The organism is Sphaerisporangium sp. NPDC049003 (assembly GCF_043197795.1).
Taxonomy (GTDB): domain Bacteria; phylum Actinomycetota; class Actinomycetes; order Streptosporangiales; family Streptosporangiaceae; genus Sphaerisporangium.
The window spans coordinates 1-55092 of sequence record NZ_JBICTU010000014.1 but is presented as its reverse complement, the minus strand read 5'-3'; the positions used below and the strand labels follow the sequence as shown (position 1 = coordinate 55092).

Annotated in this window: 63 protein-coding genes (1 of these 63 only partly in view); 11 read left to right on the top strand and 52 right to left on the bottom strand. The window is 68.9% G+C overall.

What is annotated here, in order from left to right:
- Both ACGFIV_RS17105 and ACGFIV_RS17100 read left to right on the top strand, forming a co-directional pair.
- A protein-coding gene (locus ACGFIV_RS17105; RefSeq protein WP_358546845.1) for a class I SAM-dependent methyltransferase crosses the window boundary here: on the top strand, nt 1–1105 show its 3' portion. It extends 80 nt beyond the left edge of the window; 1105 of the gene's 1185 nt are visible here — the last part of the coding sequence; its start codon lies off the left edge, out of view; its stop codon occupies nt 1103–1105.
- A 204-nt stretch (nt 1106–1309) separates the two neighbouring features.
- Complete coding sequence (locus tag ACGFIV_RS17100) at nt 1310–2815, top strand: hypothetical protein (RefSeq protein ID WP_358546848.1); 1506 nt, start codon at nt 1310–1312, stop codon at nt 2813–2815.
- Nucleotides 2816–2854: 39 nt separating this feature from the next.
- Here ACGFIV_RS17100 and tsaD read toward each other — a convergent pair whose 3' ends face one another.
- The 10 genes from tsaD to ACGFIV_RS17050 form a co-directional block, all read right to left on the bottom strand.
- The gene (tsaD, locus tag ACGFIV_RS17095) at nt 2855–3886 is read right to left on the bottom strand and encodes a tRNA (adenosine(37)-N6)-threonylcarbamoyltransferase complex transferase subunit TsaD (protein WP_358546851.1); all 1032 of its coding nucleotides are present in this window, start codon (nt 3884–3886) and stop codon (nt 2855–2857) included.
- Nucleotides 3879–4319, bottom strand: coding sequence for a ribosomal protein S18-alanine N-acetyltransferase (gene rimI, locus ACGFIV_RS17090; RefSeq protein WP_358546964.1), 441 nt, complete (start codon nt 4317–4319; stop codon nt 3879–3881). Before rimI ends, tsaD begins: the two co-directional genes overlap by 8 nt.
- Before the next feature lie 20 nt (nt 4320–4339).
- A complete protein-coding gene (gene tsaB / locus ACGFIV_RS17085) occupies nt 4340–5002 on the bottom strand; it encodes a tRNA (adenosine(37)-N6)-threonylcarbamoyltransferase complex dimerization subunit type 1 TsaB (RefSeq protein ID WP_358546853.1) in 663 nt (220 codons plus the stop codon).
- 151 nt (nt 5003–5153) lie between these two features.
- The gene (locus ACGFIV_RS17080) at nt 5154–5708 is read right to left on the bottom strand and encodes a class F sortase (RefSeq protein WP_358546855.1); all 555 of its coding nucleotides are present in this window, start codon (nt 5706–5708) and stop codon (nt 5154–5156) included.
- Between the two features lie 22 nt (nt 5709–5730).
- Nucleotides 5731–6261, bottom strand: a complete 531-nt coding sequence (locus tag ACGFIV_RS17075) for a hypothetical protein (RefSeq protein WP_358546857.1) — start codon at nt 6259–6261, stop codon at nt 5731–5733.
- A 296-nt stretch (nt 6262–6557) separates the two neighbouring features.
- The gene (tsaE, locus tag ACGFIV_RS17070; protein ID WP_358546859.1) at nt 6558–7013 is read right to left on the bottom strand and encodes a tRNA (adenosine(37)-N6)-threonylcarbamoyltransferase complex ATPase subunit type 1 TsaE; all 456 of its coding nucleotides are present in this window, start codon (nt 7011–7013) and stop codon (nt 6558–6560) included.
- Entirely contained in the window at nt 7010–8143 is a 1134-nt protein-coding gene (locus ACGFIV_RS17065; protein WP_358546862.1) for an alpha/beta hydrolase, read from the bottom strand. Before ACGFIV_RS17065 ends, tsaE begins: the two co-directional genes overlap by 4 nt.
- A 13-nt stretch (nt 8144–8156) precedes the next feature.
- Nucleotides 8157–9299 (bottom strand): alanine racemase, encoded by a 1143-nt coding sequence (gene alr / locus ACGFIV_RS17060; RefSeq protein ID WP_392835784.1) that lies wholly within the window; start codon nt 9297–9299, stop codon nt 8157–8159.
- A 138-nt stretch (nt 9300–9437) separates the two neighbouring features.
- A complete protein-coding gene (locus ACGFIV_RS17055; protein WP_358546867.1) occupies nt 9438–10961 on the bottom strand; it encodes an NAD(P)H-hydrate dehydratase in 1524 nt (507 codons plus the stop codon).
- Between the two features lie 145 nt (nt 10962–11106).
- Entirely contained in the window at nt 11107–11457 is a 351-nt protein-coding gene (locus ACGFIV_RS17050; protein ID WP_358546967.1) for a holo-ACP synthase, read from the bottom strand.
- A gap of 141 nt (nt 11458–11598) precedes the next feature.
- Between ACGFIV_RS17050 and coaA the strand changes: the two genes are divergently transcribed.
- From coaA to ACGFIV_RS17025, 5 genes are all read left to right on the top strand, one after another.
- The gene (gene coaA, locus ACGFIV_RS17045) at nt 11599–12522 is read left to right on the top strand and encodes a type I pantothenate kinase (RefSeq protein WP_358546870.1); all 924 of its coding nucleotides are present in this window, start codon (nt 11599–11601) and stop codon (nt 12520–12522) included.
- A 201-nt stretch (nt 12523–12723) separates the two neighbouring features.
- Nucleotides 12724–13632 (top strand): ABC transporter ATP-binding protein, encoded by a 909-nt coding sequence (locus ACGFIV_RS17040; protein ID WP_358546872.1) that lies wholly within the window; start codon nt 12724–12726, stop codon nt 13630–13632.
- Nucleotides 13625–14536: an ABC transporter permease gene (locus ACGFIV_RS17035; RefSeq protein WP_358546874.1), complete on the top strand. Its 912-nt coding sequence runs from the start codon at nt 13625–13627 to the stop codon at nt 14534–14536. The genes ACGFIV_RS17040 and ACGFIV_RS17035 overlap by 8 nt, the downstream gene beginning before the upstream one ends.
- Nucleotides 14533–15450 (top strand): ABC transporter ATP-binding protein, encoded by a 918-nt coding sequence (locus ACGFIV_RS17030; protein ID WP_358546876.1) that lies wholly within the window; start codon nt 14533–14535, stop codon nt 15448–15450. Before ACGFIV_RS17035 ends, ACGFIV_RS17030 begins: the two co-directional genes overlap by 4 nt.
- Nucleotides 15451–15511: 61 nt before the next feature.
- On the top strand, nt 15512–16228 hold the full coding sequence (locus ACGFIV_RS17025; RefSeq protein WP_358546879.1) for an ABC transporter permease subunit: 717 nt from the start codon (nt 15512–15514) through the stop codon (nt 16226–16228).
- A gap of 58 nt (nt 16229–16286) precedes the next feature.
- Here the strand turns inward: ACGFIV_RS17025 and ACGFIV_RS17020 are convergent, their stop codons facing one another.
- Complete coding sequence (locus tag ACGFIV_RS17020; RefSeq protein WP_358546881.1) at nt 16287–16658, bottom strand: hypothetical protein; 372 nt, start codon at nt 16656–16658, stop codon at nt 16287–16289.
- 199 nt (nt 16659–16857) lie between these two features.
- Here ACGFIV_RS17020 and ACGFIV_RS17015 point away from each other — a divergent pair, with 199 nt between their 5' ends.
- Nucleotides 16858–17403, top strand: coding sequence for a hypothetical protein (locus ACGFIV_RS17015; protein ID WP_358546884.1), 546 nt, complete (start codon nt 16858–16860; stop codon nt 17401–17403).
- An 84-nt stretch (nt 17404–17487) separates the two neighbouring features.
- On the opposite strand, the gene glmM is transcribed toward ACGFIV_RS17015, so the two are convergent.
- The 3 genes from glmM to rplM are packed head-to-tail and all read right to left on the bottom strand — an operon-like array spanning nt 17488 to nt 19870.
- Nucleotides 17488–18849: a phosphoglucosamine mutase gene (gene glmM, locus ACGFIV_RS17010; RefSeq protein WP_392835775.1), complete on the bottom strand. Its 1362-nt coding sequence runs from the start codon at nt 18847–18849 to the stop codon at nt 17488–17490.
- Entirely contained in the window at nt 18846–19373 is a 528-nt protein-coding gene (rpsI, locus tag ACGFIV_RS17005; RefSeq protein WP_358546889.1) for a 30S ribosomal protein S9, read from the bottom strand. Before rpsI ends, glmM begins: the two co-directional genes overlap by 4 nt.
- 53 nt (nt 19374–19426) lie before the next feature.
- Entirely contained in the window at nt 19427–19870 is a 444-nt protein-coding gene (gene rplM, locus ACGFIV_RS17000; protein ID WP_358546891.1) for a 50S ribosomal protein L13, read from the bottom strand.
- Nucleotides 19871–20254: 384 nt separating this feature from the next.
- On the opposite strand from rplM, the gene ACGFIV_RS16995 reads away from it, so the two are divergent.
- The 3 genes from ACGFIV_RS16995 to ACGFIV_RS16985 all read left to right on the top strand — a co-directional run bounded on the left by ACGFIV_RS16995 (nt 20255) and on the right by ACGFIV_RS16985 (nt 26455).
- Nucleotides 20255–20983: a CAP domain-containing protein gene (locus ACGFIV_RS16995; RefSeq protein ID WP_358546893.1), complete on the top strand. Its 729-nt coding sequence runs from the start codon at nt 20255–20257 to the stop codon at nt 20981–20983.
- A 164-nt stretch (nt 20984–21147) separates the two neighbouring features.
- Nucleotides 21148–22518: a hypothetical protein gene (locus ACGFIV_RS16990; RefSeq protein ID WP_392835769.1), complete on the top strand. Its 1371-nt coding sequence runs from the start codon at nt 21148–21150 to the stop codon at nt 22516–22518.
- Between the two features lie 3127 nt (nt 22519–25645).
- Nucleotides 25646–26455, top strand: coding sequence for a hypothetical protein (locus tag ACGFIV_RS16985; RefSeq protein WP_358546899.1), 810 nt, complete (start codon nt 25646–25648; stop codon nt 26453–26455).
- Between the two features lie 155 nt (nt 26456–26610).
- On the opposite strand, the gene truA is transcribed toward ACGFIV_RS16985, so the two are convergent.
- The 38 genes from truA to ACGFIV_RS16795 all read right to left on the bottom strand — a co-directional run bounded on the left by truA (nt 26611) and on the right by ACGFIV_RS16795 (nt 54975).
- Nucleotides 26611–27492, bottom strand: a complete 882-nt coding sequence (gene truA, locus ACGFIV_RS16980) for a tRNA pseudouridine(38-40) synthase TruA (protein ID WP_358546970.1) — start codon at nt 27490–27492, stop codon at nt 26611–26613.
- Between the two features lie 202 nt (nt 27493–27694).
- A complete protein-coding gene (gene rplQ, locus ACGFIV_RS16975; RefSeq protein ID WP_358546902.1) occupies nt 27695–28243 on the bottom strand; it encodes a 50S ribosomal protein L17 in 549 nt (182 codons plus the stop codon).
- Nucleotides 28244–28351: 108 nt separating this feature from the next.
- Nucleotides 28352–29368, bottom strand: a complete 1017-nt coding sequence (locus ACGFIV_RS16970; RefSeq protein ID WP_114032755.1) for a DNA-directed RNA polymerase subunit alpha — start codon at nt 29366–29368, stop codon at nt 28352–28354.
- A 127-nt stretch (nt 29369–29495) separates the two neighbouring features.
- Nucleotides 29496–30122 carry a 30S ribosomal protein S4 gene (gene rpsD, locus ACGFIV_RS16965; RefSeq protein ID WP_358546905.1) on the bottom strand — a complete coding sequence of 209 codons (627 nt, stop codon included), beginning with the start codon at nt 30120–30122 and terminating at the stop codon, nt 29496–29498.
- Between the two features lie 20 nt (nt 30123–30142).
- Entirely contained in the window at nt 30143–30547 is a 405-nt protein-coding gene (gene rpsK / locus ACGFIV_RS16960) for a 30S ribosomal protein S11 (protein WP_012887860.1), read from the bottom strand.
- A gap of 93 nt (nt 30548–30640) precedes the next feature.
- Nucleotides 30641–31021, bottom strand: a complete 381-nt coding sequence (rpsM, locus tag ACGFIV_RS16955; protein WP_262849274.1) for a 30S ribosomal protein S13 — start codon at nt 31019–31021, stop codon at nt 30641–30643.
- 205 nt (nt 31022–31226) lie between these two features.
- Nucleotides 31227–31340, bottom strand: a complete 114-nt coding sequence (rpmJ, locus tag ACGFIV_RS16950) for a 50S ribosomal protein L36 (RefSeq protein WP_003956441.1) — start codon at nt 31338–31340, stop codon at nt 31227–31229.
- A 103-nt stretch (nt 31341–31443) separates the two neighbouring features.
- Nucleotides 31444–31665: a translation initiation factor IF-1 gene (gene infA / locus ACGFIV_RS16945; RefSeq protein WP_012887858.1), complete on the bottom strand. Its 222-nt coding sequence runs from the start codon at nt 31663–31665 to the stop codon at nt 31444–31446.
- Between the two features lie 820 nt (nt 31666–32485).
- Nucleotides 32486–32914: a DUF1707 domain-containing protein gene (locus ACGFIV_RS16940; RefSeq protein WP_392835760.1), complete on the bottom strand. Its 429-nt coding sequence runs from the start codon at nt 32912–32914 to the stop codon at nt 32486–32488.
- 62 nt (nt 32915–32976) lie between these two features.
- Nucleotides 32977–33819 (bottom strand): type I methionyl aminopeptidase, encoded by an 843-nt coding sequence (map, locus tag ACGFIV_RS16935; protein WP_358546912.1) that lies wholly within the window; start codon nt 33817–33819, stop codon nt 32977–32979.
- 126 nt (nt 33820–33945) lie between these two features.
- The gene (locus ACGFIV_RS16930) at nt 33946–34599 is read right to left on the bottom strand and encodes an adenylate kinase (RefSeq protein ID WP_358546915.1); all 654 of its coding nucleotides are present in this window, start codon (nt 34597–34599) and stop codon (nt 33946–33948) included.
- Nucleotides 34599–35906, bottom strand: coding sequence for a preprotein translocase subunit SecY (gene secY, locus ACGFIV_RS16925; RefSeq protein WP_358546918.1), 1308 nt, complete (start codon nt 35904–35906; stop codon nt 34599–34601). The genes ACGFIV_RS16930 and secY overlap by 1 nt, the downstream gene beginning before the upstream one ends.
- A 166-nt stretch (nt 35907–36072) precedes the next feature.
- The gene (gene rplO / locus ACGFIV_RS16920) at nt 36073–36546 is read right to left on the bottom strand and encodes a 50S ribosomal protein L15 (RefSeq protein WP_358546921.1); all 474 of its coding nucleotides are present in this window, start codon (nt 36544–36546) and stop codon (nt 36073–36075) included.
- Nucleotides 36547–36548: 2 nt separating this feature from the next.
- Nucleotides 36549–36731 carry a 50S ribosomal protein L30 gene (gene rpmD, locus ACGFIV_RS16915; protein ID WP_030451484.1) on the bottom strand — a complete coding sequence of 61 codons (183 nt, stop codon included), beginning with the start codon at nt 36729–36731 and terminating at the stop codon, nt 36549–36551.
- Nucleotides 36732–36734: 3 nt separating this feature from the next.
- Nucleotides 36735–37367: a 30S ribosomal protein S5 gene (rpsE, locus tag ACGFIV_RS16910; RefSeq protein WP_114032746.1), complete on the bottom strand. Its 633-nt coding sequence runs from the start codon at nt 37365–37367 to the stop codon at nt 36735–36737.
- A gap of 49 nt (nt 37368–37416) precedes the next feature.
- On the bottom strand, nt 37417–37797 hold the full coding sequence (rplR, locus tag ACGFIV_RS16905) for a 50S ribosomal protein L18 (protein ID WP_358546924.1): 381 nt from the start codon (nt 37795–37797) through the stop codon (nt 37417–37419).
- Nucleotides 37798–37799: 2 nt separating this feature from the next.
- Complete coding sequence (gene rplF / locus ACGFIV_RS16900) at nt 37800–38342, bottom strand: 50S ribosomal protein L6 (protein WP_358546926.1); 543 nt, start codon at nt 38340–38342, stop codon at nt 37800–37802.
- Nucleotides 38343–38361: 19 nt separating this feature from the next.
- Nucleotides 38362–38760, bottom strand: a complete 399-nt coding sequence (gene rpsH / locus ACGFIV_RS16895; RefSeq protein WP_262849247.1) for a 30S ribosomal protein S8 — start codon at nt 38758–38760, stop codon at nt 38362–38364.
- Between the two features lie 176 nt (nt 38761–38936).
- Nucleotides 38937–39122: a type Z 30S ribosomal protein S14 gene (locus ACGFIV_RS16890; RefSeq protein WP_248964959.1), complete on the bottom strand. Its 186-nt coding sequence runs from the start codon at nt 39120–39122 to the stop codon at nt 38937–38939.
- Nucleotides 39122–39697 carry a 50S ribosomal protein L5 gene (gene rplE / locus ACGFIV_RS16885; RefSeq protein ID WP_358546929.1) on the bottom strand — a complete coding sequence of 192 codons (576 nt, stop codon included), beginning with the start codon at nt 39695–39697 and terminating at the stop codon, nt 39122–39124. The genes ACGFIV_RS16890 and rplE overlap by 1 nt, the downstream gene beginning before the upstream one ends.
- Nucleotides 39697–40005: a 50S ribosomal protein L24 gene (rplX, locus tag ACGFIV_RS16880; protein WP_358546932.1), complete on the bottom strand. Its 309-nt coding sequence runs from the start codon at nt 40003–40005 to the stop codon at nt 39697–39699. Before rplX ends, rplE begins: the two co-directional genes overlap by 1 nt.
- Nucleotides 40005–40373: a 50S ribosomal protein L14 gene (gene rplN / locus ACGFIV_RS16875; RefSeq protein WP_189162756.1), complete on the bottom strand. Its 369-nt coding sequence runs from the start codon at nt 40371–40373 to the stop codon at nt 40005–40007. The genes rplX and rplN overlap by 1 nt, the downstream gene beginning before the upstream one ends.
- A gap of 148 nt (nt 40374–40521) precedes the next feature.
- The gene (rpsQ, locus tag ACGFIV_RS16870) at nt 40522–40806 is read right to left on the bottom strand and encodes a 30S ribosomal protein S17 (protein WP_344952248.1); all 285 of its coding nucleotides are present in this window, start codon (nt 40804–40806) and stop codon (nt 40522–40524) included.
- Nucleotides 40799–41035: a 50S ribosomal protein L29 gene (gene rpmC, locus ACGFIV_RS16865; protein ID WP_114032840.1), complete on the bottom strand. Its 237-nt coding sequence runs from the start codon at nt 41033–41035 to the stop codon at nt 40799–40801. The genes rpsQ and rpmC overlap by 8 nt, the downstream gene beginning before the upstream one ends.
- On the bottom strand, nt 41035–41454 hold the full coding sequence (rplP, locus tag ACGFIV_RS16860; protein ID WP_184608221.1) for a 50S ribosomal protein L16: 420 nt from the start codon (nt 41452–41454) through the stop codon (nt 41035–41037). Before rplP ends, rpmC begins: the two co-directional genes overlap by 1 nt.
- Before the next feature lie 2 nt (nt 41455–41456).
- Nucleotides 41457–42311: a 30S ribosomal protein S3 gene (rpsC, locus tag ACGFIV_RS16855; protein ID WP_358546937.1), complete on the bottom strand. Its 855-nt coding sequence runs from the start codon at nt 42309–42311 to the stop codon at nt 41457–41459.
- Complete coding sequence (gene rplV / locus ACGFIV_RS16850) at nt 42311–42679, bottom strand: 50S ribosomal protein L22 (protein ID WP_262849231.1); 369 nt, start codon at nt 42677–42679, stop codon at nt 42311–42313. Before rplV ends, rpsC begins: the two co-directional genes overlap by 1 nt.
- A 25-nt stretch (nt 42680–42704) precedes the next feature.
- Nucleotides 42705–42983, bottom strand: coding sequence for a 30S ribosomal protein S19 (gene rpsS, locus ACGFIV_RS16845; protein WP_248964954.1), 279 nt, complete (start codon nt 42981–42983; stop codon nt 42705–42707).
- Between the two features lie 11 nt (nt 42984–42994).
- Complete coding sequence (gene rplB, locus ACGFIV_RS16840) at nt 42995–43831, bottom strand: 50S ribosomal protein L2 (RefSeq protein WP_248964953.1); 837 nt, start codon at nt 43829–43831, stop codon at nt 42995–42997.
- A 46-nt stretch (nt 43832–43877) separates the two neighbouring features.
- Nucleotides 43878–44180 (bottom strand): 50S ribosomal protein L23, encoded by a 303-nt coding sequence (rplW, locus tag ACGFIV_RS16835; RefSeq protein ID WP_358546942.1) that lies wholly within the window; start codon nt 44178–44180, stop codon nt 43878–43880.
- Nucleotides 44180–44827, bottom strand: a complete 648-nt coding sequence (gene rplD, locus ACGFIV_RS16830) for a 50S ribosomal protein L4 (RefSeq protein ID WP_358546944.1) — start codon at nt 44825–44827, stop codon at nt 44180–44182. Before rplD ends, rplW begins: the two co-directional genes overlap by 1 nt.
- Complete coding sequence (rplC, locus tag ACGFIV_RS16825) at nt 44824–45477, bottom strand: 50S ribosomal protein L3 (protein ID WP_344952269.1); 654 nt, start codon at nt 45475–45477, stop codon at nt 44824–44826. The genes rplD and rplC overlap by 4 nt, the downstream gene beginning before the upstream one ends.
- Nucleotides 45478–45491: 14 nt before the next feature.
- A complete protein-coding gene (gene rpsJ, locus ACGFIV_RS16820) occupies nt 45492–45800 on the bottom strand; it encodes a 30S ribosomal protein S10 (RefSeq protein ID WP_012887830.1) in 309 nt (102 codons plus the stop codon).
- A gap of 273 nt (nt 45801–46073) precedes the next feature.
- A complete protein-coding gene (tuf, locus tag ACGFIV_RS16815; protein WP_358546947.1) occupies nt 46074–47267 on the bottom strand; it encodes an elongation factor Tu in 1194 nt (397 codons plus the stop codon).
- A gap of 249 nt (nt 47268–47516) precedes the next feature.
- Nucleotides 47517–49565 (bottom strand): elongation factor G, encoded by a 2049-nt coding sequence (fusA, locus tag ACGFIV_RS16810; protein ID WP_392835988.1) that lies wholly within the window; start codon nt 49563–49565, stop codon nt 47517–47519.
- Between the two features lie 90 nt (nt 49566–49655).
- Nucleotides 49656–50126, bottom strand: coding sequence for a 30S ribosomal protein S7 (gene rpsG, locus ACGFIV_RS16805; protein WP_358546952.1), 471 nt, complete (start codon nt 50124–50126; stop codon nt 49656–49658).
- Nucleotide 50127: 1 nt separating this feature from the next.
- Nucleotides 50128–50502: a 30S ribosomal protein S12 gene (gene rpsL / locus ACGFIV_RS16800; RefSeq protein WP_061253213.1), complete on the bottom strand. Its 375-nt coding sequence runs from the start codon at nt 50500–50502 to the stop codon at nt 50128–50130.
- A gap of 597 nt (nt 50503–51099) precedes the next feature.
- Nucleotides 51100–54975: a DNA-directed RNA polymerase subunit beta' gene (locus tag ACGFIV_RS16795; RefSeq protein WP_358546955.1), complete on the bottom strand. Its 3876-nt coding sequence runs from the start codon at nt 54973–54975 to the stop codon at nt 51100–51102.
- Nucleotides 54976–55092: the final 117 nt, after the last annotated feature.

Below are 55092 nucleotides of genomic sequence, written 5' to 3'. Positions count from 1 at the left end.
CGGCGCCGACCCGGTCCTGGCCGCGAGCCGCCTCAGGAAGACCTACGACGCCTCGCTGACCTCGGCCGCGCTCACGCAGGCGCGGCTGCGGGCGCGCGGCGCCGTCAAGTTCGGCCCCGACGCGGCCCGCATGTACTTCACCCCCGACGGCCTGGAGCAGGCGACCCGCGCCGAGGTGGCCGCCCACCGCGCCCGCAGGCTGCCGCCCGGCACACGGGTGGCCGACGCCTGCTGCGGCATCGGCGGCGACCTGATCGCCATGGCACGCGCCGGCTGCGAGGTCGACGCCGTCGACCTCGATCCGCTCACCGTGGAGGTGGCGCGGGCCAACGCCGTCGCGCTGGAGCTCGGCGACCACGTCACGGTGCGTACGGCCGACGCCGCCGAGGTCGAGCCGGAGGCCTACGACGTGCTGTTCGCCGACCCGGCCAGGAGGTCCGCCAGCAGGCGCGTGTTCGACCCCATGGCGTACTCCCCGCCGTGGCCGGCGGTCCTCGGCCTTCAGGCACGGGCACGGGCCGCGTGCCTGAAGGTCGCGCCCGGCATCCCGTACGAGCTGATCCCGCCGGGCGCGGAGGCCGAGTGGGTCTCCTACCGGGGCGAGGTCAAGGAGGCCGTCCTGTGGACCGGCGCCCTCGCCCAGCCGCAGGCGGAGGAGCTCGGCCGAAGGGCGACGATGCTGCCTTCCGGCGAGACGCTGACCCCCGACCTGTCCCTCGGGCAGGCCGAGCAGGGGCCGGTGGCCAGATACCTTTACGAGCCGGACGGCGCCGCGATCAGGTCGCACCTGGTGGCCGAGGTGGCGGCGCTGGTGAACGGCCACCTGCTCGACCCGCAGATCGCCTACATCACCGGCGACACCGCCGCCGTCACGCCGTGGGCCTCACGGTACGAGGTCCTGGAGACGATGCCGTTCTCGCTCAAAAGGCTGCGCGCGGCCCTTCGCGAGCGCCGCATCGGCGCGGTGACCCTCAAGAAGCGCGGCTCCGCCGTCGACCTGGAACGCCTGCGTAAGGATTTGCGCCTTTCTGGTGATAAATCGTGCGTCGTGGCTCTTACCCGCATCGGCGAGCGTCCTTTCGCACTTGTTTGCCAACCCGCCTGACCTGCATAAACGACTATTCCAGGGCAATCCACGATTATCACGAAGTTTTAAAGTCGGCCCCGAAATTCGCCTGACGAGCGACTACAGTTGGCCAGCGCGGGATTTTCGCCTGATCGATGGCTGACCCGCCTTATTCGTCACGCCAGACAACCGGACCAATCCCACCGCAGTGCGGCCGGCCGCCCGCGAGTGAAGGAGCTTTCGGTGGATCACTCCAACCACACCCTCCTCCAGGCGGGAAGCCAGACCGCCATCTCCGACCGGATGCGCGAGCTCCTGGCGAGGGCGGCCCAGGACCATGTGTACGAGCAGCGCACCCAGGGCGCGGTGCTCGACGAGATCCGTCAGCGGCTCGAAGGCATGGAGTGGTTGCTGCGCGAGGTCCGTGAGCGCGAGCTGGGCGGCCTGAGCGGCGCCCTTGAGACCGTCGGCGGCCAGCTCGGTGAGCTGGCGACCCGGCCTCCGGCGTGGGCCGAGGGCCTGGCCCAGCACGTGGAGGTCGTGCGTGACCGCGTCGACGGGGTGGGCGACCGCGTGGCCGTCATCGTCGACCGCATCGACTCGGTGAGCGAGCGCGTCAGGCCCGTCGCCGAGCTGCCCGGCCTGCTGAACGACCTCGGCACGGTGCGCGAGGGCGTCGCGGAGTCCCTGAAGCGCCTGCAGGCGCTGCTCGACGGCGGCCACGGCGTGCCCGAGCGCATGGCCGAGCTGAGCGGACGCCTCGGCCGGCTCACCGCCGGCATGGAGGCGGCGGGCGGCCGCTTCACCCGGGTCGACAAGGCGCTGCTCGACCTCACGCAGCGCACAGAGCGGCTCGAAGGCGGCGTTCTCGACCTCAGCGAGGCCCTTGAGGAGACGCTCGCATCGGCGATCGAGCGGCTCACCGGCTCCGTCGACCAGCTGGCCGGCAAGGTCGACGGCATGACGGCTCAGCTGGCCGACGCCGAGACGCGGCTCTCCGACCGCCTCGACGGTGCCGGCGGCCTGCTCGCGGGCTTCGACGGCCGCCTGGAGGGCGTCGAGGGCCATCTGGCGGGTTTCGCGGCGCGGTTCGACTGTGTGGAGGGTCACCTCGGGGAGCTGAGGGGACGCGCCGACAGCGTGGACGGCCGATTCGACAGCGTCGACAGCCACATCGGGGCCGTGGAGGGGCGGCTGGAGACGGTCGACGTCCGGCTCCAGAGCATCGACGGGCGCGTCGAGACCGCCGACTCCCGCCTCGCCGGCGTCGACGGCCGCCTGGCCGGGCTCGACCAGCGGCTCACCGACGTCGGCGACCGCCTCACCGCACAGGATCAGCGCTTCACCACGCTCGGCGAGAGCTTCGAGGGCGTCAACGAGCGGCTGGAGATGGTCGACGACCGCGTGGAGGCCGTCAACCAGCGCGTCGGCCAGCTCCCCGGCCTGCTGGAGGTGGGCGAGGTCCACAAGCGCGTCGGCGAGCTGCTCAGCGCCCAGGGCGACGACCAGGGCAAGCGGCTCGACGCGATCGACAAGCGCCTGACCGAGGCCGCCACCGCCCTGCCGCCCATGGCCGAGCTCATGGACCTCATGCGGGCACGTCCCGATCGCGCCCAGCTCGCGGAGACCGTCGACGAGGTCATCCAGCCCACGCACAACGACCTGACCCGCAGGCTGGGCGCCCTGGAGGAGACCATGCTGGCCCTCGCGGAGGCCCTGCTCCGTCCCACCCGCACCCCCAAGGACTGACCCGGGCCCTCGGGCCCTCACATGTGGACGGCCGTCACCTCACATGTGGACGGCGGTCACCGGAAGGGACGAGTCGGCGGGGATGTCGAGCCGCGACGGGCTCACTCCCGAGGCCACCAGCTCCGACCCGAGGGCCGCGATCATCGCGCCGTTGTCGGTGCACAGCCCCGGCCGGGGCACGCGCAGACGCACCCCCGCGGCGTCGCACCGCTCCTGGGCCAGGGCGCGCAGCCGGGAGTTGGCGGCCACCCCGCCCCCGATGAGCAGGTCCTTCACGTCGTACTGCCGGCAGGCCTGGATCGCCTTGCGCGTGAGCACGTCCACGACGGCCTCCTGGAAGGACGCGGCCACATCGGCGACCGGGACGGGCTCACCGGCACGCTCCCTGGCCTCCACCCAGCGCGCGACGGCGGTCTTCAGCCCCGAGAACGAGAAGTCCAGCGTGCCGTCGTCGTACTTCCCGCGCGGGAAGGCCACGGCCGTGCCCGAGCCCTCGGCGGCGGCGCGGTCGATGTGGGGGCCGCCGGGGAACGGCAGTCCGAGCACCCTGGCCACCTTGTCGAACGCCTCGCCCGCCGCGTCGTCCACGGTGGAGCCGAGGGAGATGACGTCCTTGGCCACGTCGGGCACGAGCAGCAGCGACGAGTGGCCGCCCGAGACGAGCATCGCGATCGACGGCTTGGGCAGCGGGCCGTGCTCCAGTTGGTCCACCGCGACGTGGGCGGCCAGGTGGTTGACGCCGTACAGCGGCACCCCGATGCCCATGGCGTACGCCTTGGCGGCGGCGACGCCCACCAGCAGCGCGCCCGCGAGGCCGGGACCGGCGGTGACCGCCACCGCGTCGATGTCGGAGAAACGCAGCCCCGCCTGTTCGAGCGCGCGCTCGACGGTCGGGGTCATGGCCTCGAGGTGGGCCCGTGAGGCCACCTCGGGCACGACGCCGCCGTACCGCGCGTGCTCCTCGACGCTGGAGGCGACGGTGTTCGCGAGCAGGGTGTGGCCCCTGACGATGCCGACCCCGGTCTCGTCACACGAGGTCTCGATGCCCAGGACCAGGGGTTCGTCAGACATTCCCGCCCTCCAGCTTCCTCATCATCATGATCGCGTCTGTTCCGTCGTCGTAGTAGTCGCGGCGCACGCCCACCGGCTCGAACCCGAAGCGTTCGTACATGGCCTGCGCGGGCGGGTTGTCGGCGCGGACCTCCAGGAACACCGCCGTCGCCCCCCGGCGCCGGGCCTCGGTGAGCAGTTCCTTCAGCATCGCGCTGCCGACGCCCGCACGCTGCATGGCCGCGCTCACGGCGATCGTCTGGACGTCGGCCTGGTCGCCCGCCGCCGCCAGCCCGGCGTACCCGACGATGTGCCCGCCCGCGACGGCGACGATGTAGTGGCGGGTGCGCGGCTGGTCGGCCAGCTCGCCCCGCAGCATGCCCTCGCTCCACGCGTCGAACGGGAACGTCGAGCGCTCGATCACCATGACCGCGGGAAGATCGGCTTCCGTCATCTGCCGCAGCGTGGCGGCGGTCACGCGGTCACCTTCTTCGGCGGGCCTGGCACCCGGGCGTCCGGCCGGCGAAGGTAGATCGGGCTCGGCGAGGTGAGCACCGTGTCCTCGCCTCCCGAGACGAGCCGCTCGGCGGCGAGCGCGGCCAGAGCTCCGGCGAGCGGGTAGTCGGGAGCGCCCTCCACCAGCCGTCTCTCGCCCAGGATCTCGGCGTACATGCGGGCGCCCGCCCCCACCAGGGGCAGCTCGCCGGGCACGTCGGCGGGCCGGTCGACCGAGGGGCCGTCGAGGCGCGTGCGCATGTCGGCGTAGCTCGCCCAGAAGACCTCCTTGCGCCGCGCGTCGGTGGCGGCGACGAAGGGCCCGGTGAGACCGCTCGCGTAGGCGACCGCGTCCAGCGTGCACACCCCGTACGCCGGGGCGCCCGTCGTGGACGACAGCGCCTGGGCGGTCATCAACCCGACGCGCAGGCCGGTGTACGGCCCGGGGCCCGAACCGGCGACGATCGCGGTGACGTCGCCCAGTGCGACGCCCGCCTCGCGCAGGACCTCCTGTATGGAGGGAACGAGCAGCTCACCGTGGCGGCGAGCGTCGATCGTCGTCGACTCGGCGAGCAGGCGGTCACCGTCGTGGAGAGCCGCGGTGACGGCCGGGGTTGCGGTATCGAAGGCCAAGACCAGCACAAATGTCAAGCCTAGCCGTGTTTCCCGGCGCTCGCTCCGCTCCCTCGGCTTGGGGGCTCGCCCCGGCGGTGTCCTCGTCCCTCGCAAGCGCGCGTTCCCCGGTCGGGCCACCGTCGCGCCCTCGCGCTACCCGCGGGCGCTCATGTCCGGCTCACGCGGCCAGGCGAGAGGCGTAGACGATGATGTTGTCCAGGTACTCGTGGGTCTTCCTGTCGAAGACCCCGCCGCAGGTGACCAGGCGCAGGCCGTCCTCGACGTACACGCGCTCGGCGGGGAAGCGGTCCTTGGCGACCTGCTCGATCGAGTCGACCTTGTACTGCGCGACCTTGCCGTCGCTGCGGAGGATCTTGACGACGGCGCCCTTCTTGACCTCGCGCAGGCGGTAGAACACCGCGGGCGCGGTCTTGGTGTCCACGTGCCCGATGATCACCGAGGCGCCGGAGTCTCCGGGCACCACGCTCTGGTCGAACCATCCCGCCGTCGCGGGCTTCTCGAACGGGGGCAGCTCGACCTCCCCGTCGCCGCTGAGCCCGAGCTTCATCAGCGGGGCCTTCAGGTTCAGCGACGGGATGTCGAGCCGCTTGGGGACCGCGGTCGTGGCCTGCGGGGGCGAGGCGTCGCGCTCACGGCCGGTGAGCGCGAACATGATCGTGCCGGTGACGCACCCGGCCACCGCGATCTTGAGCCACTTGGGGGAATCAGCCATCGGGGGAACGCCTGCTCGAAGGTCAGCCGGCCTTCGACCTGCGCCTGGCCACCGCGATGCCGCCCCCGAGGGCCGCCAGGAGCGCCACGACCGTCACTCCGGTGGGAATTCCCGTGGGCTCGTCGGCGGGCCCACCGGCCGCCGTGCCGCCGCCGCCGGCCCTCGGTGCCCGGGTCGGCACGGCGCGGGTCCTGGTCGGGGTGGCTGTGGGCCTGGCGGTGAGCGTCAGCGTGGCCCTGCCGATGTCGTTCGTGCCCTCGCACTTGACCTCGACCTGGTAGCGGCCGGTCTTGGCGTCCTCGTCGACGAGGGCGAAGCCGTGGACCTCGGGCAGGGGCGCGGTGGTGGTCACCGGGGTCGAGGACGCGGCGGGAGTGGCCGGCGGAGGCTGGGTCAGGGTGACGACGCCCGTGAACGAGTCGGAGCGGGCCGTCGCCCGGTAGTCGGTGCCGCCCTGGGGCACGGGGCAGAAGGCCCGCACGCGGACCGACCTCGTAGCCCCGCCCTGGACCTTGTCAGGGATGAGCTGGACACGGATGTCCTGACGGCTCATCGAGGGTGCCGGTGTGGGCGCCGACGCGCCGGTCTGCGCCTCGGCCGTACACCCGACACCGCCTAAGAGAAGGAATGCTCCAGCAACCGCGCCTCGCCCGACCCTGTGCACCGTCGCACTCCACTTCACCGTACGATCCGACCCCGCCCGACACGACCACGCCAAGGTGTTACTCCACCTGCATACCCAGAAAAATCAGGCCAATCCATTACAACGATCTTCATTCCGATGATCCATAGCAATGGAGGCATGCGTCAAGGCTGGTTAGAGTACCGGTCTAGATCACGAAAAAGCGGTCAATCGGAAGAGCCGGGCAGATCACTCCATCGGCGGCCGACGCCGCGGAGCCGTACGAGGCGCTCCTCGCCCGTGTCGCCGCGCTCGATGGAGATCTCCAGCCGGTCGTCGGCCAGGCCCTCCACCAGCCCCTCGCCCCACTCGACCACGGTCACCGAGTCGTCCAGAGAGGCGTCGAGGTCGAGGTCGTCGACCTCAAGCGCCCCGCCGAGACGGTAGGCGTCCGCGTGGACAAGCGCGGGACCGCCGGTCAGCGACGGGTGGACCCGGGCGATCACGAACGTCGGCGAGGTGATGGGGCCGCGGACCTTCAGTCCCTCGGCGACGCCCTGCACGAGCGTGGTCTTGCCGGCGCCCAGCGGGCCTGACAGCACCACGAGGTCACCGGGAACGAGCAGCCGCGCGAGCTCCTCGCCCAGCGACCACATGTCCTCGGTCGTGGACACCCGCCTCATGAGGCCTCCCCCTCCGCGCTCACGTCCATGCTCCGGATGTCCTCCGGCGGGCCGCCTGCCTTCGGCAGGCTCTTCACGGGACCACCCGCGTCCCGAACCCTCTTGAGCAGCTCGGCGATCACCTCGTTCACGGCCTCGGGCTGCTCCAGCAGCACCAGGTGGGAGGTGCCCGGGATCTCCGTGAGACGGGCGGAGGGCAGGCCCGCATTGATCGACTTGCTGTGGTCGGGCGGCGTCAGCCAGTCCTTCTCGCCGACGATGATCTCGGTCGGCACCTTGTCGAGCACGTCGAGGGCGGCGAGCTTGTCGTGCGACATCAGCGCCGGGTAGAAGTCGGCGATCACGTCCGTCGGCGTGGAGCGGATCATCGACTCGGCGAAGTCCACCACCGTGGGGCTCACGTTGGACGGGTCGCCGAAGCCGAGATAGCGCAGCGCCAGGAAGGACACGTCGTTGCCCGCCTGCCTGCCCCGGTCGATCAGCGCCGCGCGGCGGCCGAGCACCGACACCGCCGGAGTCGCCGCCCAGTGGACGACCTTGGAGATCAGGGCCGGGAGGCCCAGCGTCAGCTCGGCCAGCTTGCCGGCGGAGGTCGAGATGAGGGCGACGCCGCGGACCTTGTCGCCGAACAGCTCGGGGTGGCTGTCGGCCAGCGCCATGACGGTCATGCCGCCCATGGAGTGACCGACCAGCACGCACGGCCCCGGCACCAGCGTCTTGAGCAACTCGGCGAGGTCGGCTCCCAGACGGTCGATGGTGCAGTCCTCGGCGGGCGTGCGGGTGGAGCGCCCGTGGCACCGCTGGTCCCAGAACACCAGGCGGTAGGTGCCGCGCAGTGCGCGCCGCTGGTAGTGCCAGGAGTCGAGGTTCAGGGTGTACCCATGGCAGAACACGATGGTCAGCGGGGCGTCCTCGGGCCCGTCGACCTCCGCGTACAGCTCGACGCCGTCGGAGGTCTTGACGGTGGCCCGGCGCCCCCGCAACTCACCGAAGGGCTCGCTCACCTCAAGGTCGGGCCGCAGGCGGATGCGCCCGACGGCATACCTCTTGGCCAGGGCCGCCGCCGCCAGGGTCGCCGAAGCGGTGCCGAAGACCGCCCCTGCGATCCCGACCCTGCGCCGTGTGGACATCTACGACCTCCTCCTATCGGTAAACGCGCGGCACGCGTGAACCAATCCTGGTCACGATCTCATGAGTGATCGTGCCGAGGGAATCCGCCCACTCCTGCGCGGTGGCCTCGCCGCCGGTCCCCGGGCCGAACAGGACGACCTCGTCGCCCTCGCTCACCTGGTCGTCACCGACATCGATCATGAACTGGTCCATGCACACCCGCCCGGCGACCGTGCGCCGCCGGCCCCCGACCATGACCTCCGCCAAGTTGGCCGCCCCCCGCAGCACGCCGTCGGCGTACCCGAGCGGGACCAGGGCCAGCGTGGTCTCGCGATCGGTCGTGTAGAGGTGCCCGTAGGACACGCCCGTGCCGGCGGGGACGCGCTTCACCATCGCGATGCGGGCGCTGAGCGTCATCGCCGGCCGCAGGCCGAAGTCGCCGAGCTCGGGGATCGGGCTGAGCCCGTACACCGCGATGCCGGGACGGACCATGTCGTAGTGGGCCTCGGGAAGCGTCACCGTGGCCGCCGAGTTCGCGATGTGACGCAGGACGCGCGGCCCGCTCACCCCCGCCTTCTCGGCGACCGCGAGGGCCTCCTCGAACGCGGTGAGCTGGAGGCCGATCGAGGGATGCCCGGGGATGTCCGCGCACGCGAAGTGGGACCACAGCCCCACGATCTCGATCGTCCCCTCGGCCTGGGCGGCGAGCGCCCGCTCGACCAGCGCGCGCCACTCCTGGGCGGTGGCGCCCCCGCGCGAGATGCCCGTGTCGATCTTGAGATGCACGCGGGCCGTACGCTCGGCGCGGCGGGCGGAGGCGGCGATGTCGTCGACCAGCCACGTGGTCCCGGCCGAAAGCTCGACGGACGCGGCGACGGCGTCGTCCAGAGGCTCGCCGGGGGTGATGATCCACGACAGGATGGGCGCGGTCACCCCGGCGGCGCGCAGGTCGAGCGCCTCCTGGATGTAGGCCGTGCCGAGCCGGGAGGCGCCGGCCTCAAGGACGGCGCGGGCGCAGGGCACCAGGCCGTGCCCGTAGGCGTCGGCCTTCACCGCGACCATCATCTCGGCATCGGGAGCGTGCCCGCGCAGGATCGCCACGTTGTGCCTGATCGCCGAGAGATCCACCCTGGCCTGAGCAGGCGTGACGAGGGAACCGTGAATGGGGAAACTCACCCTCTCAGTCTCGCAGTCGCGTGCCGGCGCCAGGACCGGTTCACGGTCAAGCCCGTGGTGACGGCCATGACCCGGATCACACCATCGCCCGCGGCCGGAGCGTACGCATCAGGCGCCCACCGTGAGCGCCGGATCGCATCAGGCGCCCGCCGTGAGCGCGCGGATCGCGCCAGGCAGCTCCAGAGCCACGTCCAGGGCCGCGATGGGCGCCTCGCCGCCCTCGGGACCTCCCGCCGCCACCCGGGCCGCCAGACCGTGCACGTAGGCCGCGCACGAGCCGGCGTCGTAACAGCCGAGACCCGCGGCGAGGAGGGCTCCGGCGATGCCGGCGAGCACGTCGCCCGTACCGCCCGTGGCCAGCCAGGGGGTGCCCGTGAGGTTCACGCGGACCGGCCTGCCCTGCTCAGCGACCAGGGTAGTCGACCCCTTGAGCAGTACGGTCACACCCAGCTCGGCGGCGGCGCGGCGCGCGTAGTGGAACCGGCGCGCCTCGATGTCCTCCGGCGGCACCTCCAGCAGGCGGCCCAGCTCGCCGGTGTGAGGCGTGATGAGCGTGGGCGCCGAGCGCCGCAGCAGCGAGCGGTCACGCGCCGCGAGGGTCAGCCCGTCGGCGTCGACCAGCGCGGGCACGTCGTTCGCGAGCACCGATCTGGCGAGCGCGAGCGCGTCGTCGTCGGTGCCCATGCCCGGCCCGACGACCCACGCCTGGACCCGGCCGACCTCGCTCACCCCCGACTCGGGTGTGACGATCTTGGTCACCGCCTCCGGCCACCTGGCGCGCACCTGCCGGACCGCCTCCTCGGCGCTCGCGAAGCGCACCAGCCCCGCGCCCGCCCGTACGGCGCCGCCCACCGCGAGCACCGCGGCGCCGGTGAAACGGTCGCTGCCGGCGACGATGCCGACCACGCCCCTGCGGTACTTGTTCGACTCGGGATCGGGGCGCGGCAGCCGGTCGGCGACGCCGGGATCGGTGAGCGCGACCACGCCGGGGTCTGGCAGGTACGGGCCGAGCCCGATGTCCACCGTCTGGAGGCCGCCCACGTGGCTCGCCCCCGGGTCGATCAGCAGGCCCGCCTTGACGGCCCCGAAGGTGACCGTGAGGTGCGCGCGTACCGCCTCGCCCTCGACCTCGCCGGTGCTCGCGTCCACCCCGCTCGGCACGTCCACCGCGACCACGACGCCGGGAGCCTCCGCGCACATCCGGGCCAGTGTCGCGTACGGCTCACGCAGCGGCCCGGTGCCTCCGATGCCCACCAGGCCGTCCAGGACGAGATCGGCCCCGTCGAACATGTCCACGAGCGCCGGATCGGTGCGCAGGCCCTTCGCGGAGCCCTCAGGATGCGTCTCGCGCAGGTCCAGGGTCCTGCCGCCCGCGCGACGCAGCTCGGCGAGGCCTTCCTCGTGGGTCTTCTGCCCCGCGAGGACCGCGTGCACCCGCGCGCCCCTGCGGGCGAGCTGAGCCCCCGCGTACAGCGCGTCACCACCGTTGTCGCCGCTCCCGACCAGCAGCACGACGTGGGAGCCGTACACGCGGGGGAGGGCCTTCACGCAGGTCACGGCCAGCCCCGTGGCGGCGCGCCGCATGAGCGTGCCCTCGGGGACTCGCGCCATCAGCGCCCGTTCGGCCGTCCTGATCTCGTCGGACGTGTACGCGGTCAGCATCCAACCGAATCTAGCTCTCCCCGATCACCGGCGAGAAGGCCACCCGCCGTAAGCCTTCCCGCCTTCCGCGATGTGCTCGTCGGCGTTCCGCGATGTGCTAATCGGCGTTCCGCGATGAGCTCGTCAGCCTTCCGCGATGTTGTCGTCAGCCTTCCGCGATCACGTAGGCGACGGCGAATCCGCCGTCGTGGCTGAGTGACAGGTGCCATCGCCTCACGCCCAGCTCCGCCGCGACCTCGGCGGCCCGGCCGCTCACCTGGAGCCCGGGACGGCCGCCCGCGGCCGTGGTCACCTCGGCCTCCCGGTGACCGAGGCCGGGCGGAGCGCCGAGCGCCTTGGCCACCGCCTCCTTGGCGGCGAACCGCGCGGCCAGCGAGGCGACCGGAAGCCCTCTCTCGGCATCGGTGAACAGCCGATCGAGCAGCGCGGGCGTACGCTCCAGGGCCGCCTCAAGACGGGCGATGTCGACGAGGTCCACCCCGATGCCCACGATCACGGACAAGCCCTCCTCGGCGAGCCGGCGCGGGGCCCGGCGGGCGCGTGAGCTGCGGGCGGCGGCCTGTGGGTCACGGGCCCATCTTGCCCCACACCGGCCCCCCGGCGGCCGTACGCGGACCGATCAGTAGAGTTTGCGCCCATGGAGGCACCGAACCCGTATGTCGAGCTCAGCCGCGAGCAGTGGCGAGCCCTGCGAAGGAACACGCCTCTCACCCTCACGGCCGAGGAGCTGGAGGAGCTGCGCGGCGTCGAGGACCCCATCGACCTAGCCGAGGTCACCGACATCTACCTGCCGCTGACGCGCCTGCTCAACCTGCACTTCATGGGCGCGCGGCAGCGCAGCGCGGCGCTGAACACCTTCCTCGGCGACGACCAGGAGCCCCCGCCGTACATCCTCGGCATCGCGGGCAGCGTCGCGGTCGGCAAGTCGACCACGGCCCGGCTGCTGCACACCCTGCTCGCGCGCTGGCCGGAGCACCCCCGGGTCGACCTGATCACCACAGACTCCTTCCTGTACCCGAACAAGATGCTGGAGGAGCGCGGCATCACCGACCGCAAGGGGTTCCCCGAGAGCTACGACCGCCGGGCGCTGGTCCGCTTCGTCGCCGACGTGAAGGCCGGCGTCCCTGAGGTCAGCGCGCCGGTCTACAGCCACCTGGAGTACGACATCGTCCCGGGGGCCGTGCAGACCGTGCGGCGACCCGACATCCTGATCGTCGAGGGCCTGAACGTGCTGCAGCCCGCCCCTCCGGCGGCCCTGGCGGTCAACGACTACTTCGACTTCTCCATCTACGTCGACGCCAAGGTGGAGGACATCCGGGCCTGGTACGTCGAACGGTTCCACAAGCTGCGGCGCACGGCCTTCGCCGACCCGAAGTCGTACTTCACCTACATCGCCGAGCTGTCGGACGAGGAGGCGACGCGGTTCGCGAGGAACGTCTGGCGGGACGTCAACGAGCGCAACCTGATCGAGAACATCGCGCCCACGCGCGGCCGGGCGGGCCTCGTCCTGCACAAGGGCTCCACCCACGCCGTCCGACGCATCCGCCTCCGCCGCACCTGACCCTGAGTCCCTTGGTACGGCCCTCCCGCACTCGACCCTGAGCCCAGGTACGGCCTGCCGTACCTGACCCTGAGAGCCGGGGTACGGCCTCCCGCGCCCGACCCTGAGACCGGGGGTACGGCCTCCCCACCCGGCGGATGAGGGGGAATTCGTCCGTGTGAGGGAGGAACTCGGGCCGGACCCTTGGATAGTGTCCAGGCCATGACCATCCTCGCCACCGAGGGACTCACCAAACGCTTTCCCCGCGTGACGGCGCTCGACCGCCTCACCATCAGCGCGGGGTCGGGCGTCACCGGCCTGGTCGGCGCCAACGGCGCGGGGAAGTCCACCCTCATCAAGCTCCTGCTGGGCCTGCTCCCCCCGACCGAGGGAACCGCCACGGTTCTCGGCCTGAGCCCTGCCACGCAGTCCCTCGACATCCGGCGTGCCGTCGGCTACATGCCCGAGCACGACTGCCTCCCACCCGACGTTTCCGCGACCGAGTTCACGGTCCACATGGCCCAGATGTCCGGCCTGCCGCGCACCGCCGCGCGCGAACGCGCCGCCGACACCCTGCGCCACGTGGGCCTGTACGAGGAGCGCTACCGCCCCATCGGGGGGTACTCCACCGGCATGCGGCAGCGGGTCAAGCTGGCCCAGGCGCTGGTCCACGACCCGCAGTTGGTCTTCCTGGACGAGCCGACCAACGGCCTCGACCCGCAGGGCCGTGACGACATGCTCGCCCTGATCCGGCGCATCGGCACCGAGTTCGGCATCAGCGTGGTCGTCACCTCCCACCTGCTCGGCGAGCTTGAACGGGTGTGCGACAACGTCATCGTCATCGACGGGGGCCGCCTGCTCCGCTCCTCCTCCATCGAGGAGTTCACGCAGGCCACCCAGTCGATCACCGTCGAGGTCGAGGAGGGCCAGGAGGCACTCGCCGAGCGGCTCACGGCGGCGGGGCAGCGGGTCACGGCGCACGGCCGGCTACTGACGATCGACGTCAGCTCCCCCGGCACGTACGACGTCGTCCGCGACGCCGTGTGCGACCTCGATCTGAGCCTGGTCCGCCTCGAACAGGGCCGCCACCGCATCGAGGACGTCTTCCGCCAGGAGGTGTCGCATGTCTGAGCCCGTCTCCGTTCCCGCGCCGGGCGCTCCGCCGACGCCCACGGGCGTCATCCACGACATCGGGTACCGCCACTACGAGGGCCCGAGGCTCGGCCGGGGCCACGCGCTGGCCGCGCTCACCCTGCACAGCCTGCGGGGGATCTTCGGGCTCGGCCGCACCGCACGGGGCAAGATCATGCCGTTCCTGCTGGCCGGGGTCATGATGCTTCCCGCGGTCGTTTCGATCGCGGTGATGGCCCTGATCAAGCGGCAGGGGGTGTCCTATCCGTCGTACGCGGTGACGATGCAGGCGGTCCTCGCGGTCTTCCTGGCCGCCCAGTCTCCCTACCTCGTGGCCCCCGACCTGCGGTTCCGGGTGCTGCCGCTCTACCTGTCGCGGCCGACCACGACCGCCGACTACGTCGTGGCCAAGCTCGCGGCCATGGCCCTCGCGATGTTCCTGCTCATCGCCGTACCCCTGACCGTCCTGTTCGTCGGCGAGCTGCTCGTCGACCTGCCCGGTCCGCCGAACACCGGCGACTACCTCGCGGCCATGGCGACCTCCGTGATCTACGCGGTGCTCCTGGCCTCCGTCGGGGTCGTGCTCGCCTCGTTCACGCCACGGCGCGGGCTCGGCGTGGCCGCGGTCATCGCGCTCTACCTGCTGTCCTCGGCGATCTCCGCGGTGCTGGTCGGCGTGCTGATGTCGGTGAGCCGGGACGGCGCCGCCGCGTGGGCGTGGCTGATCAATCCGTTCTTCCTGGTGGACGCCGTCCAGGTCTGGCTCTTCGGCACCAACCCGAACAACGACGGCGGCTATCCCGCGGGGGCCGGCGGCCCGGTCGCCGCCGTCGCCGTGCTGGCCGTGATCGCCCTGTGCGTGACCGCCCTCGTCCTCCGCTACCGCAAGGCGGCCTCATCGTGAACATCGAACTCCGGCAGGTCTCCCGCTGGTACGGCAACGTGGTCGCCGTCAACGACGTCACGATGACGGTCGGCCCCGGCGTGACCGGCCTGCTCGGCCCGAACGGCGCCGGCAAGTCGACCCTGCTGCACATGATGGCCGGGTTCCTCGCCCCCTCCACGGGCACCGCCACGCTCGACGGCGAGCCGATCTGGCGCAACCACCAGATCTACCGCTCAATCGGGCTGGTCCCCGAGCGCGAGGCGGTCTACGGGTTCCTCACCGGCTGGCAGTTCGTGCTGTCCAGCGCCCGGCTGCACCGCCTCGCCTCCCCCGAGGACGCCGCCTCCAAGGCCCTGGCGATGGTCGAGATGGAGGCCGCCAAGGACCGGCGGATCGAGACCTACTCCAAGGGCATGCGCCAGCGGGTCAAGGTCGCCGCCGCGCTGGTCCACGACCCGCGTGTGCTGCTCCTGGACGAGCCGTTCAACGGAATGGACCCGCGCCAGCGGCTCCACCTGATGGACCTGGTCAAGGAGCTCGGAGCCGCCGGGCGCACGATCCTGTTCAGCTCCCACATCCTGGAGGAGGTCGAGCGGGTGGCCCAGCAGATCGAGGTCCTCGTGGCGGGCCGCCACGCCGCCTCCGGCGACTTCCGGGAGATCCGCCGCCGCATGACCGACCGGCCCCACCTGTTCCACGTGCGCTCCAGCGACGACCGGCGCCTGGCAGCCGCCCTGATCGCCGACGCCTCCTCGGGGGCGGTGTCCCTCGGGACGGCCGGGCTGGAGGTCCAGGCCGTGGACTTCCGCAGGTTCACCTGGCTGCTCCCCCGGGTCGCCCGCGACGCCGGGGTCACCGTATGGCAGGTCTCCCCCGCCGACGAGGACCTCGAAAGCGTCTTCTCCTACCTGATCTCCGGGAGCACCCGATGACCGGCTCGCGCCGCAAGGAACCCCCGCTGACCCACGTCGACCTCGTCACCCGGAGCATCCGATGAACTCCGTCGTCGCCGGCATCACCTACCGCGCCGTGCTCGGCCGCCGCAGGGTGCTGTTGCTGATCCTGCTCCCGCTCGTGCTGATCGGCCTCGCGGTGCTGCTGCGTGCCATCGGCAGCACGGACGAGAAGGCCACGGTCACGCTCCTGCAGATCTACGCGATCGGCACGATGCTGCCGCTGCTCGGGCTGATCGCGGGCACCGGCACCATCGCCCCCGAGATCGACGACGGCACGATCATCCACCTGCTGGCCAAGCCGATCTCCCGCCCGGTCATCGCTTTCACGAAGTTCGTGGTGTCCGCCTCGCTGCTCGCCGTGTTCGCCGCCGTGCCGACGTTCATCGCGGCGTACATCCTCATCCGCGGCGAGGCCGGCATCGCGTCCGGGTTCGCGCTCGGCGCCCTGATCGGCGGCATCGCCTATTCGGCGGTGTTCCTGCTCCTCGGCGTGATCTCACGGCACGCCGTGACGATCGGCATCATCTACGCGGTGGTCTGGGAGAGCCTGGTCGGCGGCCTCGTGCCGGGAGCGCGCAACTTCTCCATCCAGCAGTGGGCGCAGACCTTCGCGGCCCAGGTCAGCGACTCGTCCTTCTTCAAGGCGTCGGTGGGCATGGGCTTCGCCGTCCCCGCCGTGCTGATCGTCACCATCGGCTCGGTCGCCTGGGCGGGCCAGCGCCTCCGCTCCCTTTCGCTGACGGGCGACGAGTAGCCCGTCGTCTCTTCGATCTGGTGATATCGCCGAGGTGGTGCGCCTGCTGGGTGCTCCGTCAGCGGCGGAACATCAGGCGGACGCAGACGCCGATGGCTATGCAGCCGACCGCGAAGATCAGCAGGATGGTGGACACGACGAACCCCACCGCCCACATGCTGTCGGGCTCGGGCCTCGGGACGACTCCCTGCCACACGGCCAGCAGCGGTTGCGGCGCGGCGAACGGCACGAGGATCGCCACGGCGCTCCTGACCGAGGCGAACACCCCGAGGACCACCCCGCCGAGCAGGACCGCCGCGCACAGCCAGGGATACATCAGCGAGCGGAAGAAGTCCCCGTCCGTACCGGTGGCGGAGAGCATCCACGTCGAGATCGCGCCCGCTACGAACGCGATGACGGCGATCAGCTGATGCCTGTGCCTTTGGACCACGAGCAGCCACCCTAAATCACATCGCTCGCCCGGCGATCGGCCCTCGGGCCCGCCCGGTACGCATTCGTGCCTTGCGGGGCAGGGGCCGGCGATGAGATCCGGTAATGAGCTTGAGTCTCCACCTACTGGAGGATGGAGGGTTGGCGCTGGGCGCGCCCCCCGAACCACCCCCCGACCATCCGCTGAGGAGACGACAAGCATGACCGTACCGACCACGCCGTCCGCGCGAGAGCGCCGGCAGATCATCGACGACTTCGTCGGCCGCGCCTTCGCCGGGACCGACCCCGGGGCGCCCGGCGCGCGGATCGCCCAGGAGATGCGCCGGCTACCCGCGGAAGCGCCTGACGAGCTCGGCGCCGAGCAGGCCGAGGCCTGGACCGAGCTCGCCGGGCTCGTCTCCGACGAGGCCTTCCTGAAGCGCGTACGCCAGATGACGCTGGCGGGCGCCGAGGAGGCCGAGCGGCCGTCGTACGACCCCCAGCCGGTGATCGAGCACGCCGGGGGCGCGGTGGCCGCGGGCGTCGCCCCTGGCTCGCCGGAGGGCAGGCGCATTCTGGACCGCATCGTTGACGCGGGCACGCCCGCCGAGGAACGCGCCCGGCTGGCCGGGCAGGTGGAGACGTTCACCGACCGGCGGGTGGAGCGCTACTGGGAGCTCATGGGCGTTCTCAACGGCCGCGCGCCGTATCCGTCCAGCGTCCCGGCGTTCGAGTGGTTCGCGGCGGCCCTGCGCGCCCACGGATGAGCCCACCGCCCGGCGCGGGACCGCTGGAACGCGGCAGGGCGGGGTCCTCGATGAGGACCCCGCCCTGCCGGTCAAGAAGGAGAATCAGGCGCAGGCCGTGCGCACCACGCCGGCCAGCTCGTTCGCGATGAGCTCGGCCTCGTCCTGGGACTCGGCCTCGACCATCACGCGCACCATCGGCTCGGTGCCGCTGGGACGGATGACGACCCGCCCGGAGTCGCCGAGCGACTTCTCGGCGGCGGCCACGGCGGCGGCCAGCTCCTTGGACGTCGCCACCTTCGCCTTGGAGACGTCCTTGACGTTCACCAGAACCTGGGGAAGCCGGGTCATGACCGACGCCAGCTCCTCAAGGGAACGGCCCGAGCGCGCCACCTCGGCGAGCAGGTGCAGCGAGGTCAGGAGGCCGTCACCGGTGGTGGCGTGGTCGAGCATCACGACGTGGCCCGACTGCTCACCGCCCAGGTTGAAGCCCCCGGCCTTCATGGCCTCAAGCACGTAACGGTCACCGACGGCCGTCTCGATCATGTTCAGCCCGGCCTTCTTCAAGGCGATCTTGAAGCCCAGGTTCGACATGATCGTGGCGACGACGGTGTCCTTCACGAGGGAGCCGTTCGCGTGCATGGCGAACGCGAGGACGGCCATGATCTGGTCGCCGTCGACGACCTCGCCCGAGGCCGTCACGGCGAGGCAGCGGTCGGCGTCGCCGTCGTAGGCGATGCCCGCGTCGGCGCCGCGCTCCACGACCGCGTCGCGCAGCCCGTCGAGGTGGGTCGAACCCACGCCCTCGTTGATGTTGAGGCCGTCCGGCGAGGCGCCGATCGTCTCGACGACGGCCCCGGCACGCAGCAGCGCCTCGGGCGCGACCATATGAGCGGCGCCGTTGGCGCAGTCGACGACCAGCCGCAGCCCGTCGAGGCGCCCCGGGACGGTCGTCAGCACGTGGGACACGTAACGGTCGGCCTCGCCGAACGCGTCACGCACCCGGCCGACGGCCGACCCCACCGGGCGGTTCCACTTCTCGCCGAGCCGCTGCTCGATGTCGTTCTCGACCGCGTCGGGCAGCTTGAAGCCACCGCGGGCGAAGAACTTGATCCCGTTGTCCGGGGCGGGGTTGTGGGACGCGGAGAGCATGACCCCGAGGTCCGCTCCGAGGGCGGAGGTCAGATAGGCGACGGCCGGGGTGGGCAGCACGCCAAGGCGTAGCACATCCACCCCAGACGACGCGAGGCCGGCGACGACCGCGGCCTCGAGAAACTCTCCCGAGGCACGCGGGTCCCGGCCCACGACGGCGACCGGGCGGCCACGCCGCCCGACGCTCGACTCGAACGCACCGGCATCACCGAGGACATGAGCCGCCGCGACCGACAGGTCCATGGCCAGCTCGGCCGTGAGGTCGCGACCCGCGACCCCACGAACCCCGTCGGTGCCGAAGAGGCGACCTGTCAACGCTTGCTGTACTGCGGAGCCTTACGGGCCTTCTTGAGACCGGCCTTCTTGCGCTCCTTCATCCGGGCGTCACGGGTGAGGAAGCCGGCCTTCTTCAGCGGCGCGCGGTTGACCTCGGTGTCCAGCGCGGTGAGCGCACGGGCGAGGCCCATGCGAACGGCGCCGGCCTGACCGGTCACTCCGCCGCCGTCGATGCGGACGAAGACGTCGAACTGGTCCTCGGCGCCGAGCGTCACGAAGGGCTCGTTGACGATCTGCTGGTGGACCTTGTTCGGGAAGTAGTTGTCCAGCGAGCGGCCCTCGATGGTCCACTTGCCGGTGCCCGGCGTGATGCGCACGCGGGCGATGGCTTCCTTGCGACGGCCGGTGCCGTACGAGTTGCCCGTGGTGATGGGCTTACGCGCGGGGACGTCGCTGTTGGGAGCGGACTCGCTGGTGTACTCGGACGGGAACTCCTCAGCGGAGTGGTCCGCAATGTCCAGCTCGCCCTCGATGGGCGTCTCGACACCGGTGGGCTCGGCCACGGTTCTCCTCTAACTTTCGATCTTGGCGTCAGCCGTCGGCCAACGGTGTGCGACTACTGGGCGATCTGGGTGATCTCGTACGTCACCGGCTGCTGCGCCAGGTGCGGGTGCTCCGCGCCGGCGTAGACCTTGAGCTTCTTGGCCATCTTCCGGCCGAGGGAGTTCTTGGGAAGCATGCCCTTGACGGCCTTCTCGATGGCACGGTCGGGGCGCTTCTCGAGCAGCTCCTTGTAGGACACGGAACGCAGACCGCCCGGGTAGCCGGAGTGGCGGTACGCCTTCTTCTGCTCCAGCTTGTTGCCGGTCAGGGCCACCTTGTCGGCGTTGATGACGATGACGAAGTCACCGGTGTCGACGTGCGGCGCGAAGATCGGCTTGTGCTTACCGCGGAGCAGCGTCGCGACCTGGGTGGCCAGCCGACCCAGCACGACGTCGGTGGCGTCGATGACGTACCACTGACGCTGTACGTCGGTGGACTTAGGGGTGAACGTGCGCACGGTGGTAAGCCTTCTGTCTGGTTGACATCTGTCGGTAGGTCATGGGCGGGCGCACGACAAGGCCCAGACCTTCCGTCTCCACGAGCAGGGAGATGACGCCGGACGCGCCGCGCATCGGTCACGATGGACCAATCGCACACAACGAATCAGCAGACTACCGGTTGTGACAGGCGTGGGTCAAAACGAAGCACCGACGCGGGGACGTCACACCGGATCCGCACCACGAGTGTACTCGGCGAACGGACCAATGCCCCAACGAAAACCGGTCCCCCACGTCTCTTCTTTAACATGAGCCGACCTCTCTATATTGGCAGCGGTATGTGTCAGCCCCCTCGACCCAGGCACTCCCAGCGGATCCCTCGTCGGCGGACCCACGTGGGTCTCTTGGCATGTCTGACGGCGGCCCTGCTCGGGGGGGTGGTGGTCTCGCGGCTCGACACCTCCCAGACCTCCGACGAGATCTACCTGGAGACCGGCACGCCGGCCCCCTCGTCCGACCGGCTCCTCGCCGCTCCCAAGCGCTCGGCCGACCCCGGCAGGCATCCGCCGCTCGGCCACGTGTCGCGCCCGAGCGGGCGTCCGACGAGCGAGGCGCGCCCGAGCGCGACCCCCACGGTCGCCAAGCAGCGCAGCTCCATCGACGGGTCCGGTTCCGAGGTCCCCGCCGGCACGAGCGTGGGCAGGGCGAGCGACGGCCAGGGCGGCGACGCCGCCGAGGGTGACGCCCCTCCCACGGGCGAGCTGGAGGCGACGGCGGTCGACCTCACCAACAGGGAGCGGATGCGCAACGGGTGCGCCCCGCTGCGGGTCGACCCGCGCCTCGCCCGCTCCGCACGCGCCCACAGCCTCGACATGGCCACGCGCAACTATTTCAGCCACACCTCTCCCGGCGGCCTCAGCCCCTGGGACCGCATGGCCCGCGCGGGATATTCCAACAGCGCCGCCGAGAACATCGCCCGCGGCTACGAGTCGGCCGACGAGGCCGTACGCGGCTGGATGGCCAACAGCGGCCACCGCCGCAACATCCTGAACTGCAAGATCACGACCGTCGGCATCGGGGTCGCCTACGGTTTCGGTGACACGTGGTGGACCCAGGACTTCGGCTATTCCTGACCTGTTATGTCGCGGTGCCGGGCTAGTCTCGGCGCATGGGTTACCCCGGGGATCGACAACCACGCCGCCAGCCTTACCGCCCGTACGAAACACCTCAGTCCGCCGGTGACCTCCGGCCCGAGGCGCAGACGCACGAGCAGGCTCCCGAGTCGGCGTGGCCTCCCGTGGAAGAGCGTGACCCCGGCCAGCGGCCATGGTCACGCGCCGGCGACCGGCGCCCGCCGGCCCACGACCCGCTCTTCGGCCCCCGCCCCGACACGGCCGATGCCGGTCACGACCCGCTCTTCGACCCCCGCCCCGGCACACCCGATCCGGCCTACGGCGTGAGCGGCCAGGGTCACGGTGCGGGAGCCCCCCCGTCCGGCGCGGGCCGTACGTTCGGCCAGGACCCCGCCGCCCATGGCGGCGACCGTCCGTTCGAGGCTCGGCAAGCACCGAGGAGCGCGTTCGAGCCCTCTTCGCCCCCCAGCCGCCCGTTCGAGGCGACCTCACCGCAGGGCCGTCCGTTCGAGGCGACCTCACCGCCCAGCCGCGCGTTCGAGGCATCCTCGCCGCAGGGCCGTCCGTTCGAAGCGACCTCACCGCAGGGCCGTCCGTTCGAGGCGGCGCAGTCGCCGGACCGGGCGTTCGAGGCGTCGCGGGGCAATCCATTCGATGCGGGGCAGCAGCCACAGGGCGGTCCGTTCGACGGGGCGCGGAGCCGGTCCTTCGAGGAGCGGGGAGACGACCGGCCGTCGGAGGCCGAGGCGCCGCCGTCCCGGCCCCCCATGGAGAGGCGCAGGCGCGAACCGGAGGAGCCCACCGGCAGGCGCTCCCGCACCCCCTTGTTCGTCGCGGGCGGTCTCGTGGCACTGATCGTCGCGACGGGCGCGGGCATCGTGATCCTGAGCGGCGGCGAGGAGCCCGTGAGCACGGCCGCCCCCACCAATACGAACCCGCCCGCCGAGGTGCCCCTGGTGGGCAGCCCCGCCGACAAGTACGGCTACACGGCCTCGCGGAAGACCGACCCCCAGCCGCTCACCCTCAAGGAGCTGTTCGGCCACAAGAAGGTCACCGCGCGCGGTCGCTCGTACCTGATGACGGTGCGGCGGGCCGACAAGAAGTGCAAGGACGCCGTGCACGGCACGGGCATGCAGAAGGCGCTGACGGCCGGGCAGTGTACGCAGTTCCTCCGCGCCAGCTTCCGTGACGCCGCCGGCAAGCTCATCGGCACGGTCGGCGTGGGCAATCTCAAGACCGCCGCCTCGGCGAAGAAGGCGGCCAAGGCGGGCACGGGCGGCGAGCTGGAGGACTACGTCACCCCGCTTCCGGGGAAGGACTCGGCGACCAAGCTCCTCGGCAGCGGCGACGACTCCTACGCCACCGCGTGGGCACAGGGCCACTATTTGATCCTGCTCTGGTTCCAGTACAAGGACGGCCACAAGCCGTCCAAGGCGGAGCTGAAGGCCCTCAACCGAGCGGCCGTCGACATCACCGAGGCCAGCGTCTTCTCCGCACTCGACACCCGGGCCCTCACCGGCGGCCGGAGCAACTGACCCCTAAAGCCGCCCATATGCACCTTTAAGCGGGCAAAAGGGTGTCGAGCTAGACCGGGAAACGCCCATAGCGGTATGCCGATCTCCGACTGTGGATACGCTTCCGCATATGCGTGGCCAGGATTCCGGATCCGAGCACGAACGCGAGACCGAGAGCTCGGGGGCTCCGCCGATGCCACCCCCCAGCTTCGGGCAGGCGCACAAACCCGTGCCGCGGACCGAGCAGAGCGTGAGGGACCCCGACTCCACCCAGGAGACGCCGTGGTTCCAAGACGCGTCCACTGACCAGTCACGGCGGTCGGCGCCCTGGGGCGCGGACGCCCAGCCGTGGGACTCCGCGGAGCGTTTCCCCGCCGAGTACGACTGGTTCGGCCGTTCCGACCTGCCCGAGCAGCCGGACGGCCAGCACAGATCACCCTCAGAGCCCCCGCGTCCCGGCCTGTCACCACGGTCGTCGACCACCCCCGGCGACGGCTCCCCCCAAGACACCATCCCAGTCGACCGCTCCCCCCAACACACCATCCCGGCCACCACCCCAGTCGACCGCTCCCCCGAACACACCATCCCGGCCACCACTCATGGCGACCGGTCCCCCGAACACACCATCCCGGCCACCACCCCAAGCGACCGCTCTCCCCAACACACCATCCCGGCCGGTACCCTCGGCATCGGCGCGCGCACGAACCCCATCCACCGGCCCGGCCCCGGCGCCCACACGGCCCCCACCGCCGGCGAGCGCGCGAGCTCCCCCCTCGACCCCGGCCCTTCCGCGAACCAGCCCGGCACCCCCGCTCCCGTGGAGGCACAACGCACCGGGCCGGTCATGGACCCGTGGCCCGGGCAGAGCGCCCCCACCGTCTCCGGTCCCCAGTCCTGGCAGTCACCGCCGGCACCCACCCCTCCGGTCGCCCCCCCGTACAGCCCTTCGGCCGACCCCGCGTACGCCCCGTCAACCGACCCTGCGTTCAGACCTGCCGCCGACCCCGCGTACGCCCCGTCAGCCGACCCTGCGTTCGGACCTGCGGCCGAACCGACGTACGCCCCGTCGACCCACCCCTCGTTCGGGCATGCAGCCGACCCCGCGTACGGGCCGTCGGCTGACCCCGCGTTCGGGCCTGCCGGCGAGATGCGTATCTGGGCCGCCCCGGTCGCCCTTCCCTCGGAAGCGCCTCCCGTCGATCCGTTCACCGCCTCCGGCTCGGACCGCTTTGCCGAACCCGGCCACGACCCGTCCACCCCTCCGAGCGCCGATCCGCTCAGCCCTCCGAGCTCGTGGCTTCCCCCGCCCGTAAGCCCTCCCGCGGTCCTAAAGGACGCGCCCCCGTCCCCCCAAAACGCCCCATGGATCCCGGAGCCCCCTCAGGACGCGCCCCTGGCTTCCCAGGGCGCCGTATCCCAGGGCGCCGTATCCGAGGCCACGCCCGCCGAACCCAGACGCACCGCCAACTTCGTGGCACGTGACATTCCAGTCTGGCCGCCCTTTCCAGCTCCGGGGGAACAGGGCCAGACCGCGCCGCAGTCGACCGGCGGACCGCTCCCGGGTGAGGCGACCACCCCTGGCAACCGAATGCCGACCGGGCAACCCGATCTCCCTGTTCAGACCGCCCACACACCCGTACAGACCACAGGCCTCCCCGGACAAACCCCCGGCCCTTCCGGACAGGACACGAACCTCCCCGGACAAACGTCGGCTCTCCCCGCACAGGGCACGGGCCTGTCCGGACAAGCATCGGGTCTCCCCGCACAGGTCGCGGGCCTGTCCGGACAGAGCACAGGTCTCCCCGGGCAGAGCACGGGGCTTTCCGGACAGGGCACAGGGCTCCCCGGGCAGGGCACAGCGGTTTCAGGGCAGGGCACGGGACAGCCCGATCAGCAGGTGAGTGATCTCGGGATGGACCAGCAGGCGAGTGGCCTTGGGATGGAGGCGACCGAGTCTTCTCCCAGTACACCGCCTCCCTCGCCCTCCACGCCTCCGCCGCCCGGGCCCGAGCCCAGGCCGGCTCCACCGATCCCCGCGCCCTCGCCTCCTCCGGTGCCCGGGCCGTCCATACCGGCGCCACGCCCCCCCGCGCCCGCCACCGCCCCGGAGACCCCGCCGTCATCCCCTGGCTCGGACACCCTGCCGTCATCCCCTGATTCAGAGGTCCCGTCGGCGTTCCCCGGTTCAGAGATCCCATCGGCGCCCCCAGGCTCGCAGGCCCGGCCGACGCCCCCTGGCTCGGAGACCTCGTCGGCCCCCCCTGGCTCGACGTCCACCGGCCCGGCGGCCACGACGCCCACTGGCTCGGCGACCACTGGCCCGGCGATCACTGGCTCGACGTCCACGGCGTCCACTGGCTCTGCTACCCCGGCGGTCTCCGCTGGTTCCGATCCATCTGGGCCGACGATCGGCCGCAGGAGCCTGCCTTCGATTTTCCGGTCTCAGGCGGGCCCCCGGCCGAAGGCCGGTTCTCCTCACGCTTCGGCCTCACCGCCGGGCACTCCTCTGCCGCCCGCTCCGGTGACCCTGCCCCCGCTTCCGACCTCTTCCGCCCAAGGCGGTTCCACCTCAGGGGCAGGTTCCTCCGCGACGAACCCGTCGGGGACGAACGTGCCTGGAACCAGCCCGTCTGAGGCGAGTCCGCCGGGGAGTTCGACGGCGGGGAGTTCGACGCCCACCCGGTCCCCGAAGCCCGGACCGGCTCCGGGGACGCCCCTTCCACCCGCGCCTCTCACCAGTGACGCGCTCTCACCCGCACCGGCGCCGGGCACGCACAAGCCACCAGCGTCAGGTACCGGACTGAAGGCCATCTCCGGTACGGGCGTTCAAAGCGGCCCTGGAACCGGTGCTCAGAGCGGCCCCAATGTCCAGTCACCGTCCGGTGCCGGCGCTCGAAGAGGCTCGGGCAGCGGTCTTCAGGCCCTCCCGCCCGCACCGGCTCCCGGGACCCCGCTTCCACCGGCGCCCCGGAGCCTTTCGCCCCTGGGCCCTCCCCCGCTCTCCGGCCTTTCGGGGCCCGGTTCGTCCTCCCTTTCCGGGCCGAATTCCTCGTCCCTTTCCAGGCCGGGCTCCTCCTCGACGGCGCTCGCCAAGCCCGGCGCTTCCAGGCCGAGCGCCTTCAACGCGGAACGTCCGCCGTCGGGGCCCGTGGTCGAGCGCCCGCCGTTCGTCCCCCCGGGGGCCGTTCCTCCCGAGCCGCCCCCCATTCCCAGCACCGCGGAGCCCGCGGGCAGCCCTTGGAAGAAGATCGTGGTGGCCGCCGGGGTGGCGGTGGCCGTGGCCGTCATCGGCACGGCCGCCTTCTTCGGCTACCGGAACTACAACACTGACCCGGCTCCGGTGAGCCTGCCCACACCTCTCCCGTCCGTGGACGCCGAGGTGCCCGAGCCTGCCGACTCGTTCACGGCCGACCCCGCGCCCGTCGCGACGACCGTGCTCAACTCCGAACAGACCGACCCGAAGAAGCTCACGCTCAAGGAGGCGTTCGCGCGCCGGCGCGTGAGCGTGGGAGGTCGTACGTACACGCGCACCAGGGTCAACATCACGGCCCAGTGCGACAAGGTCGCCGTGGGGACGTTCGCCACGGCCCTGAAGCGCCAGAAGTGCAGCCGCGTGCTGAGGGCGACCTACGTCGACAGCAAGCGGCGCTACGCGGTCACGACGGGCATCGCCGTGTTCCCGACCAGGGAAGCGGCCGTCGCGGCGGACAAGAAGAAGAACCTGGCCAAGACCGTGTGGTTCCGCGGCCTCGCGGGCGACACGGGAAGCGGCGCGGACAAGGCCGACATCTCCGGTGGTTACGCGGCCGGGCTCGTCTGGGGCCGGTACATCGTCTTCAGCTTCGCCACCTACAGCGACGGTCACACGCCGAACGGGCAGGAGAAGGACCTCGGGCCGGTGAGCGGCGCCTTCCGCGACTACACCGCCCACGTGATCGAGAAGCGCGTCACCGGCTGACGACGCGGTACGTACCCCTCGCCGGTCATGAGAGACGCGAGCCGTCCACCGGCCGGCGAGGGGACGCGTCAGCCAGGCAGCTCAAGGACCGAACGCCGCAGGTCACCCGGGCACGGCCGGGCAATTCGCCGTACCGAATGCCGGGCGCGCTGCGGTCAGTGGCCGAGCGTCCGTACGCGGCGGGTCAGTTGGGCTCGGTGGGTCAGTTCGCCAGGTTCCGGGTAGCGGACCTCTTCCAGGCACAGGCCGTGTGCCGGGGCGACGTTCACCCCGGAGGCCCGTACGGCGTTCTTGAGCACCTCCCCGGGCCACTCGACCGGCTGGTGCCCCTCCCCCACAGGAATCAGGGACCCCACGAGGGCACGCACCATGGAGTGGCAGAACGCGTCCGCGACCACGGTCCCCACGAGCAGATCGGCCTCGCCCCGCGCCCATTCGAGCCGCTGGAGCTCCCTGATGGTCGTCGCGCCGTCCCGTCTCTTGCAGAAGGCGGCGAAGTCATGCTCCCCCAGCAGGCGCGCGGCGGCCGCGTTCATGCGGTCGAGATCGAGCGGACGGGCGTGCCACAGGACTTCTCTCCTGCGCAGAGGGTCGCAGCCGCCGGGGGCGTCACAGACGCGGTAGGCGTAGCGCCGGGAGAGTGCGGAGAAACGGGCGTCGAAGCCCTCAGGGGCCTCTGTGACCGAGTGGACCCGCACATCCGAGGGAAGTACGCCCGCGAGGCGCCGCATGAGCGCAGAGAGGCGCTCAGCCGTGCTCATGGGGTCTCCAGCGCCCGCCCTGCGGCCCTCGACGGCCTTCAGGGCCTCCATGGGCAGGTCGACATGGGCCACCTGGCCGCGCGCGTGCACCCCCGCGTCCGTACGCCCGGCGACCGTCAGCGAGGGAGGGGGGTCGAGGCGCAGAACGCGGCCGAGCGCCGCCTCCAGCTCCCCCTGTACGGTCCGCCGTCCCGGCTGGCGCGCCCAACCTGAGAAGTCCGTGCCGTCGTAGGCCAGATCGAGCCGGAGCCTGCTTGTCGCGGTCTCCGGTCCCATCGTCTCCACCACGCTGGTCCGGCCTCCTCTCGTATCGTTCACAGGGGCCCGGGCTCGCCGCCGGTCCCGCCCGTTCCCATCGTCATCCCCGGCGACGCCTCGGTCAGCCAACGCGAAGGGCCCAGCACACCGGTCGGTGCGCTGGGCCCGTTCACGATCATTCACCGGCCGGGGAGAACCCCCGGCGCTACCGCGGCGAGGATCAGGCCTCGTCCTTCTTGGACTCGGTCTTCTCGTCGGCGGGGGCCTCGTCGGCCGGGGTCTCGACCTTGTCGGCCGGAGCCTCGTCGGTCTCCGTCGCGGTGACGTCGTTCTCCGGGAGCTCGACGACCTCCTCGGCGGGGGCGGCCGACGCGGCGGCGGGCGTCGTGCGGGCCACGCTGACCGCGTTCAGCGGCTCGGCCACCAGCTCGATCAGCGCCATGGGGGCGTTGTCGCCCTTACGCGGGCCGAGCTTGGTGATGCGGGTGTAGCCACCGGGACGCTCGGCGAAGGTCGGAGCGATCTCGGTGAACAGGTGGTGGACGACGCCCTTGTCCTTGACCACGGCCAGGACCTGGCGGCGGTTGTGGATGTCGCCCTTCTTGGCCTTGGTGATCAGGCGCTCGGCCACGGGCCGGAGGCGCTTGGCCTTGGTCTCGGTGGTGCGGATGCGGCCGTGCTGGAACAGCTGGGTGGCGAGGTTCGCCAGGATCAGCCGCTCGTGGGCCGGGCTACCACCAAGACGTGCGCCCTTGGCTGGCTTGGGCATGGTCGTTCTCCTTTGGGATAACCCGCTCCGGCCGTATCAGGTACCGGAGTCGGGCCGGGAGCCTCGGGCGAGGCTCCCGTTGTCAGAAACGCGTGAAGCAGGAGCCGATCAGTACTGCTCGGTCTCCACGTAACGGGCGTCGTCGTCGTCGTAGTCGCCGCCGGCGACGGCCGTCGGGTCGAACCCGGGCGGGGAGTCCTTGAGCGCGAGCGTCATCTCGTGCAGCTTCTGCTTGACCTCTTCGATCGACTTGGCGCCGAAATTCCTTATATCGAGAAGGTCCTGCTCGCTGCGCGCGACCAGCTCGCCCACGGTGTGGATGCCCTCGCGCTTGAGGCAGTTGTAGGAGCGGACCGTGAGGTTCAGCTCCTCGATCGGCAGCGCCAGGTCGGCCGCGAGAGCCGCGTCCGTCGGCGACGGGCCGATGTCGATGCCCTCGGCCTCGACGTTGAGCTCGCGGGCCAGGCCGAACAGCTCGACCAGGGTCTTGCCGGCGGAGGCCACCGCGTCGCGGGGCTTCATCGACGGCTTGGTCTCGACGTCCAGGATCAGACGGTCGAAGTCGGTGCGCTGCTCGACTCGGGTGGCCTCGACCTTGTAGGTCACCTTGAGAACCGGCGAGTAGATCGAGTCGACGGGAACGCGACCGATCTCCTGGCCGGGCTGCTTGTTCTGGGCGGCGGAGACGTAGCCGCGACCGCGCTCGACGGTCAGCTCCATCTCCAGCTTCGCCTTGCCGTTCAGCGTGGCGATGTGCAGGTCGGGGTTGTGCACCTCGACACCCGCGGGCGGCGCGATGTCGGCCGCGGTGACCTCACCCGGGCCCTGCTTGCGCAGGTACATCACGACCGGCTCGTCGTGCTCGGACGAGACGACCAGGGCCTTGAGGTTGAGGATGATGTCGGTGACGTCTTCCTTGACCCCGGGCACGGTCGAGAACTCGTGCAGCACGCCCTCGATGCGGATGCTCGTGACCGCCGCCCCCGGGATGGAGGACAGCAGCGTGCGGCGCAGCGAGTTGCCGATGGTGTAACCGAAGCCCGGCTCCAGCGGCTCGATGACGAACCGGGACCTGGTCTCCTCGATCGACTCCTCGAGGAGGGACGGGCGCTGTGCGATCAGCATTTGGGTTCTCCCCTGGTTCCGCGGGGCCCGCTATTTGACCACCGCGACGATGTACTTCGTGCTCTGCCTGAAGCTGTACGACTTCCGAGGACGCCGTACAGCCCCTTGACAGACTATGCGCGAACTTCTACTTGGAGTAGAGCTCGACGATCAGCTGCTCCTGGACCTGGGTGTCGATCTGCTGACGGACCGGGAGCTGGTGCACGAGGACACGCAGCTTGTCCGGAACGACGCCGAGCCAGGCCGGGACGGTGCGGTCGCCCGTGGTGGCGCGAGCCACCTCGTACGGCATCAGGTTCCGGGACTTCTCACGGACCTCGACGATGTCGTGCTCGCGGACGCGGTAGGACGGGATGTCGACCTTCTTGCCGTTGACCAGGATGTGGCCGTGGCGAACCTGCTGGCGGGCGGCGTCACGCGAGACGGCGAGGCCGGCGCGGAAGACGACGTTGTCCAGACGGCTCTCCAGGATCTGGAGAAGGTTCTCACCGGTCTTACCGGACTTGCGGTTGGCTTCCTCGTAGTAGTTGCGGAACTGCTTTTCGAGGATGCCGTAGATGCGACGGGTCTTCTGCTTCTCGCGAAGCTGGAGCTGGTACTCAGACTCCTTGGGACGGCCGCGGCCGTGCTCACCCGGAGGGTAAGGACGGATCTCGATCGGGCACTTGGGGGACTCACACTTGGCGCCCTTGAGGAAGAGCTTGGTCTTCTCACGGCGGCAGAGCTTGCAGTCCGCTCCGGTGTAACGAGCCATTTCTCTATATCTCCTGGGCCTCAGACGCGGCGGCGCTTGGGCGGACGGCAACCGTTGTGGGGAACCGGGGTGACATCCTGGATGGAACCCACCTCCAGGCCGGTGGCCTGGAGGGACCGGATGGCGGTCTCGCGACCGGAACCGGGGCCCTTCACGAAGACGTCGACCTTGCGCATGCCGTGCTCCATGGCCCGGCGCGCGGCGTTCTCGGCGGCCATCTGCGCTGCGAACGGCGTGGACTTGCGGGAGCCCTTGAACCCGACGTGGCCGGCGCTGGCCCAGGAGATCACGTTCCCGCTCGGGTCGGTGATCGAAACAATCGTGTTGTTGAACGTGCTCTTGATGTGGGCGTGCCCGTGAGCGACGTTCTTCTTTTCCTTGCGGCGCACCTTCTTCGGTGCACCCTGGCGGCTCTTCGGAGGCATGTAGCGCTATCTCCTGAGGTGGTCGGTCCTGCTGCGTGGACGGGGGCGAGGCGTCGGGCCCTTGCCGGGCCCGGCTCGGCGCCCCGTCGCGGACTACTTCTTGCCGGGCTTCTTCTTGCCGGCCACGGTCTTCTTCTTGCCCTTACGGGTGCGCGCGTTGGTCTGCGTACGCTGACCGTGCACGGGAAGACCACGACGGTGTCGGATGCCCTGGTAGCAGCCGATTTCAATCTTGCGACGGATGTCGGCCTGAACCTCGCGACGAAGGTCACCTTCGATCTTGAAGGTGGCCTCGATGTAGTCACGCAGCGGCACCAGCTCGGTGTCGGACAGCTGGTGGACGCGAAGGTCCCCGCTGATCCCCGTGACGCTCAGGACCTCCTGAGCGCGGCTGCGGCCGATTCCGTAGATGTAGGTGAGAGCGATCTCCAGCCGCTTGTCGCGGGGGAGGTCGACGCCAACCAGGCGAGCCATGGTCGGGCATTCTCCTTCGTTATGGCGGAGGTCCTGCGCGTCACTGCCCCTCCCCATGCCCGGGGTGAGGGCCTCGGCCTCCGACCGAGGGTCGCCCGCGTGGTTCGGCGTGAAGCCGCCTTCGCGGGTGTGATGCGCGATTACATTTGTTCCGGGCCCGGCCCGCCTCGCCCACTAGTGGCTCGGCCGCCCAGCCCGGCCGCGATCAGCCCTGGCGCTGCTTGTGGCGCAGGTTGTCGCAGATCACCATGACGCGACCGTGCCGGCGGATCACCTTGCACTTGTCGCAGATCTTCTTGACGCTCGGCTTGACCTTCATAGTCCCTGTCGTTCCTCAGACGGCCCGCCGCCGGATGCCCGGTCGAACAGCCGCACCGTGCGTCGCACGGGCGGCCGGTCTTCCTCGCTGCCGGGAAGGGGGCTTACTTGTATCGGTAGACGATCCGCCCACGACTGAGGTCGTAGGGGCTCAGTTCAACGACAACCCTGTCGTCGGGGAGGATACGGATGTAGTGCATCCGCATCCGTCCGCTGATGTGGGCCAGGACCTTATGGCCGTTGTCGAGTTGCACCCTGAACATCGCGTTCGGGAGCGACTCAACCACAGTGCCCTCGATCTCGATGGCGCCGTCCTTCTTGGCCATGTCCCTCGCGTTTCACTGATCGGTCGTCTGAGGTATCGGCACACTACGCAGCCGCGACCTAGAGCACGTTGAGGATGCGGCGATATCTGGACCGCCGACGCGCAATGGTCATAGTGAACCGACAAAGGAGTGTACGACAACCGGCGAGGAATTGCGAAACGCCTGGCGCTTGTCCGGACACAACCGACCACTAGCGTACCCCAGACCGCCCGCATGGTGGGACGCCCCTCCGTACGCCATCAGGCAAGAGATGTACACGCCTGAGCAGGGAGTTACAGGAGGAATGGGGGACGCGCCCACCCGGCGCTCGGTACCGCCGATACCGGTCCAGAGTGGGCGCGTGCTCATGGGTACGGGGGGATGTGGGGGCTCACGGCGCCCCCTGACCGTTGTCGTCCGATAAAGATCACTTACCCGGCATCGGGCCGGGAAACTGCCATCAGCGGTAAAGGCTACGTTCAATGCCCGTGAACACGACAAGAGCGGGCGCTCCCAGGAAGCGCCCGCTCTCTGACCCCCGGCCGTCGATCCCCCTCACTGGGACCGGACTATCAGTTCAGACGAGGTCGGATCAGCCGCCGTACCGGTGCCAGCCGCTCCAGTCGTAGTCACTGGTCGAGCCCTCGCCGACCCGGAAGCGGAACCCGTCGACGTCCGGGTCGTTGAAGAAGATCCGCTTCGAGAAGTGGCCGAACGCGCGGTAACGGTCGTACCGGTGCCAGCCGCGGTCGTCGTGGTAGTAGACGTCGAACCAGGCGTACTGCCTGTCGTGGTCACGGTCACTCGACGCCGAGCGTGCATTAGTACGCAGAACGGCTGCTCAGCGCTTCTTCCCGTCGTTCTTCGATCCCGTGCCGAAGATCATGCTGACGAGCATGATGGCCCCCCACGGGCCCGCGACCCACATCGGCCAGAAATATCCGCCGAAGTCGGTGAGGGCCCAGATGACCGAGGTCACGGCCACCGCGGAGGCCCAGGCCCCCCAGGCCGCACGGAGATCCTTCTCGGCCTTGCTCTCGGGACGCTCGGCCGGCGGCTGGGCCGTGGCCGGCCGCGCGCGCAGGTCGATGTCGGGCAGATCCGCGGTCAGCTTCTGCAGGTCGCCGAAGGTCCTGCCCGCGTAGACCAGTTCCAGGCGCTCGTTGAACTCGTCCATCGTGAGCCGGCCCTCGGCACAGTGCTCACGAAGGGCGGCCGCGACCCTGTCCCTGTCGCCGTCGGACGCCCTCATATCCGGTGTCGCCGCCATCGTCCTCAACTCCCGTGCAGAGGTCCGCCGTGGGAGGCCGCCCCGCTAACGGTCAAGGGAGCTCATCGCTCCGCCTTGCCGTCGGTGACGACTTCCCCTCCCAGCAGTTCGCTAAGCCGTGCTTTACCCCCGTCGATGGCGGTAAGCACCCAAGGACCATTATCAGTCACCGCGACGCTGTGCTCGAAGTGCGCGGACGCCTTTCCGTCGATGGTCACGACGGTCCAGTCGTCGGCCAGCACCCTGGTGCGGTCCGTGCCGAGGTTGACCATCGGCTCCACGGCGAAGCACATGCCCGGCTCGAAGCGCGGGCCCCTGCCCGGCTTGCCATGGTTCGCCACCCACGGGTCCATGTGCATCTCGGTGCCGATGCCGTGCCCGCCGTACTCCTGAGGAATGCCGTAACGGCCCTGAGAGCGCACGTAGCGCTCAACCTGGTGGCCGATGTCGGAGAGGTGCCCGCCGACCCTGAGGGCGGCGATACCGCGCCACATGGCCTCCTCGGTCACCCGCATCAGCTCGGTCAGCTTCGGGTCGACCTCGCCGACGCCCATCGTGATCGCCGAGTCGCCGTGCCAGCCGTCGAGGATCGCGCCACAGTCGATCGAGATGACGTCGCCCTCGGCGAGCGGCCGGCGGTCACTCGGAATCCCGTGGACCACCTCTTCGTTCACGGAGGCGCAGATGGTCGCGGGGAAGCCCTGGTAGCCCTTGAACGACGGGATGGCGCCCTCGTCGCGGATGGCCTTCTCGGCGATCGCGTCCAGGTCGAGCGGCGTCATCCCCGGGCGCACGGAGTTCCGCAGCAATTCGAGCGTGCGCCCGACCACGAGGCCGGCCGCCCGCATCTTCTCCACCTGCGCAGGCGTCTTGATCTGAATCCCGTGCTTGTTCTTCTTGAACACTTACTGGCACCCCCTGGGGTGAAATAACGGACGACGCGGCATCCCAATTCCCCCGATTGTCCCCCAACAAGCCGAACGCCACCCCTGGGAAACGACCCCAGAAGTGGCGTTTGGCGTTGAAATATGTCAGTCGACGAAGCGGCGCAGCTCCGCCATCGCCCGTTGCGTGATCTCCTCGACCGGTCCGGTGGCGTCCACTCCCTGGAGGATCCCCTCATCCGCGTAGAACGAGATCAGCGGAGAGGTCTGCTCCTGGTAGACCTCCAGTCGGTGCCGGATGGTGTCTTCCCGGTCGTCGTCCCGCTGGAACAGCTCACCGCCGCAGGCGTCGCAGACGCCCTCCTTGGAGGACGGGTCGAACACCACGTGCCACACCTTGCCGCAGGAACGGCAGGTGCGGCGCCCGGCGAGGCGACGCACGACCTCCTCGTCGTCGACGACGAGTTCGAGCACGGCGTCGAGAGAGGTGCCGAACTCGGCCAGCATCTTGTTGAGGATCTGAGCCTGTGGCACGTTGCGCGGGAAGCCGTCGAGCAGGAAACCCTCCTGCGCGTCGGCCTCCCCGAGGCGATCGCGGACCATGGCGACGGTCACCTCGTCGGGGACGAGGTCGCCACGGTCCATGTACTCCTTGGCAAGCTTGCCGAGTTCCGTGCCGCCCGACACGTTGGCACGGAAAATGTCACCTGTCGAGATCTTCGGGATGGACAGGTTCGATGCGATGAACTGGGCCTGTGTCCCCTTGCCCGCTCCGGGGGGCCCGACCAGGACGACGCGCACTACTTGAGGAAGCCCTCGTAGTTCCGCTGCTGCAGCTGGCTCTCGATCTGCTTCACGGTGTCCAGCCCAACACCAACCATGATCAGAATGCTCGTGCCTCCGAACGGGAAGTTCTGGCTCGCTCCTGCCACCGCCAGCGCGATGATCGGCACCATGGAGATCAGGCCCAGATACAGCGAACCGGGGGCGGTCAACCGTGTGAGCACGTAGTTGAGATACTCAGCGGTCGGCCGTCCCGGGCGGATGCCCGGGATGAATCCACCGTACTTCTTCATGTTGTCGGCGACTTCAACGGGGTTGAAGGTGATGGACACGTAGAAGTAGGTGAAGAAGATGATCAGCACGAAGAACGTGGCCATGTAGACCGGGTGGTCGCCTCGGACGAAGTTCTGCGCCAGCCACTGGACGACCGCGCCGGGGTTCTCCTTGTTGCCGAACAGCGACACAACGAGCTGCGGGAGGTAGAGCAGCGAAGAGGCGAAGATGACCGGGATGATGCCCGCCTGGTTCACCTTCAACGGGATGTAGGTCGAGGTCCCGCCGTACATCCGGCGGCCCACCATGCGTTTGGCGTACTGCACCGGGATGCGGCGCTGCGCCTGCTCGACGAACACCACGGCAGCGATCATGAACACACCGACCACCATCACCACGACGAAGGTGAAGGCGTTCTGGCGGAAGATGTTCAGGAGCTCGGACGGGAAGACCGCGATCACCTGGGTGAAGATGAGGATCGACATGCCGTTGCCGACACCGCGGTCGGTGACGAGCTCGCCGAGCCACATGATCACGGAGGTGCCGGCCGTCATCACGACCACCATCGTCACGATGGTGAAGGCGTCGTTGTTGATGAGGAGCGGCTGGCGGCAGTTGGGGAACAGCTGCCCGGTGCGCGCGAGCGCCACGAACGCGGTCGACTGCAGGATCGCGAGGCCGATGGTCAGGTAACGCGTGTACTGCGTGATCTTCGCATTTCCGGCCTGGCCTTCCTTCTTGAGGGCCTCAAGTCGGGGGATGACCACAGTGAGCAGCTGGAGGATGATGCTGGACGTGATGTACGGCATGATGCCGAGCGCGAAGACTGAAAGTTTCAGTAGCGCGCCGCCACTGAACAGCTGCACCATGCCATAGATGTTGGCGGCGTCGCTCGACTGCGCCTCTTTCAAACACTGCTGGACATTGATCGTGTTCACACCGGGGGTCGGCAGCACCGAGCCCAGCCGGAACAGAACGATGATGCCCAACGTGAAGAGCAACTTGTTGCGCAGGTCGGGCGTACGGAACGCCCGGGTAATCGCGGTCAGCACGGCCCCTCCTGCGCGCCTGAAAGGCGGTATCGGTCAGCGAAGGTCTGGGAGTGATCCATCGGCACATCTCTGGTCAACGAGCCCTGGACAGCCTTCTGTCCAGCGCACTCTAACGCACTACGGGCGCGGTGGCTCTCTGTGAGCCCCCGCGCCTCGTATTGCCTGCCTACAGCTCGGTGACGGCGCCACCGGCCGCAGCGATCTTCTCCTTCGCGGAGGCGGAGAAAGCGTGCGCCTGCACGTTCAACGCCACCGAGATGTCACCGGTTCCCAGAATCTTGACCGGCTGGTTCTTGCGGACCGCACCCCGCTCGACCAGCGTCTCCACGCTGACGTCTCCGCCATCGGGGAACAGCTCGCCGAGCCTGTCCAGGTTGACGACCTGATAGGTCGTCTTGAACATGGCGTTCGAGAAGCCCTTCCGCTTCGGCAGCCGCCGCTGGAGCGGAACCTGGCCACCCTCGAAGCCGAGAGGAACACTCGTACGGGACTTGGTGCCCTTGGTGCCACGACCGGACGTCTTGCCCTTGGACGCCTCGCCACGGCCCTTGCGGACCTTGGACTTGTTGGCGCCGGGAGCCGGACGCAGGTGGTGGATGCGCAGCGGCGTACCGCCGCCGTTGTTCTCAGCGTTAGCCATGACTAGTCGACCTCTTCCACCTCGACGAGGTGCGTCACCACGGCGACCATCCCCCGGATCTCCGGGCGGTCCTCCTTGACGACGACGTCGCCGATTCGCTTCAGGCCCAGCGAGCGCAGCGAGTCACGCTGGTTCTGCTTGCCACCGATCTTCGATCGGGTCTGGGTGATCTTGAGACGAGCCATCGGCTAGCTCACCGCCTTCGCCGCCGCGGCGGCCTCGGCGATGCCTTCGGCACGGGCCTTGAGCATGCGCACAGGGGCGACGTGCTCGATCGGCAGTCCACGGCGCGCGGCGATCTCCTCGGGCCGGCTGAGGCCCTTCAGGGCCGCCACGGTGGCGTGGACGATGTTGATCGGGTTGTCCGAGCCGAGCGACTTGGACAGCACGTCGTGGATCCCGGCGCACTCCAGGACGGCGCGCACAGGACCACCCGCGATGACACCGGTACCGGGCGAGGCCGGACGCAGGAGAACGACGCCGGCGGCGTCCTCACCCTGCACGGTGTGAGGGATGGTGCCCTGGATGCGCGGCACCTTGAAGAAGTGCTTCTTGGCCTCCTCGACACCCTTGGCGATCGCCGCGGGCACCTCCTTGGCCTTGCCGTATCCGACACCGACCAGGCCGTTGCCGTCACCGACGACAACCAGGGCGGTGAAGCTGAAGCGCCGACCACCCTTGACGACCTTGGCCACTCGATTGATCTTCACGACGCGCTCGATGTACGAGACGCCCTTCTCGGCAGCGCCGCCGCGGCGATCGTCGCGACGGTCACGCCGCTCACCACCGCCGCCGGCACCGCGACGCGGAGCTGCAGCCATCAGTGGTTCCTCTCCTCGTTGCTCTTGATTGCGATCCTGGCTGGAGACATCAGAACTCCAGCCCGCCTTCTCGGGCGCTGTCCGCGAGGGCCGCGATGCGGCCCGCGTAGCGGTTGCCACCGCGGTCGAGAACGACAGCGGTGATCCCGGCGGCCTTGGCCCGCTGAGCGAGGAGCTCGCCGACCTTCTTAGCCTTGTCCGTCTTGGTGCCCTCGCCGGTACGGAGAGAGGCGTCCAGCGTGGACGCGCTCACCAGCGTGTGACCGGCGGTGTCGTCCACGATCTGCACGAACAGGTGACGCGCGGAGCGGTTGACGACGAGACGCGGGCGGGCCGGCGAGCCGACGACCTTCTTGCGGACGCGGCGGTGACGGCGCGAGCGCGAGAGAGCGCGCGCGGCCGTGTGCTTGGCAACCTTGGTGAAGGCCATGACTACTTACCAGCCTTTCCGACCTTGCGGCGGATGACTTCGCCCTGGTACCGCACACCCTTGCCCTTGTAAGGGTCAGGCTTGCGCAGCTTGCGAATGTTCGCGGCGACCTCGCCGACCTTCTGCTTGTCGATGCCGTCCACGTGGAACAGGGTCGGCCGGTCGACGCGGAAGGTGACGCCCTCGGGGGCGTCGACGACCACAGAGTGGCTGAAGCCCAGCGAGAACTCCAGCTGCGTCGGGCCCTTGGCCTGGACGCGGTAACCCACGCCGACGATCTCCAGCGTCTTGCTGTATCCCTTGGTCACGCCGTCGACCATGTTGGCGATCAGCGTGCGGGACAGCCCGTGCAGCGCACGGACCTTGTTCTCGTCGTTGGGACGTGAGACGGCGATGGTGCCGTCGTCCCCCCGAGCCACATCGATCGGCTCGGCGACCGTGTGTGAAAGCGTGCCCTTGGGGCCCTTGACCGTGACATCCCGGCCGTCGATGGTGATGTCAACACCATTCGGTACGGGGATGGGCAGCCGTCCAATTCGCGACATGCTGAAATTCCTCCCCTCGTTACCAAACGTAGGCGAGGACTTCCCCGCCCACACCACGCTTGCCGGCCTGCCTGTCGGTCATGAGGCCACCGGACGTCGAGATGATCGCGACGCCCAGGCCGCCCAGGACCCTAGGCAGGTTGTCCTTCTTTGCATAGACCCGCAGACCGGGCTTGGAAACCCGGCGCAGGCCCGCGATAGACCGTTCACGCGTAGGCCCGAACTTGAGCTCCACCACGAGGTTCTTCCCGACCTTGGCGTCTTCGACGGCCCAGGCCTGGATGTAACCCTCCTGCTGGAGGATCTCGGCGATGTGCGCCTTGATCTTCGAGTACGGCATGGCCACGGTGTCGTGGTACGCCGAGTTCGCGTTACGCAGACGTGTCAACATGTCTGCGATCGGGTCGGTCATCGTCATGGCCGGTGGCCCTCCTCACCGCGGTTTCCCTGTGACGGGACCTACGGTGTGGTCGTGGGCGCTTGAAGCAGCGCCCGGTTGATATGACTTATATGTACAGCTGGCCCAGCGCGGGCCTCCGTGTCGCGATCACCGGCAGAGCCGGCCGCGCGTCCATCAGAAGGCCCGCACGCGGGCTACCAGCTGGACTTGGTGATGCCGGGCAGCTCGCCCCGGTGCGCCATCTCGCGGAAGCACACGCGGCACAGGCCGAACTTGCGGTAGACGGCGCGAGGCCGGCCGCAGCGCGTGCAGCGAGTGTACGCGCGAACGCCGAACTTGGGCTTGCGCTCGGCCTTGGCGATCAAGGACTTCTTAGCCATCAGGCCTCCTTAAAGGGGAAGCCGAGAAGCTTGAGCAGCGCCCGGCCCTGGTCGTCATTCGTGGCGGTGGTCACGACCGTGATGTCCATGCCACGCTGACGGTCGACCTTGTCCGGGTCCACCTCGTGGAACATGACCTGCTCGGTAAGACCGAAGGTGTAGTTCCCGTTGCCGTCGAACTGCTTCGGCGACAGGCCGCGGAAGTCCCTGATACGCGGAAGCGCCAGGGAGAGCAGCCGGTCGAGGAACTCCCACATGCGGTCGCCGCGGAGCGTCACGTGCGCGCCGATCGGCATGCCCTCGCGGAGCTTGAACTGCGCGATGGACTTGCGGGCGTGGGCGACGGCCGGCTTCTGACCGGTGATGGCGGTGAGATCGCGCACCGCGCCCTCGATGAGCTTGGAGTCCCGAGCCGCCTCGCCGACGCCCATGTTCACCTTGATCTTGGTGAGACGGGGAATCTGCATGGCGTTCTCGATGCCGAACTGCTCACGAAGCTTGTCCGCGATCTCCTCGCGGTAACGCTCCTTGAGGCGCGGCGTGATGCGCTCGGTCTCAGTTGTGGTGGCGGTCATCAGTTGTCCTCACCCGATTCGTCGGCCTTGTCGGCCTTCTTGGCGGGCTTGTCGTCCTTCTTCGCCTCATCCTTGAGCTTCTTGACGTTGCTCACGTGGATGGGGGCCTCCATGGTCTGCACGCCGCCTTCCTTGGCGCCGCGCGGTCCCTGGTGGGTGACCTTCGAGTGCTTCTTGACCATGTTGACGCCCTCGACTATCACGCGGTCCTCGCGCGGGATAGAGAGGATCACACGACCCTTGGCACCCTTGTCCTTACCGGCGATGACCTGGACGAGGTCACCCTTCTTCACATGTAGCTTCGGCATTACAACACCTCCGGCGCGAGCGAGATGATGCGCATGAACTTCTTCTCGCGCAGCTCGCGACCCACCGGACCGAAGATACGCGTGCCCCGAGGGTCACCGCTGTCCTTGATGATGACCGCGGCGTTCTCGTCGAAGCGGATGTAGGAGCCGTCGGGGCGGCGGCGCTCCTTGGTGGTGCGCACCACGACAGCCTTGACCACATCACCCTTTTTGACACCCGCGGCGGGAAGGGCGTCCTTCACCGTCGCGACGATGATGTCGCCGATACCCGCGTAGCGCCGACCCGAGCCGCCGAGCACGCGGATGCACAAGATCTCCTTGGCACCCGTGTTGTCGGCGACCTTGAGCCGCGACTCCTGCTGGATCACGTCAACTCCCGTGTGTCACGCCGGTTCTCATTCAGTGAGCCTGGCGGAACTAGATTCGGTCTAATGCTCCCTGGTGACGGCTCTGCCATCACCGAGGGGGGACGCCCGCGCGGAAGGCCCCCTTCCGGGGGGCCTCCCGCAGAGCGACTTACTTGGCCCGCTCGAGGATCTCCACGACGCGCCACCGCTTGGTGGCCGACAGCGGCCGGGTCTCCATCAGGAGAACGCGGTCGCCGACGCCGCAGGAGTTGGCCTCGTCGTGGGCCTTGTACTTGGTCGTACGGCGGATGACCTTGCCGTACAGCGGGTGCTTGACGCGGTCTTCGACGGCGACGACGACGGTCTTGTCCATCTTGTCGCTGACGACCAGACCCTCACGGGTCTTGCGGTAGTTCCGCGTCTTCTTGTCGGTGGTCTCAGTTGTCTCAGCCATCGCTCGGCTCCTTCTCGACCGTGATGATTCCGAGCTCCCGCTCACGCATCACGGTGTAGATACGGGCGATCTCGCGGCGGACGGCACGGAGCCGCCCGTGGCTTTCCAACTGACCGGTCGCCGCCTGGAAGCGGAGGTTGAACAGCTCCTCCTTGGCTTCCTTCAGCTTCTGGACCAGCTCATCCTGGTCAGAAGTCCGCAGCTCACCGGCGGTCAGGCCCTTAGCCATCACGCCTCACCCACTTCACGCTTAACAAACCGGCACTTCATCGGGAGCTTGTGCATCGCACGACGGAGGGCCTCACGGGCCACCGGCTCGGATACACCCGAGAGCTCGAACATGACGCGACCGGGCTTGACGTTGGCGATCCACCACTCCGGCGAACCCTTACCGGAACCCATGCGGGTCTCGGCCGGCTTCTTCGTCAGGGGACGGTCGGGGTAGATGTTGATCCACACCTTGCCGCCACGGCGGATGTGCCGGGTCATGGCGATACGAGCGGCTTCGATCTGGCGGTTGGTCACGTAGTGGTGCTCAAGCGCCTGGATGCCGAACTCGCCGAACACGACCCTGGTGCCGCCCTTGGCGGCTCCGCTGCGGTCGGGCCGGTGCTGTTTACGGTGCTTGACCCTGCGCGGGATCAGCATGGTCAGCTCCCTTCAGCACCCGGCTGCTCCGCCGGGCCGGTCTCGGGCGCCCCTGCGGGCGCGGTTGATTCGGTCTTCGGTCCACGACCGCCGCCACGGGGGGCACCGTCGCGGCCGCCACGGCCACCGCCACCGCCGCCGCCCGCACCACGGCCACGCTGCGGCCGGTCGGTACGGTCGCGACGCTGGCCGGCACGCGCACCGGCGGCAGCCGCCTCGCGCTCGGCGCGGCTGGTCGGAGCCTCACCCTTGTAGATCCACACCTTCACGCCGATGCGGCCGAAGGTGGTGCGGGCCTCGTAGAAGCCGTAGTCGATGTCCGCGCGAAGGGTGTGCAGAGGCACGCGACCCTCGCGGTAGAACTCCGACCGCGACATCTCGGCGCCGCCGAGACGACCGGCGCACTGGACACGGATGCCCTTGGCGCCGCTCTTCATCGCCGACTGCATGGCCTTGCGCATCGCCCGCCGGAACGAAACCCGGCTGGACAGCTGCTCGGCCACGCCCTGGGCGACGAGCTGGGCGTCGACCTCGGGGTTCTTGACCTCGAGGATGTTCAGCTGGACCTGCTTCTTGGTCAGCTTCTCAAGGTCGCCACGGATACGGTCGGCCTCGGCGCCACGGCGACCGATGACGATGCCCGGCCGGGCGGTGTGGATGTCGACCTGGACTCGGTCGGTGGTCCGCTCGATCTCGACCTTGGAGATGCCGGCCCGCTCCATGCCCTTCTGCAGCATGCGGCGGATCGACACGTCTTCGGCGACGTAGGACTTGTACAGCTTGTCGGCGTACCACCGGCTCTTGAAGTCGGTCGTGATGCCGAGCCGGAACCCGTGCGGGTTAACCTTCTGGCCCACTAGCGGGTCCTTCCCTTCGGCCTGCCCTGACCTTCCGGCCGGGCTTCGACGATCACGGTGATGTGACTCGTCCGCTTGTTGATCCGATAGGCACGGCCCTGGGCACGGGGGCGGAACCTCTTCAGCGTCGGGCCCTCGTCGACCCACGCCCGGCTCACGACCAGCAGCTCGCGGTCGAGCTTGAAGTTGTGCTCCGCGTTGGCCATCGCGCTCGACAGCACCTTGTAGATCGGCTCGCTCGCCGCCTGGGGGGCGAACTGCAGCACGGCCTGCGCCTCCGAAGCGGGCAGCCCGCGAATAAGGTCCACCACGCGGCGGGCCTTCTGGGGCGTGACGCGGACGAACCGCGCCTGAGCCCTGGCTTCCATCGCTTACTCCTCGTTTCTAAGGCGCTTACCGCCGGCTACGCCGGTCTTCCTTGACGTGGCTGCGGAAGGTCCGCGTAGGCGCGAACTCACCCAGCTTGTGACCGATCATCGACTCGGTGACGAACACCGGGACGTGCTTGCGCCCGTCGTGGACGGCGATCGTGTGGCCGAGCATGTCGGGCACGATCATGGAGCGCCGCGACCACGTCTTGATGACGTTCTTGGTGCCCTTTTCGTTCTGGACGTCCACCTTCTTCATAAGGTGGCCATCCACGAAAGGACCCTTCTTAAGGCTACGTGGCATTTAGGCTGCTCCTACCGCTTCTTCCTCTTGCTCCGCCGACGGATGATCAGTCGGTCGCTGGCCTTGTTGGCCTGACGGGTACGACCCTCGGGCTTGCCCTTGGGGTTCACCGGGTGGCGACCGCCGGAGGTCTTACCCTCACCACCACCGTGCGGGTGGTCGACCGGGTTCATGGCGACACCACGAACGGTCGGGCGCTTGCCCTTCCAGCGGTTACGACCCGCCTTACCGATGTTGATGTTGGCCTGCTCGGCGTTGCCGACCTGGCCCACGGAGGCGCGGCAGCGCACGTCCACCTGGCGCATTTCACCGGAAGGCATACGCAGCGTGGCGTACTGCCCCTCCTTGGCCAGGAGCTGGATCTGCGCGCCGGCGGACCGGCCCAGCTTGGCGCCGCCACCGGGCTTCAGCTCCACGGCGTGGATGAAGGTACCGGTCGGAATGTTGCGCAGCGGCAGGCAGTTACCCGGCTTGATGTCGGCCGCGGGGCCGTTCTCGATGCGGTCGCCCTGCTTGATGCCCGTCGGAGCGAGGATGTAGCGCTTCTCGCCGTCTGCGTAGTGCAGGAGCGCGATGCGCGACGTCCGGTTCGGGTCGTACTCGATGTGAGCGACCTTGGCCGGAACGCCGTCCTTGTCGTGGCGCCGGAAGTCGATGATCCGGTAGGCGCGCTTGTGCCCGCCGCCCTGGTGACGCGCGGTCACCCGGCCGTGGACGTTACGACCACCCTTGCTGTGAAGGGGAGCAAGCAGCGACTTCTCCGGCGTGCTGCGCGTGATCTCGGCGAAATCCGAGACGCTCGCGCCGCGACGACCCGGAGTCGTCGGCTTGTACTTACGGATGCCCATCTTTTTCGTTCATCCCTTGTCGATGTTGCTTGGCAATGCGCGGTGTTCAGCTGATCTGACCGAAGATGTCGATCCGATCGCCTTCCACCAGGCTCACGATCGCCCGCTTCGTGCTCGGGCGCTGGCCGTAACCGAACTTGGTCCGCTTGCGCTTGCCCTGCCGGTTGATCGTGTTCACGCTGGAGACCTTGACGCCGAAGATCTGCTCAATGGCGATCTTCACCTGGGTCTTGTTGGCCGTCTTGCGCACCAAGAACGTGTACTTGTTGTGCTCGTCGATCAGGCCGTAGCTCTTCTCGGAGACGATCGGCTTGATGATGATGTCGCGCGGGTCGGCGATCTTCTGCATCAGGCGTCTTCCTTCCCGCTCTTGCCGAGCCGAGCCACGACCTGGTCGTACGCGGTGCGCGTGAAGACCACGTCGTCGTAGCAGAGCACGTCGTACGTGTTGAGCTGGCCCGCGTCCAGGAGGTGGACCTCCGGCGCGTTGCGCAGGCTCAGCCAGGTCAGCTCGTCACTCTCGTCGACCACGACGAGAACGCTGCGAGCGTTGGTGATCTTGCGCAGCGCCTCCAGAGCGGCCTTGGTCTTCGGGGTCTCCCCGCTGACCAGACCGTCGATGACGTACACGCGACCGCCGGACGCCCTGTCGCTGAGGGCGCCACGGAGAGCGGCGGCCTTCATCTTCTTGGGCGTCTTCTGGGTGTAGTCCCGCGGCTGCGGGCCGTGGACGATGCCACCGCCGGCGAACTGCGGGGCGCGGGTCGAGCCCTGACGGGCGCGGCCGGTGCCCTTCTGGCGGTACGGCTTCTTGCCACCGCCGCTGACCTCACCGCGGGTCTTCGTCTTGTGCGTGCCCTGCCTGCGCGCGGCGAGCTGGGCGACGACGACCTGGTGGATCAGCGGAATGTTGACCTTGGCGCCGAAGATCTCCTCCGGCAGGTCGACGCTTCCGGTCTTCGCGCCGGCCGCGTCGAGGACGTCAATGGTGCTCACTTGGCAGCCCCCTTCTTGGCACTGGTGCGGACGAGAACCAGGCTGCCGTTGGCACCGGGGATCGCACCCTTGATCAGGATGAGACCCTTCTCGGCGTCCACGGCGTGAACCTTGAGGCTCTGGATGGTGGTCCGGACGTTGCCCATCCGGCCGGCCATGCGCAGGCCCTTGAAGACGCGGCCCGGGGTGGCGCAACCGCCGATGGAGCCGGGCGAGCGGTGCTTGCGCTGGGTGCCGTGCGAAGCGCTGAGGCCCTTGAAGCCGTGACGCTTCATGACACCCGCGAAGCCCTTGCCCTTGCTCTTACCGGTCACGTCGACGTACTGCCCGGCCTCGAAGGTGTCGGCCAGGACTTCCTGGCCGATCGTGTACTCGGAGGCGTCCGTGGTCCGAAGCTCGACGAAGTAGCGGCGCGGGGTGATGTCGTGCTTGCGCAGATAATCACCCAGCGGCTTGTTCACCTTGCGCGGGTCCACCTGCCCGTAGCCGAGCTGAACAGCGGAGTAGCCGTCCTTGTCCTCAGTGCGGACGCGGGTCACCACGCACGGACCGGCCTCGACGACGGTGACCGGAACCATCCGGTTGCCCTCATCGAAGACCTGGGTCATGCCGAGCTTCTTGCCCAGGACGCCCTTGATCTGCTTAGCCATGTCAGTGCGTTCCCTCAGAGCTTGATCGAGATGTCGACGCCGGCCGGAAGGTCGAGCCGCATGAGCGAGTCGACGGTCTTCGGCGTCGGATCGATGATGTCAATCAGCCGCTTGTGCGTGCGCATTTCGAAGTGCTCACGGCTGTCCTTGTACTTGTGCGGCGAGCGGATGACGCAGTACACGTTCTTCTCGGTCGGCAACGGCACCGGGCCCGCGACCTTCGCGCCAGTCCGCGTCACCGTCTCGACGATCTTCTTGGCCGAGCTGTCGATGACCTCGTGGTCATAGGCCTTAAGCCGGATGCGGATCTTTTGTCCCGCCATAATGGCCTCGGTGTCCTTCGCTGTCGTCCTGCAAAAGTTTCGTGCGGCCTTTTGCCGCTATGGGTGTCCCACGTGGCAGAGGCCCCGTGACCCGCCTATTTCTTCCGTGATCTTGCAGTCATCTCGGTCTCTCTGGGCCGAGACGGCTGCGAGATCACGGGCCTGGATCGGGCTCGAAGCTCGCTGTGGGCTCCGGGGCCGACTGGTCGGCCCCTTCGTGGTTCGGCGGCCGGCCTCCGGTTCCCCGAGGCCGACCGCCGACCCATGATCGCGCTACTTGATGATCTTCGTGACTCGACCCGCACCGACGGTGCGGCCACCCTCGCGGATGGCGAACTTGAGACCGTCCTCCATCGCGATGGGCTGGATGAGCTGGACGGTCATCTCGGTGTTGTCACCGGGCATGACCATCTCAGTGCCCTCGGGGAGGGTCACGACGCCCGTCACGTCCGTGGTACGGAAGTAGAACTGCGGGCGGTAGTTGTTGAAGAACGGCGTGTGGCGGCCGCCCTCGTCCTTGGACAGGATGTAGACCTGAGCCTCGAACTCGGTGTGCGGGGTGGTCGTGCCCGGCTTGATGATGCACTGGCCGCGCTCGACGTCCTCGCGCTTGATGCCACGGAGGAGCAGACCGACGTTGTCACCGGCCCGGCCCTCGTCAAGGAGCTTGCGGAACATCTCGACACCGGTGACGGTGGTCGTGGTGCTCTTCTCCTTGATGCCGATGATGTCGACGGTCTCGTTGACCTTGACGATGCCGCGCTCGATACGACCGGTCACGACGGTGCCGCGGCCGGTGATCGAGAACACGTCCTCGATCGGCATGAGGAAGGGCTTGTCGGTGTCACGAACGGGCTCGGGGACGTTGTCGTCCACGGCGTTCATGAGCTCGATGATGGAGTCGCCCCACTTCTCGTCGCCCTCAAGCGCCTTCAGCGCCGAGACACGAACGACCGGCAGGTCGTCGCCCGGGAACTCCTGGGCGGAGAGCAGCTCGCGAACCTCAAGCTCGACGAGCTCCAGGATCTCCTCATCGTCGACCATGTCGGCCTTGTTCAGGGCGACGACGATGTAGGGGACGCCGACCTGGCGGGCCAGGAGGACGTGCTCCTTGGTCTGGGGCATCGGACCGTCGGTGGCGGCGACCACGAGGATCGCACCGTCCATCTGGGCCGCACCAGTGATCATGTTCTTCACGTAGTCGGCGTGACCGGGGCAGTCCACGTGGGCGTAGTGGCGCTTCTCGGTCTGGTACTCGACGTGGGCGATGGAGATGGTGATGCCGCGGGCCTTCTCCTCGGGCGCCTTGTCGATCTTGTCGAACGGGGTCGCCTCATTGAGGTGAGGGAAACGGTCGTGGAGCACCTTGGTGATCGCCGCGGTCAGAGTGGTCTTGCCGTGGTCGATGTGCCCAATGGTGCCGATGTTCACGTGCGGCTTGGTCCGCTCGAACTTGGCCTTGGCCACTGCTCTGTCTCCTTAGAGATTCTGACTTGACTTGCGTAGTCTCACTCGGGCTCGGAGCCCGTGGGCCCGGGGCGGCGATCACTCACCGCCCCAGACGAGGGGACCGGAACCAGGTTCCGAGCCCCTCTGGCTGCCGGGCGGCGGTCTCCCGCCGGCCCCAGCCATTCGGACTCCAGGACTGTTCGCCCCCGAGCCCCTTGGCTGCGGGGCGACGATCTCCTCACCACCCGAGCCATCGGACTCCGGGGACTATTCGCCCCGAGCCTTCGCGACGATCTCCTTGGCGATGCCCGGGGGCACCTCCGAATAGGAGTCGAACTGCATGCTGTAGACAGCCCGGCCCTGGGTCTTGCTGCGCAGGTCACCCACGTAACCGAACATCTCTGACAGCGGAACGAGGGCATTGATGACCTTTGCCCCGGTCCTGTCTTCCATTGCCTGGATCTGCCCGCGGCGACCGTTGAGGTCACCGATGACGTCACCCATGTAGTCCTCGGGCGTGGTGACCTCGACGGCCATCATCGGCTCCAGGATTACGGCGTCGGCACGGCGCGCGGCCTCCTTGAAGGCCATCGAACCGGCGATCTTGAAGGCCATTTCGGAGGAGTCGACCTCGTGGTAGGCACCGTCCCGGAGGGTGACCTTGACGCCCACCATCGGGTAACCGGCCAGCACGCCGAACTCGGCGGCCTCCTGGGCGCCCGCGTCCACCGAAGGGATGTACTCCCGGGGGATGCGGCCACCGCTGACGCTGTTCTTGAACTCGTAACCGTCGTTGCCCTCGCCCAGCGGCTCCAGGTCGATGATCACGCGCGCGAACTGGCCGGAACCACCGGTCTGCTTCTTGTGCGTGTACTCGATCTTCTCCACCTTGCGGCGGATGGTCTCGCGGTAGGCGACCTGCGGGCGGCCGACGTTGGCCTCGACCTTGAACTCGCGGCGCATCCGGTCGACGAGGATCTCCAGGTGGAGCTCACCCATACCCCAGATGACCGTCTGCCCGGTCTCCTCGTCACGCCGGACCTGGAAGGAGGGGTCCTCCTCGGCCAGGCGCTGGATCGCGGTGCCCAGCTTCTCCTGGTCGCCCTTGGTCTTCGGCTCGATCGCGACGTTGATGACCGGAGCCGGGAAGTTCATCGACTCCAGGACGACCTGGTTCGCCGGGTCGCTGAGGGTGTCACCGGTGGTGGTGTCCTTCAGGCCCATGACGGCGACGATCTGGCCAGCGACTGCCGACGGACGCTCTTCGCGCTTGTTGGCGTGCATCTGGTAGATCTTGCCGATGCGCTCCTTCTTGCCCTTCACCGAGTTCACGACCGACGTACCGGTCTCGAGCGTGCCCGAGTAGATACGGATGAAGGTCAGCTTGCCCAGGTGCTGGTCGCTCATGATCTTGAAGGCCAGAGCGGAGAACGGCTCGTTCGGGTCCGCGTGACGCTCGATGACCTGGTCCTCGTGGCCGACCGCGTGCCCCTGGAGAGCGGGGATGTCGGTCGGGGCCGGAAGGTAGGCCACGATCGCGTCGAGCAGGGGCTGCACGCCCTTGTTCTTGAACGCGGTGCCGCACAGGACCGGGTTGAGGGAGCTGGCCAGCGTCGCACGGCGGATGCCGGCGACCAGCTGCTCCTCGGTGGGCTCGACGCCCTCCAGGAACAGCTCCATGAGCTCGTCGTCGTGCTCGGCGACGGTCTCGATGAGCTTGTCGCGCCACTCACGGGCGACGTCGGCGTGGTCGGCCGGGATGTCGACGGTGTCGTACATCTCGCCCTTGGCCGCCTCGGCGCTCCAGATCAGGCCCTTCATCTTCACCAGGTCGATGATGCCCTTGAAGTCGGCCTCGACGCCCCAGGGAAGCTGGATGACCAGCGGAGTCGCACCCAGGCGGGACACGATCATGTCGACGCAGCGGTGGAACTCGGCGCCGACCCGGTCCATCTTGTTGACGAAGCAGATGCGGGGAACGCCGTAACGGTCGGCCTGGCGCCACACCGTCTCAGACTGCGGCTCGACACCGGCGACGGCGTCGAAGACCGCGACCGCACCGTCAAGGACGCGCAGCGACCGCTCCACCTCGACGGTGAAGTCGACGTGGCCGGGAGTGTCGATGATGTTGATCGTGTGATCAAGCCACATGCAGGTGGTCGCGGCGGAGGTGATGGTGATGCCGCGCTCCTGCTCCTGCTCCATCCAGTCCATCGTGGCAGCGCCCTCGTGGACTTCACCGATCTTGTAGTTGATACCGGTGTAGAACAGGATGCGCTCGGTCGTGGTGGTTTTGCCCGCGTCGATATGGGCCATGATCCCGATGTTGCGGACCCTGGCCAGGTCAAGAGCGGTCGTTGTCGCCACTTCTCTCGCGTCCTCGTCGTCTCGTCGTCGCCGCTGGGGTTACCAGCGGTAGTGGGCGAAGGCCTTGTTGGACTCGGCCATCTTGTGCGTGTCCTCACGCCGCTTGACGCTGGCGCCGAGGCCGTTGCTGGCGTCGAGCAGCTCGTTCATCAGCCGCTCGGTCATGGTCTTCTCGCGGCGGGCGCGGGAGTACTGCACCAGCCAGCGGAGCGCCAGGGTGGTGCTGCGCGCCGCGCGCACCTCGACCGGCACCTGGTAGGTGGCGCCACCGACACGGCGGCTGCGCACCTCAAGAGTGGGCTTCACGTTGTCGAGAGCGCGCTTCAGCGTGACGACCGGGTCGTTGCCCGACTTGTCCTTGCAGCCCTCGAGGGCGTCGTAGACGATCGACTGGGCGAGCGATCGCTTGCCGTTCAGCAGCACCTTGTTGATGAGCGCGGTGACCAGCGGTGAGTTGAACACCGGGTCTGCGACAAGCTGTCGGCGCCCAGCGGGACCCTTGCGCGGCATGTCAGCTCTTCTCCTTCTTCGCGCCGTAACGGCTGCGGGCCTGCTTGCGGTTGCGGACGCCCTGGGTGTCCAGCGAACCGCGGATGATCTTGTATCGAACACCCGGCAGGTCCTTCACACGACCGCCACGCACGAGCACGATGGAGTGCTCCTGAAGGTTGTGACCGACACCAGGGATGTAGGCCGTTACCTCGATGCCGTTGGTGAGCCGGACACGCGCCACCTTGCGGAGGGCGGAGTTCGGCTTCTTGGGGGTCGTCGTATACACGCGCGTGCAGACGCCGCGCCGCTGGGGGCTCCCCTTGAGCGCCGGGGTCTTGGTCTTACTGACCTTGTCCTGGCGGCCCTTGCGGACCAGCTGCTGAATCGTGGGCACCGCGTCTCCGTTCATGCTTGGCCGGTAATTCGAAAAGTCGTGCGTTTCGCAGGCTCTGCCGGTGTCATGACCTGCTGTTTTTCCCTCGGCTCCGACCCACGCGCTCGGGCGTGTCGCGATCTTTGCCGCACTGTGCCCGGCGATGGCCTGACCAGCGGAGGAGATCACGCGGCGTCCATACGGCCCCCGTGAGGGCCTTGGAGCGCACGCATGTGAGCCCATGAAGCCACGGGCACGAAGGGCAAGACTACCTAGCCCATCGCAACACGTCAAAACGGTTGCGCCGAGCCGCTTATGCGGGCGGCTTCGGGGCGTGTCGTGGTCCCGCGGCCGGTTTCCCCCCGACCGCTATTAGGCTCCCGACAAGTTTACCGGCATGCGGGGACTTCTCTCGACGGTTTCCCCGTGTTGCCCCCCGATGCCACGGTGCGGTCCGCCGGGCCGTACGCGGGACCACACCCGTTCTGGTCTCGCGGCGCGGCCGGGGACCGGCCACAGGCCCGGAGACGACGCGAGGGGCGCCCGCTCCCCTTCCGGGAAGCGCGCGCCCCTCGTCCGCTCGGACCGGAGTCCGGCCGGCTCGCGCCGGCCGGGCCGCTAGCGGTTGTACTGACCGAAGTCGTACTCCTCCAGCGGGACGGCTTCGCCGCTGCCCGTGCCGAAGGTGTAGTCGGTGGCGGAGCCGTCGTAGCCGCCGACGGTGTACATCGCCGCCTTGGCCTCCTCGGTGGGCTCGACCCGGATGTTGCGGTACTGGGACATGCCCGTGCCCGCCGGGATGAGCTTTCCGATGATGACGTTCTCCTTGAGACCGAGCAGGGAGTCGGACTTGGCGTGGATCGCCGCGTCGGTGAGCACCCGGGTGGTCTCCTGGAAGGACGCCGCCGACAGCCACGACTCGGTGGCGAGCGAGGCCTTGGTGATGCCCATGAGGACAGGACGGCCGGAGGCGGGGGTGCCGCCCTCGGCGACGACCTCGCGGTTGACCATCTCGAAGCGCGGCCGCTCGACGAGCTCGCCGGGCAGCAGGTCGGTGTCACCCGACTCAAGCACGTTCACGCGCTTGAGCATCTGCCGCACGATGATCTCGATGTGCTTGTCGTGGATCGACACACCCTGCGAGCGGTACACCTGCTGGACCTCGGCCACCAGGTGGAGCTGCACGGCCCGGGGGCCGAGGATGCGCAGCACCTCGTTGGGGTTGACCGCACCGGCGATGAGCTGCTGGCCCACCGTCACCCGCTGGCCGTCGGCGACCAGCAGGCGCGACCGCATCGACACCGGGTAGGCGATCTCGTCGGAGCCGTCGTCCGGAACGATGATGATCTTGCGGGTCTTGTCGGTCTCGTCGATGCGCACGCGGCCGTCGGCCTCGCTGATCGGGGCGACACCCTTGGGGACGCGCGCCTCGAACAGCTCCTGGACACGGGGCAGACCGTGGGTGATGTCCGCGCCCGCCACACCACCGGTGTGGAAGGTACGCATCGTCAGCTGCGTGCCCGGCTCACCGATCGACTGGGCCGCGATGATGCCGACGGCCTCGCCGACGTCCACCAGCTTGCCGGTCGCCAGCGAGCGGCCGTAGCAGGTGGCGCAGACACCGATCTTGGCCTCGCACACGAGCGCGCTGCGCGTCCTGACGGTCTCGATGCCGGCCTCGACCAGCGCGGTGACGGTGATGTCGCTGATGTCGACACCCGCCGTCGCGATGATCTTGCCGTCCACCTCGACGTCCTCGGCCAGGATGCGGCCGTGCACGTTGCTCTCGGCGTTCTCGGCCTTGCTGAGGTTGCCCGAGGAGTCGCGCTCGCCGACGTGCAGCGGGACGCCGCGGTCGGTGCCGCAGTCGATCTCGCGGACGATGACGTCCTGTGCGACGTCCACCAGACGACGGGTCAGGTAACCGGAGTCGGCGGTACGCAGAGCGGTGTCCGCGAGGCCCTTCCGCTGTCCGTGGGTGGAGATGAAGTACTCCAGCACCGACAGGCCCTCGCGGAAGGAGGACTTGATCGGCCGCGGGATCGTCTCACCCTTGGTGTTGGACACCAGACCACGGATACCCGCGATCTGACGGACCTGCATCTTGTTGCCTCGGGCGCCGGAGTTGACCATCATCCAGACGGAGTTGGTCGCCGGGAAGGCGTTCACCATGTCGGTCTCGACGTCCGCCGTGGCGTGCGTCCAGATCTCGATGAGCTCCTGGCGGCGCTCCTCGTCGGTGATCAGACCGCGCTCGTACTCGCGCTGGACCTTGTCGGCCCTCCGCTCGTACGACTCCATGATCGCGGCCTTGTTCGGCGGCGCGACGACGTCGTCGATCGAGATCGTGACGCCGGAGCGGGTCGCCCAGTGGAAGCCCGCGTCCTTGAGCGCGTCCAGAGCGGCCGCGACCTCGACCTTCGGGTACTTCTCCGCGAGCTCGTTGACGATCGTCGAGAGCTGCTTCTTCCCGATCTGCGAGTTCACGAACGGGTAGTTGTCGGGCAGCGTCTGGTTGAACAGGCACCGGCCCAGGGTCGACTCCAGGCGGTAGGACTCGCCGGCCTCCCAGCCCTCGGGCGCCTGCCAGCCACGCGGCGGCGGGACGTCCTTGACACGGACCTGGATCTTGGCCTGGATGTCCAGCTCGCGCCGGTCGTAGGCCATGAGCGCCTCGGACACCGAGCCGAAGACCCGGCCCTCGCCCTCGGCCCCGTCGCGCTGGGTGGTCAGCCAGTAGAGACCGATGATCATGTCCTGGGTGGGCATGGTCACGGGCTTGCCGTCGGCCGGCTTGAGGATGTTGTTGGTCGAGAGCATCAGGATGCGCGCCTCGGCCTGGGCCTCCGCCGACAGCGGCAGGTGGACCGCCATCTGGTCGCCGTCGAAGTCCGCGTTGAACGCGGTGCAGACGAGCGGGTGGATCTGGATGGCCTTGCCCTCGACGAGCTGCGGCTCGAAGGCCTGGATGCCGAGGCGGTGCAGGGTCGGCGCGCGGTTGAGCAGCACCGGGTGCTCGGTGATGACCTCTTCGAGCACGTCCCACACGACCGGCCTGGCACGCTCGACCATGCGCTTAGCCGACTTGATGTTCTGCGCGTGGTTCAGGTCGACCAGGCGCTTCATCACGAACGGCTTGAAGAGCTCCAGCGCCATCTGCTTGGGCAGGCCGCACTGGTGCAGCTTCAGCTGCGGGCCGACGACGATGACCGAACGGCCGGAGTAGTCGACACGCTTGCCGAGGAGGTTCTGCCGGAATCGGCCCTGCTTGCCCTTGAGCATGTCGGACAGCGACTTCAGCGGACGGTTGCCCGGTCCGGTGACCGGACGGCCGCGGCGGCCGTTGTCGAACAGCGCGTCGACGGCCTCCTGCAGCATCCGCTTCTCGTTGTTGACGATGATCTCGGGCGCGCCGAGGTCCAGAAGCCGCTTGAGGCGGTTGTTCCGGTTGATGACCCGGCGGTACAGGTCGTTCAGGTCCGAGGTCGCGAACCGGCCACCGTCGAGCTGCACCATCGGGCGCAGGTCCGGCGGGATGACCGGGATGCAGTCGAGGACCATGCCGTTGGGCGAGTTGCGCGTCGTGAGGAACGCGGACACGACCTTCAGCCGCTTGAGCGCGCGAGCCTTCTTCTGACCCTTGCCGCTGCGGATCGTCTCGCGCAGCGACTCGGCCTCCGCGGCCAGGTCGAAGTTGTTGAGGCGCTCCTGGATGGCCTGGGCGCCCATGCCACCGCGGAAGTAGCGGCCGAAACGGTCGCGCATCTCGCGGTAGAGCAGCTCGTCGCCTTCGAGGTCCTGGACCTTGAGGTTCTTGAAGCGGCTCCAGACCTCTTCCAGGCGGTCGAGCTCGCGCTGGGTACGGTCGCGGAGCTGACGCATCTCGCGGTCGGCACCCTCGCGCACCTTGCGGCGCTGGTCGCCCTTGGCGCCGGCGGCCTCCAGCTCGGCCAGGTCGGCCTCGAGCTTCTTCTGCCGGGCCTCGATGTCGGCGTCGCGACGCTGCTCGATGTGCTGCCGCTCGACGGAGATCTTCGCCTCCAGCGACGGCAGGTCACGAGCGCGCATCTCGGTGTCGACATACGTGATCATGTAGGCCGCGAAGTAGATGACCTTCTCAAGGTCCTTCGGGGCCAGGTCCAGCAGGTACCCGAGGCGCGACGGGACGCCCTTGAAGTACCAGATGTGGGTGACCGGAGCGGCCAGCTCGATGTGGCCCATCCGCTCACGACGCACCTTGGCGCGAGTCACCTCGACGCCACAGCGCTCACAGATGATGCCCTTGAAGCGGACGCGCTTGTACTTACCGCAGTAGCACTCCCAGTCGCGGGTCGGACCGAAGATCTTCTCGCAGAAGAGCCCGTCCTTTTCCGGCTTCAGGGTGCGGTAGTTGATGGTCTCGGGCTTCTTAACCTCGCCGTGCGACCACTGACGGATATCGTCGGCCGTGGCGAGACCGATTCGCAGCTCGTCGAAGAAGTTGACGTCGAGCACTTCTTATCCCCTCGCTTGAAAATCAGACCTCTTCGACGCTGCTCGGCTCACGCCGGGACAGGTCGATGCCGAGCTCCTCCGCCGCGCGGAAGACGTCCTCGTCGGTGTCGCGCATCT

Excerpts from the sequence above, each read along its gene's own strand:
- tsaD (WP_358546851.1), bottom strand. The coding sequence starts at position 3,886 with ATGTCTGACGAACCCCTGGTCCTGGGCATCGAGACCTCGTGTGACGAG.
- rimI (WP_358546964.1), bottom strand. The coding sequence starts at position 4,319 with ATGACGGAAGCCGATCTTCCCGCGGTCATGGTGATCGAGCGCTCGACG.
- ACGFIV_RS17080 (WP_358546855.1), bottom strand. The coding sequence starts at position 5,708 with ATGGCTGATTCCCCCAAGTGGCTCAAGATCGCGGTGGCCGGGTGCGTC.
- ACGFIV_RS17075 (WP_358546857.1), bottom strand. The coding sequence starts at position 6,261 with ATGAGCCGTCAGGACATCCGTGTCCAGCTCATCCCTGACAAGGTCCAG.
- tsaE (WP_358546859.1), bottom strand. The coding sequence starts at position 7,013 with ATGAGGCGGGTGTCCACGACCGAGGACATGTGGTCGCTGGGCGAGGAG.
- ACGFIV_RS17065 (WP_358546862.1), bottom strand. The coding sequence starts at position 8,143 with ATGTCCACACGGCGCAGGGTCGGGATCGCAGGGGCGGTCTTCGGCACC.
- ACGFIV_RS17055 (WP_358546867.1), bottom strand. The coding sequence starts at position 10,961 with ATGCTGACCGCGTACACGTCCGACGAGATCAGGACGGCCGAACGGGCG.
- coaA (WP_358546870.1), top strand. The coding sequence starts at position 11,599 with ATGGAGGCACCGAACCCGTATGTCGAGCTCAGCCGCGAGCAGTGGCGA.
- ACGFIV_RS17040 (WP_358546872.1), top strand. The coding sequence starts at position 12,724 with ATGACCATCCTCGCCACCGAGGGACTCACCAAACGCTTTCCCCGCGTG.
- ACGFIV_RS17035 (WP_358546874.1), top strand. The coding sequence starts at position 13,625 with ATGTCTGAGCCCGTCTCCGTTCCCGCGCCGGGCGCTCCGCCGACGCCC.
- ACGFIV_RS17025 (WP_358546879.1), top strand. The coding sequence starts at position 15,512 with ATGAACTCCGTCGTCGCCGGCATCACCTACCGCGCCGTGCTCGGCCGC.
- ACGFIV_RS17015 (WP_358546884.1), top strand. The coding sequence starts at position 16,858 with ATGACCGTACCGACCACGCCGTCCGCGCGAGAGCGCCGGCAGATCATC.
- truA (WP_358546970.1), bottom strand. The coding sequence starts at position 27,492 with ATGGGACCGGAGACCGCGACAAGCAGGCTCCGGCTCGATCTGGCCTAC.
- rplQ (WP_358546902.1), bottom strand. The coding sequence starts at position 28,243 with ATGCCCAAGCCAGCCAAGGGCGCACGTCTTGGTGGTAGCCCGGCCCAC.
- ACGFIV_RS16970 (WP_114032755.1), bottom strand. The coding sequence starts at position 29,368 with ATGCTGATCGCACAGCGCCCGTCCCTCCTCGAGGAGTCGATCGAGGAG.
- rpsD (WP_358546905.1), bottom strand. The coding sequence starts at position 30,122 with ATGGCTCGTTACACCGGAGCGGACTGCAAGCTCTGCCGCCGTGAGAAG.
- rpsK (WP_012887860.1), bottom strand. The coding sequence starts at position 30,547 with ATGCCTCCGAAGAGCCGCCAGGGTGCACCGAAGAAGGTGCGCCGCAAG.
- rpsM (WP_262849274.1), bottom strand. The coding sequence starts at position 31,021 with ATGGCTCGCCTGGTTGGCGTCGACCTCCCCCGCGACAAGCGGCTGGAG.
- rpmJ (WP_003956441.1), bottom strand. The coding sequence starts at position 31,340 with ATGAAGGTCAAGCCGAGCGTCAAGAAGATCTGCGACAAGTGCAAGGTG.
- infA (WP_012887858.1), bottom strand. The coding sequence starts at position 31,665 with ATGGCCAAGAAGGACGGCGCCATCGAGATCGAGGGCACTGTGGTTGAG.
- ACGFIV_RS16940 (WP_392835760.1), bottom strand. The coding sequence starts at position 32,914 with ATGGCGGCGACACCGGATATGAGGGCGTCCGACGGCGACAGGGACAGG.
- rplO (WP_358546921.1), bottom strand. The coding sequence starts at position 36,546 with ATGGCTAACGCTGAGAACAACGGCGGCGGTACGCCGCTGCGCATCCAC.
- rpmD (WP_030451484.1), bottom strand. The coding sequence starts at position 36,731 with ATGGCTCGTCTCAAGATCACCCAGACCCGATCGAAGATCGGTGGCAAG.
- rpsE (WP_114032746.1), bottom strand. The coding sequence starts at position 37,367 with ATGGCTGCAGCTCCGCGTCGCGGTGCCGGCGGCGGTGGTGAGCGGCGT.
- rplR (WP_358546924.1), bottom strand. The coding sequence starts at position 37,797 with ATGGCCTTCACCAAGGTTGCCAAGCACACGGCCGCGCGCGCTCTCTCG.
- rplF (WP_358546926.1), bottom strand. The coding sequence starts at position 38,342 with ATGTCGCGAATTGGACGGCTGCCCATCCCCGTACCGAATGGTGTTGAC.
- rpsH (WP_262849247.1), bottom strand. The coding sequence starts at position 38,760 with ATGACGATGACCGACCCGATCGCAGACATGTTGACACGTCTGCGTAAC.
- ACGFIV_RS16890 (WP_248964959.1), bottom strand. The coding sequence starts at position 39,122 with ATGGCTAAGAAGTCCTTGATCGCCAAGGCCGAGCGCAAGCCCAAGTTC.
- rplE (WP_358546929.1), bottom strand. The coding sequence starts at position 39,697 with ATGACCGCCACCACAACTGAGACCGAGCGCATCACGCCGCGCCTCAAG.
- rplX (WP_358546932.1), bottom strand. The coding sequence starts at position 40,005 with ATGCCGAAGCTACATGTGAAGAAGGGTGACCTCGTCCAGGTCATCGCC.
- rpsQ (WP_344952248.1), bottom strand. The coding sequence starts at position 40,806 with ATGGCTGAGACAACTGAGACCACCGACAAGAAGACGCGGAACTACCGC.
- rpmC (WP_114032840.1), bottom strand. The coding sequence starts at position 41,035 with ATGGCTAAGGGCCTGACCGCCGGTGAGCTGCGGACTTCTGACCAGGAT.
- rplP (WP_184608221.1), bottom strand. The coding sequence starts at position 41,454 with ATGCTGATCCCGCGCAGGGTCAAGCACCGTAAACAGCACCGGCCCGAC.
- rplV (WP_262849231.1), bottom strand. The coding sequence starts at position 42,679 with ATGGAAGCCAGGGCTCAGGCGCGGTTCGTCCGCGTCACGCCCCAGAAG.
- rpsS (WP_248964954.1), bottom strand. The coding sequence starts at position 42,983 with ATGCCACGTAGCCTTAAGAAGGGTCCTTTCGTGGATGGCCACCTTATG.
- rplB (WP_248964953.1), bottom strand. The coding sequence starts at position 43,831 with ATGGGCATCCGTAAGTACAAGCCGACGACTCCGGGTCGTCGCGGCGCG.
- rplW (WP_358546942.1), bottom strand. The coding sequence starts at position 44,180 with ATGCAGAAGATCGCCGACCCGCGCGACATCATCATCAAGCCGATCGTC.
- rplC (WP_344952269.1), bottom strand. The coding sequence starts at position 45,477 with ATGGCTAAGCAGATCAAGGGCGTCCTGGGCAAGAAGCTCGGCATGACC.
- rpsJ (WP_012887830.1), bottom strand. The coding sequence starts at position 45,800 with ATGGCGGGACAAAAGATCCGCATCCGGCTTAAGGCCTATGACCACGAG.
- fusA (WP_392835988.1), bottom strand. The coding sequence starts at position 49,565 with ATGGCCCATATCGACGCGGGCAAAACCACCACGACCGAGCGCATCCTG.
- rpsG (WP_358546952.1), bottom strand. The coding sequence starts at position 50,126 with ATGCCGCGCAAGGGTCCCGCTGGGCGCCGACAGCTTGTCGCAGACCCG.